This is a genomic window from Burkholderia sp. CpTa8-5 (genome assembly GCF_017815045.1).
GTDB lineage: Bacteria > Pseudomonadota > Gammaproteobacteria > Burkholderiales > Burkholderiaceae > Burkholderia > Burkholderia sola.
The window spans coordinates 1-57,671 of sequence record NZ_JAGIQD010000003.1; the positions used below are offsets into that span (position 1 = coordinate 1).

A 57,671-nucleotide genomic window follows, 5' to 3' on the forward strand; every position below is an offset into this window, starting at 1 on the left:
ATGAAGGATTCGAAGGTGATCGTCGCGATCAACAAGGATCCCGAAGCACCGATCTTCAGCGTGGCCGACTACGGCCTCGTCGGCGATCTGCACGAGCTTGTTCCGGCGCTTGCCGCGTCGGTTTGAATCCTGCCATCCGTCAGGATGCATCGAGCCTGCACGCGCGCCGCGTCATCGCGACCGGCGCGCGATTTACGCGAAGAACCGTGACCTGATGTCGGCGGTTCGAGCGAACTCCCAAGCGCAGTTTTCCACCGGTCAGGAGCCGAGCATGGAACGTACCGCTTTACCTGTCGCCAATACGTCGCTGATCGAGCGCCGCTCGATCGACCATATCCCCGATGCCGAGCGCCACGGCAGCCTGTTCAGTCAATTTACCCTGTGGTTCGGCGCGAACCTGCAGGTAACGGCGGTCGTCGTGGGCGCGCTGGCGGTGGTGCTCGGCGGCGATGTGTTCTGGTCGTTGATCGGCTTGCTGGCCGGTCAGGTGCTCGGCGGTGCGGTGATGGCGCTGCACGGCGCGCAAGGGCCGCAGCTCGGACTGCCGCAGATGGTCTCGAGTCGCGTGCAGTTCGGCGTGTATGGCGCGATCGTGCCGCTCGTGCTCGTGTGCGTGATGTACGTTGGATTCTCGGCTGGCGGCACCGTACTCGCCGGACAGGCCATCGCGGAGCTGCTGAACGTCGGCCATACCGCGGCAATCCTCATCTTCTCCGCGCTCGTCGTCTTGCTCACGGGCCTCGGCTACCGAACGATTCATGCGATGGGGCGCGTATCGAGCATCGTTGGCACGCTGGCATTCCTGTATCTGTTTGCGAGCCTGCTTCACGGGCACGCTTTCGACACATTGCTCGCGAATCGCCACTTCACGCCCGCATCGTTCCTGCTCGCGGTTTCGTTGTCCGCATCCTGGCAGATCGCCTACGGCCCCTATGTCGCCGACTACTCCCGCTACTTGCCCCGCACGACGTCACCCGCGAAAACCTTTGCAGCGGTGTTCTGCGGAACCGTGATCGGGGCGCAGGTATCGATGACGTTCGGTGTGCTGGCCGCCGCGCTCGCCGGCGAGCGCTTCTCCGGACACGAGGTCGCCTTCATCGTCGGCCTCGGTGCGACGGGGGCTATTGCCGCCGTGCTCTATTTCACGATCGCGCTTGGCAAGCTGACGATCACGACGCTCAACGCATACGGTAGCGTGATGTCGGTCGCAGCGATCCTGACCGGCTTCGGTGGGCGGCGCCAGATCCCGTCGCGCACCCGAATCGCGTTCGTACTGCTGAGCGTTGCGGCGTCGAGCGGCATCGCGCTGGCCGGGCAGCACGATTTCCTGAAAGCGTTCTCGTCGTTTCTGCTGTTTCTGCTCGTGTTCTTCACGCCGTGGAGCGCGATCAATCTCGTCGATTACTACTGCGTGACCCGTGAGCATTACGACGTGCCGGCGCTGTTCGATCCGGACGGGCGGTATGGCCGCTGGAACGTCGTCGGCATCGCCGTCTACGTGCTCGGCGTGCTCGTGCAGATGCCGTTCGTCGCGACGGGGTTCTACACCGGGCCGTGGGTCGAGGCACTGGGCGGCGTCGACGTGTCATGGATCGTCGGCATCGTCGTACCGGGGCTGCTGTACTACGTCGCGTCGCGCGGCGCACGCTCGAACGTGCCGGAGCGTCTGATTCTGTCCGATGCCGACAGCGAGTGACACGCGGTGCGCGCGTGTGCATCCGACGGTGCTTCGGTATCGTGCGATGCACGGCGCACCGCCTCCATCGCCCGCGCCAGCGCATCGAACACCGCCGGCCCCTTGCAGCGCGACACGTTGAAGCGCATGTACGACGACGCGCTGCGCGACACGCTGAATACGTCGCCCGGCGCGAGCACCACGTCGTGGTCCAGCGCATGACGTGCGACGCGCGCCGCGTCGAGCCCGTCCGGCAATTGCGCCCACACGAACAACCCGCCGCGCGGCTCCGTCCAGATCCCGAGCCCGGCTCGCGCGAGGCGCCGGATCGTCTCGCCCATCGCATCCGCGAGCCGCGCGCGCAGGCTGTCGAGATGGCGCCGGTACGTGCCGTCGATCAGCAGCCGATGCACGACGTTGGCGCCGATCTGCGCGTTGCCGAACGACGTCGCGAGCTTCAGGTCGACGAGCGCGTCGATCCATTCCGGCCGCGCGGCGACATAGCCACAGCGGATCGCGGCCGACAGCGTCTTCGAGAAGCTGCCGATCGACACGACGCGCGACAGCCCGTCGAACGCCGCGAGGCGCGGCGCGGGCGTGCTCTCGAAATCCGCGAAGATGTCGTCCTCGACGATCAGCAGGCCGTGCTCGGCCGCGAGCGTCAGCAGCCGGTGCGCGACGGGCGGCGCGAGCGTCGCGCCCGTCGGGTTGTGCAGCGCGGCGTTGGTGATGTACAGCCGTGGCCGATGCTCGGCGAGTGCTTGCTCGAAGCGCACGAGATCGGGGCCGTTCGGCGTGAACGGCACGCTGACGATCCGCGCACGGTGCGCGCGCAGCAGCGCCTGGAAGTTGAAGTAGCACGGATCGTCGAGCACGACGGTGTCGCCCGGCTCCAGCAGCAGGCGGCACACGAGGTCGAGCGCGTGCGTGCCGCCGTCGGTCAGCATGATCTGCGCGGGTTCCGCGTGGACGCCGTGCTGCGCGAGCCGCCATGCAAGCTGCTGGCGCAGCGCGGGCAGGCCGAGCGGCGTCGCATAGTCGGTCAGCGCATCGGCTTCGTCGCGCGACACGGCGCGCAGCGCGCGACGCAGGCTTTCGTCGGGCAGCCACGACGACGGCAACCACCCGCAACCGGGTTTCACCGACGTCGGCGCCGCTTCGAGCGACTGGCGCGACAGCCACAGCGGATCGAGCTCGCGATCGAGGCGCGGGCCCAGCTCGGCGAGCGCGAGCGGCGGTGCGTGGCCTGACACATAGAAGCCCGAACCGCGCCGCGCGACGAGCACGCCTTCGCTCGCGAGCCGCTCGTACGCATCGACGACCGTCGATTTCGATACGTCGAGCGCGTCGGCCATCATCCGGATCGACGGCACGCGCGCACCGGGCATCAGGGCGCGGCTCGCGATCCGCGCGCGCAGGGTGTCCATGACGGTTTCCACGCGCGTGCGCGACGGTGCGGGCGGAGCGGGAATCGGGGCGGAAGGGCGCATGGCGGACGATGAACTGTACGGCCGGTTGTCCAGTACAGTTTGTCTGAATTGTATTGGGCTGTAGCTTACGCCGTTTTCGCCGGCGGCGGATCATCGGTCATCCACTTTCCATTCAGGGTTGACCGTGCAAAAGACGACCGACGGATGGCTCAGCGGCATGCTGGGCGTCATCATCTTCAGTGGCTCGCTGCCCGCGACACGGGTCGCGGTGCAAGGGCTCGACCCGCTGTTTCTCACGTTCGCCCGCGCGACGATCGCCGGCGCGCTCGGCCTGCTGCTGCTCGTCGTGCTGAAGCAGAAGCGGCCGTCGCGCACCGAGGCCGTGTCGCTGGCCGTCGTCGCGCTCGGCGTCGTGGTCGGTTTTCCGTTGCTGACGGCGCTTGCGCTGAAGCACGTGACGTCCGCGCATGCGATCGTGTTCGTCGGGCTGCTGCCGCTCGCGACCGCGCTGTTCGGCGTGTGGCGCGGCGGCGAGCGGCCGCGGCTGCCGTTCTGGATCTTTTCGATCGTCGGCAGCGGCGCGGTGGCCGCGTTCGCGCTGCGCAACGGCGGGCACGCGTCGGTGGTCGGCGATGTGCTGATGCTGGCCGCGATCGTCGCGTGCGGGCTCGGTTATGCGGAAGGCGCGCGCCTGTCGCGCCAGCTCGGCGGCTGGCAGGTGATCTCGTGGGCGCTCGTGCTGTCGCTGCCGCTGATGCTGCCGCTCACGTGGCTGACGTGGCCCGCGTCGTTCGACGGCGTCGATGCCGCCGCGCTGTGGGGGCTCGCGTACGTGTCGCTGTTCAGCATGTTGATCGGCTTCGTGTTCTGGTATCGCGGGCTGGCGCTCGGCGGGATTGCGGGCGTCGGCCAGTTGCAGCTGCTGCAGCCGTTCTTCGGCTTCCTGCTCGCGGCCGGGCTGCTGCACGAGACGGTGCCGCCGTCGATGGTCGTCGTGACGGTAATCGTGGTCGGCTGCGTGGCGGGCGCGAAGTACTTTTCGAAGATGGCGCCCGTGCAGCGCGTGGGGTGATGCAGGCGCCGCGGCTGGCGGCAAGCCCGTTGCTGCCGAACGCACGATAGCGATCCTGCGCCCGGCAGCAAGACCCCAGGCAAAACGGCCAGGCTACCGGTAGCGGCAAGCCTGGCCGTTGGCGTTCGTCACGCCGCGCGCGGGTTACTCGAACGTTTCGAGCGCGAGCAATTCGCCGATCGTCTGCCGGCGGCGGATGAGCCGCGGCGTGCCGCGATCGACGAGCACTTCCGGCGCGAGCGGCCGGCTGTTGTAGTTCGAGGACATCGACGCGCCGTACGCGCCGGCGTCGTGCAGGAACAGCAGGTCGCCGATCTGCGGCTGCGCGAGCTTGCGGTGCGTGACCACGCCGCCTGCGTCCTGCGTGAACACGTCCCCCGATTCGCACAGCGGCCCGGCGATCGCGAGGTCGACGAGCGGCCGGCCGGCGGGCAACGCGCCATCGTGCGCGTGCACCGACACCGCGTGATAGCTGCCGTACATCGACGGGCGCATCAGGTCGTTGAAGCCCGCGTCGATCAGCACGAAATCGTGTTTCGGCCGACGGTTGACGGCCTGCACCTCGGTAACGAGCGTGCCGGCTTCGGCGACCAGAAAGCGGCCCGGTTCGATCTCGATGCGCACCGGGTGGCCGAGATGCCGTTCGATGCGCTTGCGCGCGGCGTCCCACTGGCTGAAGTAGTGTCCGACGTCGACGCGCGGCTCGCCGTCGCGATACGGAATCGACAGGCCGCCGCCGGCCGAGATCGCGTCGATGTCGTGGCCGAGCGACGTGACGAGGTCGACCATCGCATCGCACACCTGCGACAGGTGGCCGTAGTCGACGCCCGACCCGATGTGCATGTGGATGCCGACCAGCTTCAGCCCGTACTGGCGCACGATCTCGATCGCGCGCGGCACGTCGTCGATCCAGATGCCGTGCTTGCTCTGCGGGCCGCCGGTGTTGGTCTTGTTGCTGTGGCCGTGGCCGAACCCGGGGTTGACGCGCAGCCACACGCGGTGGCCGGGCGCGTGCTCGCCGATGCGCGCGAGCATGTCGAGCGAGCCGGCGTTCACGGTCACGCCGTGCTTCAGCACCGCCGCGAGCGTCGGGCGGTCGATCAGGTCGGCCGTGAATACGACGCCTTCCGGCTCGCCGCCCGGGCTGAACCCGGCCGCGAGGCTGCGCTCGATCTCGCCGAGCGACACGGCGTCGACGCATGCGCCTTCGTCGCGCATCAGCTTCAGGATATGGACGTTCGAATTTGCCTTCTGCGCATAGCGGATCACGTCGAACTGGCGCAGTTGGGCGATGCGGTCGCGAATGACGTCGGCGTCGTACACCCACAGCGGGGTGCCGTATTGCTGCGCGAGCGTCGCGAGCTGGCGGGAATCGAGGGACATGGCGGATGAATCGGATCGAATGAACGGATAGCCGGATGATGCGCCTGAAAAGCTATACAGTAAAATGCCTGTTTATCTTCATTCGATTCATTTTTGATATACAGATCATGCTGACGCACCGTCATATCGAGGTCTTTCGCGCGCTGATGGTCACCGGCAGCACGACGCGCGCGGCCGAGATGCTGTACACGTCGCAGCCGACGATCAGCCGCGAGCTGGCGCGGATGGAGCAGGTCGTCGGCTTTGCGCTGTTCGAACGCGCGCACGGCCGGCTGCGCCCGACGATGGCCGCGCTCACGCTGTTCGACGATGTGCGGCTCGCGTATGCGGGGCTCGAACGCATCGCGGCGACGGCCGCGCGCCTGCGCGAGTTTCGCGACGGGCAACTGTCGGTAATCGCGTTGCCGGCGTTCTCGCACGCGATCCTGCCCGGTGCATGCCGGCGCTTTCACGACGCGCATGCGGGCGTCAGCGTATCGGTCGCGACGCAGGAGTCGCCGGTGCTCGAGGAGTGGCTCACCGCGCAGCGTTACGATTTGGGACTGACCGAGCGCGATGTCGCGCCGGCCGGCACGGTGCTCACGCCGCTGCTCGAAGTGGATGAAGTGTGCGTGCTGCCCGGCGGCCATCCGCTGCTCGCGCAGGACGCGATCGACCTGCTGGATCTCGCCGATCGCCCGTTCGTGAGCCTGTCGCTGAACGATCCGTATCGCATCCTGATCGACGAGGCGTTCGCGCAACTCGGCATCGCGCCGCGCTCGGTGGTCGACACGCCGTCGGCCGTGTCGGTGTGTGCGTTCGTGCGGCAGGGGCTCGGCGCCGCGATCGTCAACCCGCTCACCGCGCTCGATTTCGTCGGCCGCGACCTGCACGTGCGGCCGCTGACGCGGTCGTTTCCGTACCGGGTCAGCGTGATCGTGCCCGAGCACCGGCCGAAGAACCTGCTCGTCGACGCGTTCGCCGATGCGCTGCGCGCCGAAGCGAAGGCGATCCGCCGCCGGCTGGCCGCCCACCTCGGCTAGCGGCACCGCCGTATGATGGGCGTTTCGCCGCCATCGCCGTCATTTTCCGGAATCCCGTCATGACCGACGCATCGTCTTTCCTCGAACAACCGACCCTCACCGGCGCACGTGTCGTCCTGCGTCCGCTCGACACATCCGACCGGCAGGCGCTGCTGGATGCCGCGGCTGACGGCGCGTTGTGGAACCTGAAGGTCACGGTCGTGCCCGGCGCGCAGACGGTCGACGCCTACATCGACACGGCGTTGCAGGGGCGGGCAGCCGGCACCGTGATGCCGTTCGTGATCGTCGATCGCGCGTCGGGCCGCGCCATCGGCAGCACGCGCTTCTGGAAGATCGACCGCAAGAATCGCAAGCTCGAGATCGGTCATACGTGGCTGAGCGAATCGGCGCAGCGTACGCGCGCGAATACCGAAGCGAAGCGGTTGCTGCTGGGCTATGCGTTCGACACGCTGCGATGCGTGCGCGTGCAGTTCACGACGGACGAGCTGAACGAGAAATCGCGCGCGGCGATCCTGCGGCTCGGTGCGAAACAGGAGGGCATCGTGCGTCACGAACGGATCATGCCGGATGGCCGCAAGCGCAACTCGGTGCGCTTCAGCATCATCGACGACGAATGGCCGGAAGTGCGGGCGCGACTCGACGCGAAGCTGGCGACGTAACGCGTGACGTGCGAGGCGGAGCGCTCGATGCTCGAGACGTGCGTCGCGCCGCCGGCAGGGGAGGCGGCGGCGCGACGGCGGGGGAAACGGTGCGCCGCGCGCGATGCGCGGCGCTGCATCGGATGAATTACTGCGCCGATGCGAGATGATGACGCTGCGCGAGCTTCTGCGCGTCCGCGTAGTGCGCCTGCAGGATCGGCAGAGCCTGGCGGGCGACTTCCTTCAGCTTGGTGTCGCGGCCCGATGCGATTTCGGCCTGGAACGCCGAGATCGCCTTCTGCTGGCCGGCGAGCGCGACCTGTTCGATATACGCCTTGTCGAACTCGGCGCCGCGCAGGCTCTTGATGCCGTTCAGCACGGTCGTGTCGGGGTCGTTGGCCGGCACGTCGACGCCGCGCGGGCTGGCCGCGCGCATCGCCTGGATGATCTTCGCATCGTCGGTCGACACGCGTTGCGCGAACGCCTTGACCTGGCTGTCCGACGTGCGCGCATCGGCGATGCGCGCGGCGTCGTGCTGGGTCGACACGGTCTTCGTGCCGTCGTTGATGAAGGTCTGGTCGGCTTCGTGGATGCGCGTCGCGGTCGCGGCCGGCGCAGCCGATGCGCCGGGTGCCGGTTGCGCGGTTTGCGCGGTCGCCGTTACGGCGACGAGAAGCAGGCCAGCGGCAGACAAGGCAAGGCGCGAAAGGTGGGGAAAGCGGTTCATGGGACCTCCTCGATCGGGGCTCTGGTTGAAAAACGGATCGTACGATCCGTCGCTGTGCGAGAGACCGGGCGCGCCCGGGCCGGGTTCGACTGCCGCTCTGCCGCGGCGGCGTTCGAAGTGTTTTCCGGCCCGACTGATTCTAGGAGAGCGGTCGGGTAGCAGGTGCAACCGTGCTGTGGCTTGTGTAACGGTTGGTAAGACGAAACGATGAGCACGCGCGCAGCCCGGTAGGGCGTACCTGATACGCATGTGGTGGCGGCAATTTTTGCGTGCGCGTGGCGCATGCAATGGATGAGATGCGTGCGCGTGTCATCGGCATTTCAGCGGTGCGTTGTCGTCGCGGCGCGTCGTGCGAGGGGCGGGGTGCGGGCGTGGCGTGCGTGAAAGCGTCACACGCGATCGAGCAGCGCATCGAGGCGCGGCAGCAACGGCGTCGCGCAATGCGCCTGCAACGCGTCGGGCGCGGTGTAGCCCCACGCGACGCCCTGAAATGCAATATGTGCACGCCGAGCCGCGTCGGCATCGCGGATTTCGTCGCCGACGTACAGCACTTCGTCTGCGCGCACTCCGGCCTCGCGAACGAGCGCGCGCAGACGGCGCGCCTTGCCGAACAGCGGAATGCCGCACGCGAAATGGTCGACGCGTGCGCCGGCGCGCGGACCAAGCCGGTCACGCACGATCTCCTCGGTATTCGACGTGGCGATCGCGATGCGGATGCCGCGCGCGGCGAGCGCGTCGAATGTTTCGGCGACGCCGGGGAACAGTTGCACGTGCGCGACGCGCGGCCGCATCAGGCGGCGCATGTCGATCGTCACGCGCGGCACTTTCCACATCGGCACGTCGAGCGCGCGAACGATGTCGCGCGCCGACATCCCGCGCAGCGCCGGGCGCAGTTCGGGCGTGGCGTCGCGAAAGCCGTGCAGGCGCGAGGCTTCCGTCAGCGCGGCGAGAAAACTGTCGAGCGAATCGGCGAGCGTGCCGTCGAAGTCGAAGGCGATGAGGCGGAAGGTCATGAAGCGGCGTCTCGGGTTTATCGGCGGGTGCCATTGTCGCCGAATCGAGGGTGGCAGTGCGGCTGTTCGTCCACGGCGGACTCCAGTGCCCCTTGTCCCGCCCCCCACGGCGCGGTATCGTCGATGCTCCGCCTTCCGCCCCTCGAACCGGAGAACAGACGTGCCCGCAGCCACCCCCGCCACGCTGAGAATTTCCACCGACAAGCGCGAACTCGACATCGACGCGATCTTCGATTTCCTGCATCGCGACGCGTATTGGTCGCAGGGCATTCCGCGCGACGTGGTCGAGCGGGCGATCGAGGGCTCGCTGTGCTTCGGCGCGTATGTCGGCGACCGGCTCGTCGGGTTTGCGCGGCTCGTCACCGATCACGCGACGTTCGCGTATCTGTGCGACGTGTTCGTGCTGCCGGCCGAACGCGGCAACGGCTACGGCCGCGCACTGATCGACCATATCTTCGCGCAGCAGATGGTGCAGCGGCTGCGCCGCATCATGCTCGCGACGACCGACGCGCACGCGCTGTACCGGCCGGTCGGTTTCGGTCCGCCCGCGAATCCCGAGCGGCTGATGGAGATCCGCCGGCCCGACATCTACACGAAACGCTGACGCGCGCCGCAGCGCATACAATACGCGCTTTCCGTTTTTGCCGAAGAGAAGCACACCATGACCGAACAGGAAGCCGAACAGCTCGCGACGCACCGCCACTACAAGGGCGGCCTGTACCGCTACATCGGCGTTGCGCGCCATTCCGAAACCGAGGAATCGGTGGTCGTCTACGAGCATCTGTGGCCGCATGCGCGCGGGCTGTGGGTGCGGCCGGAAGCGATGTTCAACGGCAACCTCGAAGACGGCACGCCGCGGTTTCGCAAGCTGCGCGACTGAGCGGGCGGCACCGGGGCCGGCGCCGGTGTCTAGCCCGCGCTGCCCGGCTTGTCGTGCGGCGCCTGTTGCCGCAGCGCCATCGCAAAGAAGCGTCGAATTTCATCCATCAATTCCGTGCGGGCCGACGCGAAATCGAACGCGCGCCGGTTTTCGTGCGCGTAGCGCTGGCGCCAGTCGTCGGCCGCATGCCGCGCTTCGCGTGCGCGCAGATCGTCGAGTTCGGGCGTGCGCAACGCGTGATCGGCGATCAGCGTCACGCCGTCGCGGCTGACCTCCAGCACGCCGCCCGCGACGAGCAGGCGGCGATGCTCGCCGGTCGGCGCATCGACGAGCATCACGACGCCCGGCCGGATCCGCGTGAGCAGCGGCGCGTGGTGCGGGTAGATCCCCAGTTCTCCGCTTTCCCCCGGAACGACGACGAAATGCGCGTCGCCGGCATACAGCACCGCTTCCACGCTTACGATGTCGAGCCTCATCGACGTCTTCATGCATGCTCCTTCAGACCGCCGCCGCGCCGGCGACGATTTCGCACAGCTCGGTGGTGATCTGCGCCTGTCGCGTCTTCTGGTACAGGTGCCGCAGTTCGCGCAACACGCGGTCGGCGTTGTCTGTCGCGGTCTGCATGCTGAACATCCGCGCGCATTGCTCGCACGCATAGTTCTCGACGACGGCCTGATAGAGCGTTGCCTCGACGTAGCGCAGCAGCAACGTGTCGACGACCGGTTTGGGCGCGGGCTCGTACAGATAGTCGGACGCGGGTGCGGACGCGGGCGCGCCGTCGGTCGGCGCGCCGGTGTCGAGCCCCACGATCGGCAGCATCGCATCGATGCGCGGCTCGTACGCGAGCGGGCTCGTCAGCCGGTTGTATGCGACGTGTACTTCGTCGAGCTCGCCGTTGACGAACGCGGTCAGCGGCACGAGCAGCGCACCGAGCAACTGCTCGAAGTGCGGCTCGGCGGCCAGGCCGCTCGCACGCGCGGCGATGGTCGCGCCGTGGCGCAGCAGCGGCGCGAGGCCGCGCGCACCGATCACGCTCAACTCGCATGCGACACCGGCACGGTCCCAGCGTTCGAGCGCATCCACGCATTCGACGAGCAGCCGCGCATTGAGCGGGCCGCACAGCCCGCGATCGGTGCTGACGACGATCAGGCCGACGCGGCGCACGGTATCGCGTCGCGCCATCAGCGCCGATACGTGGTCGGGACGGTCTCGCAGCACGCGTTCCGCCATCGCGCCGATGCGCGCCGCATACGGGCGGAACTCGCGCGCGCGTCGCTGCGCGCTCGCCATCTTGGTGCGCGCCATCATTTCCATCGCCTTCGTGATCTTGCGCGTGGACGAGGTACTGGCGATCTTCGAGCGGATTTCGCGTATGTGCATGTCAGGGGGGCGTTGCGGCCGTCCGGATGTCATCGTGCGGATTCATGCTATCGGGACTTCACCTGAAACGATTGACGGAAATCAAACGACTTCGCCCGGTCCCGCACCAGAATCCGTTCACGTGATCCTTGCGAAGGGGCAGTCGATGACCGAATTGCACACGCATCAGAAATACGACGCGCTGATTGCGCGTTGCCACGCGTTGCGGCCTGTGACGGTCGCGGTCGCGCATCCCTGCGACGAGGTATCGCTGGACGCGGCGGCCGCCGCCGCCCGGGCCGGGATCATCGTGCCCATCCTGGTCGGCCCGGTGGCGCGGATCACGATGCTCGCCGCGACGCTCGGTGTGGACCTGTCCGGCTATCGGCTCGTGGATGCGCCGCACAGTCATGCGTCGGCGGCACGCGCCGTCGAGCTGGTGCGCGCGGGCGACGCGCAGGCGCTGATGAAAGGCAGCCTGCACACCGACGAGTTGCTGGCGGAGGTGGTGCGCGCCGACACGGGGCTGCGCACCGGGCGGCGCCTGAGCCACGTGTTCATCATGGACGTGCCGACTTACCCCAAGCCGCTGTTCATCACCGACGCCGCCGTCAATATCCGTCCGACGCTCGAACAGAAGGCCGACATCGCGCAGAACGCGATCGATCTCGCGCATGCGCTCGGCATCGCCCGGCCGAAGGTGGCGATCCTGTCGGCGGTCGAGACGGTCAGCTCGAAGCTGCCGTCGACGCTCGACGCGGCCGCGCTGTGCAAGATGGCCGAGCGCGGCCAGATCACCGGCGCGCTGCTCGACGGGCCGCTCGCGTTCGACAACGCGATCAGCCCGGAGGCCGCGCGGCTCAAGCATCTCGGTTCCGCGGTCGCGGGCGATGCGGACATCCTGCTCGTGCCCGATCTCGAGGCCGGCAACATGCTCGCGAAGGAGCTGACGTTCCTCGCGAATGCCGATGCGGCCGGCATCGTGCTCGGTGCGCGCGTGCCGGTGATCCTGACGAGTCGCGCCGACAGCGAACGCACGCGCCTGGCGAGCTGCGCGGTCGCGGCGCTCGTCGCGGCGGCGGCGCGCGCCACGGCGGCGCCCGTGGACGCGCCGGCAGTTGCGGCCGACGCACACTGACGAGGCCGCGATGCGACATCCCGTCCTGGTGCTCAATGCCGGCTCGTCGAGCCTCAAGTTCTCGGTCTACGACACGCGCGACGATCGTTCGCTCGATGCGGGCCTGCACGGGCAGGTCGAGAACCTGCATGGCGCACCGCATCTGTTCGTGGCCGATGCGCACGGCGCGACGCTCGCCGACAGCCCGGTCGCGCGACCGGGGCATCAAGGCGCGATCGAGGCGCTGCACGCGTGGTTCGCCGCGCACGTCGGGCGGGAGGCCGGGTTCGACGGCGTCGGGCACCGGGTCGTGCATGGCGGCCCGTATTTCACCGCGCCGGTGCGGATCGACGCGCACGTGCTCGATGCGATCGCGTCGCTTTCGCCGCTCGCGCCGCTGCACCAGCCGCATCATGTCGACGCGATTCGCGCGGTGGCCGCGGTTGCGCCGAACCTGCCGCAGGTCGCGTGTTTCGACACCGCGTTTCATTCGACGGTGCCGGCGCTCGAACGGGAGTTCGCGTTGCCGCGCGCGCTGACCGAGCAGGGCATCGTGCGCTACGGGTTTCACGGGCTGTCGTACGAGTACATCGCGACGGCGCTCGCGGCCCTCGATCCGTCGTGGGTGCAGCACCGGACGGTGGTCGCGCACCTCGGCAACGGCGCGAGCCTGTGTGCGCTCGAGAACGGCCGCAGCGTCGCGACGACGATGGGGTTCACGGCCGTCGACGGGCTGCCGATGGGCACGCGCACGGGCGCGCTGGACCCGGGCGTGATCCTGTATCTGCAGCGTCACGCGGGCCGGTCGCTCGACGAGGTCGAGCATCTGATCTATGCCGAATCCGGCTTGCTCGGCGTATCCGGCGTGTCGAGCGACATGCGCACGCTGCTCGCGAGCGACGCACCGTCGGCCGCGCATGCGGTCGAGCTGTTCGCCTATCGCGCGGCCCGCGAGCTCGCCGCGCTGGCCGGCGTGCTCGGCGGTCTCGACACGCTCGTGTTCACGGCGGGCATCGGCGAGCACGCGCCGCACGTGCGTGAACGGATCTGCAATCGCGCCGCGTGGCTCGGCATCGTGCTCGACGACGCGGCGAACGCGGCCGGCTTGCCGGTGATTTCTAGCGACGCGTCGCGCGTGACGGTGCGCGTGATTCCGACCGACGAGAACCTGATGATCGCGCGCCACACGCGCCGCGTGCTGGACGACGCGATCCCTTCCACGCCGTATCCGACCCGGTGAGACCTCCGATGACAGCACGCGACACGCCTTCCCCTGCCGTCAGCGCCCCCGCGCTGCCGATTTTCTGGCCGATGGCCGCCGCCACGGCGATGTTTGCCGCCGGCTCCGAGATCACGGCGCGCAATCTCCGCTTCCTCGCGGAAGAGGAGAAGCTCCATTTCGAAGCGCATCCGGTGCTCGCATCGGCGAACCGGCCGTTGCTGGAACTGCGGACGATGACGTTCCGCGATTATTCGGTCGCGCCGGCGCACGGGCTGCCGACGATCGTCGATGCGCCGTACGCGGGGCACAGCGCGATGATCGCCGACTACCAGCCGGGGCAGAGCCTGATGCAGACGCTGCGCGAGCACGGCGTGACGCGTCTGTACCTGACCGACTGGCGCTCGGCCACCGAGGACATGAAGGACCTCGAGATCGACCAGTATCTGGCCGAGCTGAACGTGTGCGTCGACGAACTCGGTGGCCGCGTGAATCTCGTCGGCCTGTGTCAGGGCGGCTGGATGTCCGCGATGTATGCGGCGCGTTTCCCGCACAAGGTCGCGAGCCTCGTGCTGGCCGGCTCGCCGATCGACACCGACGCGGGCGACGGCCCGATCAAGCGGATGGTGCACACGTATCCGACGTCGTTCTACGAGGAACTCGTCACGATGGGCGGCGGGCTGATGCGCGGGCGCTTCATGCTGCGCGGCTGGAAGAACATGCATCCGGACCAGCACTATCTCGCCGAGCACGTCGACCTGTACGAGCATCTCGACGATCCCGAATACCTGCGCAAGCGCGAGGTGTTCGCGAACTGGTACGAAAGCCCGATCGACCTGCCGGGGCGCTGGTACCTGCAGGCGATCGTGCAGATCTTCAAGGAGAACCGGCTCGCGAAGGGCACGTTCGTTGCGCTCGGGCGCACGCTCGACCTGAAGGACGTCGCGTGCCCGACCTATCTGCTCGCCGGCGAGGCCGACGACATCACGACGCCGGAGCAGGTGTTCGGTGCGCACGATCTTCTCGGGACGCCCGCGTCGCGGATCGAGAGCCGGCTCGTGCCGGGCGGCCATATCGGTCTGTTCATGGGGACGCGCACGCTGACGACGGTGTGGCCCGACATCGCGCGATGGATCGCCGCGCAGCGCTAGGCCGGCGCGGATCGGCAAGGGAGGCGGCATGACGTTGCGACACAAGCGGGGGCTCGTCGTCGGCATTGCGAACGAACAGAGCATCGCGTGGGGATGCGCGCGTGCGTTTTGCCGGGCCGGCGCGACGCTCGCGGTGACCTGGCAGTCGGACAAGACCTTGCCGCACGTCGAGCCGCTGTTCGCGCAACTCGACGCGCCGATCCGGATGCCGCTCGACGTCGGGCGGCCCGACCAGATGGCGGCGGTGTTCGATGCAATCGCGGCCCAATGGGGCGAAATCGACTTCGTGCTGCATTCGGTTGCGTATGCACCGAAGGCCGATCTGCACGGCCGCGTGGTCGACAGTTCGCCGGAAGGCTTCGCGTTGGCGATGGATACCTCGTGCCATTCGTTCATCCGGATGGCGCGGCTCGCCGAGCCTCTGATGACGCGCGGCGGGAGCCTGATGGCGATGAGCTATCTCGGCGCGGAGCAGGTCGTCGCGAACTACGGGGTGATGGGGCCGGTCAAGGCCGCGCTCGAAGCGAGCGTGCGGTACCTGGCGGCCGAACTCGGCGGCGCGGGCATTCGCGTCAACGCGATTTCGCCGGGCGTGCTGCCGACGCGCGCGGCGTCGGGCCTGCCGGACTTCGGCCGGCTGCTCGACGACACCGCGCGCCGGGCGCCGCTGCATCACGCGCTGGACATCGACGACGTCGGCGCGTTCTGCGCGTTTCTCGCCAGCGACGGCGCACGGGCGATCACGGGCGGCACGCACTATGTCGACGCCGGCATGCACATGCTCTAGCGCGCCGGCGGCGCGCGGCGTTCAGGTCCGCGCGAATGCCTGCACGAGGGCCGGCGGCGCGTGGGCGACCGTGACCTCCGGCGTGCCGTGCCACGCCGCGAGTTTCTCCACGGCCTTCGCGACGTCGGCTGCGAGCCCGGCGCCGAACCGCACGCCCGGCTCGACATGCACGGCTTTCAGCTCGAACGTGCCGAGCGTGCGATGCGCTTTCGCATCGACGCGGCCCACCAGCCGGCCGCGATGCAGCACGGGCAGGCAGAAATAGCCGTAGCGCCGCTTGTGCTCGGGCGTATAGCACTCGATCGTGTAATCGAAACCGAACAGCGTCGACGCGCGCCGCCGGTCCCACACGACCGGGTCGAACGGCGACAGCAGCGTCGTGACCGTCGAGCGCAGCGTGTCGGCAGCGGCCGCCGGCAGCAGCGCATCGAGCGAGCGATGCACGTAGGCCGGTTCCTTCCAGTCGTCGATCTGCACCGGAATCAGGTCGCCGGCCTCGGCGAGCCGCTCCAGTTCCGCGCGGTACGAACGGCGCGGCAGCCGATAGTAGTCGGCCACCCAGTCCGCGCGCACGACGCCGAGCGCGCGGCACGTGTAGTCGAGCAGCGCAGGCAGCACCGCATCGCGCGGCGGCAGGTCGCGCGTATCGTCCCAGTCGGGCAGCACGCGTTCGCGCACGTCGTACACGCGCTGGAAATTGCGGCGTTCCGACACCATCAGGTCGCCCGTCGTGAACAGCACTTCCAGGTGACGTTTCTCGGGCTTGCGGTCCCACCAGCCGTTGCCCTTCACGCCGTCCTCGCGCGCGAAATCGGCCGACCGCACCGGGCCTTCGTCGCGAATCCGCGCGAGCAGCCGTTCGATCTCCGGACGATTCTGCTCGTGCCATTCGGCCGCATATTTCCAGCCCATCCCCGACGGATCGAGCATCTTGTAACGCATCAGCCCGAACTGCTCGATCGGCAGGAAACACGCTTCGTGCGACCAGTATTCGAACAGGCGCGCCTCGGCGAGATGTTCGTCGAGCCAGCGCGGCGGGAAATCGCCGAGACGGCTGAACAGCACGAGATACGGGCTGCGTGCGACGACGTGGATGGTGTCGATCTGCAACTGCGCCATCCGGCGGATCGTGTCGAGCACGTCGGACTTGGTCGCCTTGCGGCGCGGCGGGGTGAGCAGGCCCTGTGCGGCGAGATGGAGCGCGCGGGCGGCGGCGGGCGAAAGCGTGAGCATCGGCGGGACGGTCGAGGGTGGCGATCGGGAACCACTTTAGCGCGAAAGCGGCGCGCGCGTGCGACGTGCGGCTGCAACACGTCTGACAATGGTTGACAGATGCGTTTCGCAAGTTTCCCTATAGTGCAGTTCATGGCGCGACGATCAATGCGCGCAACGATTCCGCTTCCGACGCACATATGTCCATGGCACGCAGGAAGCGAATCCGGGATTCCCGACCCCCATCGGGAGACCCGGAGCCCTGAGCGGACATCCATGCGGCTGTGCACCGGCCCCGTGTGGATGTCCGCTGATTTTTTTGTTTTTCCGGTTTTCACCCATTGCCGCGCGACGGGTCATGCCGCGGCGCTCGTCTGTCCGGGCCGCAGCGCGCGGGACAGGTCGTAGTGTTTCGCCGCGCCGTAACGCGGCGAACCGAAGTGCCAGTCGTAATTGCCGCGAATGTACGTCCGGGCCTCGTCGAGCAGGCGCAGCGACGCGCGGTCGTCGGTGCGCGCGCGTACCTGTTTTTCCAGATCGAGATAACGCGCGAGATAGCGGTTGTGGATGTCCGCCGCCGCGTCGAGCGCGGCTTGCGGCGCGAGCCCGCGTTCGTGCATCAGGACGCAGACGAGATTGCTGCTCGATTCGCCAGCTTCTTTCGGATACGAAAAGATGTCGTTGCACAGGCAGAGGATCAGGCCGGACAGCTTGCGCAGGCGCTCGACTCCTTCGTCGGCGTAGAACGCGGCGGGCGCTTCGTAGCCGGCGGCGATATCGATCAGCGCGAACGCGCCTTCGCCGCAGCCGTTATAGGTGCGACCGGCAAGGTACTCGGCCGTGTCGGGCACGACGTCGATCGCGAACCGGCCGGCTTCCCACAGCGTCGAGAACAGGAACGTCATCATCCCCGCGACCCAGCGTGCGTACTGCACGCGCGTGGACGTCGCGGCGATACGCGCGCACACATCCTGAGTCGCCCGTTGCAGGGCGGGCAGGAACGCGGCCAGGTGCGGCAGGCGCGCCGCCAGCGCGGCGCGCAGCGGTGCCGGATCGTGGCCGGTCGGATCGGCAATCGTTTCGTACAGCCACAGGTAGAGCGCGCCGAGCTCGCCGGGCGTGCGCGCGACGCCGTGCAGGCTGCACAGGCCGTCGTCGATCGCGAAGATCCAGCCGTACGCGCGGGTCGTCGTGCACAGGCCGTCGAAGGTGGCGTGCGCATAGACGCGCGAGCAGTATTCGCCGACCTTGCCGTGACGGATGCCGTTGGCCCAGCGCGGATCGTCGAGCAGGCCATGGCCGTTCATCCACGCGAGCAGGTCGGCTTCGGCGCGGTCGGCGTCGGGATGCACCGGCGTTTCGAACGGATGGAACAGGTGCGGCAGCACGAGCGTGGGCGCGGCGGCTTCGGCGGCAACGGTTTCGGCGGTGGACATGGCGTACCTCGCGGATGGCGGGTGACAACAGGTGTCGAGAAGGGTGGGACGGCCTACATGCCGAACCGGCGCGCGCGCTTGCCGTATGCATCGATCGCCTGTTCGAAATCGTCGCGTCCGAAATCGGGCCAGCACGTCGGCGTGAAATAGAACTCCGAGAAAGCGGTTTGCCACAGCATGAAATTCGACAGGCGTTGCTCGCCGGACGTGCGGATCACGAGGTCCGGCTCCGGCTGGCCGGCCGTATAGAGCCGGCTCGCGATCAGCTCCGGGCTGAGCTGCGCGAGCAACTGATCGACGGTGCCGGCCGCGACGTGCTCCGCGATCAGCGAGCGGACTGCGCGCAGCAGGTCGAGGCGGCCGCTGTACGCGACCGCGATGTTCACGTCGAGCCCGCGCGCGTGGGCCGTGCGTTGCTGCGCGGCATCGATGCGCTCGGCTGTCGCGGGCGGCAACTTCGTCAGGTCGCCGATCACGTGCAGGCGCCAGCGGCCGCCGGCGGCGAGCTCGTCGAAGGCGTCGGCGATGACCGCGAGCAGGCCGCGCAATTGAGCGGCGTCGCGATTGAGATTTTCGGTGGACAGCGGCCACAGCGTCACGAACGGGATCCCGGCTTCCTCGCACCACGACAGCAGCGCATGCACGTTGCGCCCGCCAGCCCGATAGCCGTCGACGGCCGGCAGGCCGAGACGGTCCGCCCAACGCCGGTTGCCATCGAGAATGACGGCAAGATGCGTCGGCAACGGCGGCCGGGCCGTTTCTGATGCGGCAGGCGAGTCGATGGCGAACGTTGCCGGCGCGCGCAGAATCAGCTCTTGAGTCATGGCGACTCCTTCGAGGCGAGGAAGCGATCGAAACGTGAAACAGCAGATGGGATCGTTATGGCGACTGCCGCATGCCGGCGTGGGAATTCTGTTCGCACCGATGCGAGCGATTATTATTGATCAGTGAATTTCGGATTTTCAAGTCATTCGCATGCACCATTTCTCGGCGCGCCAGCGCAAGCGACCGAGCAGGCGTGGCGGGGTGCCGGCCGATATCGAAAGCGGTGATGCGCAGTCGATTTTCGAGCCGATGTTATTTCGACATGCGGATACGGCGAATGCTTTTTGCGTTTCGCGAGATTGAATAAATCGCGGAATTGGAAAATAAAGCGATGCAATACGCGGGCGACCGATTGCGGCGAAAACGTTTCCGCCGCGTCGGCCGTCGGGCGCTTATGCCCGCTTGCCGCGCGCGACTTCGTCGCCGGCGCCGGGCGGCAGCCGCCGCGTGATCGGAATCGACGCGAACGAGCACAGCCCGACCACGAGGAACGCGGGCCAGAAATCCGACCACATCATCGTCTGATGGCCCTGGAGCCAGTGCGACACGTGCAGCACGAGGCCGGCCACCGTCACGCCGAGGCCGAGCGACATCTGCTGGACGACGCTGCCGAGGCTCGTCGCGCGACCTGCGTCGCGCGGCGAGATGTCCGCGTAGATCATCGAATTCAGGCTCGTGAACTGCAGCGCGGGGAAGATGCCGCCGACCAGCACGATCAGCCAGATCGTCCAGGTCGCCATGCCGGGATGGAACACGCCGTACGCGGCGATCGCGAGGCCTGCGAATGCCGCGTTGTAGATCAGCACCGTGCGAAAACCGAAGCGGCGCAGCGTATGCGTGGCGGTCGAACGGCTGACCGCGCCGCCGAGCGCGGACGCGCACGTGATGAGCCCCGAGTGGAACGCGCTCATGCCGAGCCCTTCCTGCAGCGCGAGCGGCAGCAGGAACGGCACTGCGCCGAGCCCGATGCGGAACAGCGACCCGCCGACGACGCTCGCGTGGTACGTCGGGATCTTCAGAAAACTGAGGTCGAGCACTGGGCGTTCCTTGCGGCGCGCGTACGGCACGTACAGCGCGAGCATCGCGGCGCCGGCCGCGCACATGATGATGGCGTTCGAGCGCGACGTGAGCGAACCGTCGATCAGCGTGAGGCCCATCAGCAGTAACGCGGCGCCGCTGGCCGACAGCAGGAAGCCGAACCAGTCGAGCGGGCCCGGATCGGGCTCGTGCGTGTTCGCGATGTGCTTGCTGGCGAGGTAGATCCCGTAGATGCCGATCGGCACGTTGATGAAGAAGATCATCCGCCAGTGCAGGTAGGTCGTGATGAAGCCGCCGACGAGCGGCCCGACCGTGGGCCCGAACAGCGCGGGAATCGCGAGGTAGTTCATCGCGCGCACGAGATCGGCGCGCGGCACCGCGCGGAAGATGATGATGCGGCCGACCGGGACCATCATCGCGCCGCCGACGCCCTGGATGAAGCGCGCGAACGTGAGCACGCCGAGCGAGTTGGATGCCGCGCACATCAGCGAGCCGACGACGAAGATGCCGATCGCGGTGCGGAACACGGCGCGCGCGCTGAAGCGGTCGGCGAGCCAGCCGCAGATCGGAATGAACACGCCGAGACCGACCACGTAGGCCGTGATCGCAATGTTCAACGTGACGGGGTTGTGCCCGAAGTCCCTCGCCATCGCGGGCAGGGCGGTGACGATGATGTTCGCGTCGACGCTTTCCATGAACAACGCACAGGCAACGATGAGCGGTGCTAGAAAGACGGGCGACATGGGCAGGGCGCGCGGTAAAGACGCCATTATGCCCACAATGTGACCGCTGCGTCACGTACGACAACAGTTGTTCCGCATGTTGCAACAGTCGTCTTTTCCGGCGGATGGCGCGGAAAGGACGACCGCGCACGTACGAGCGATGTGCTGCCTGGGCGATGAACGACGCGGCATCGTCGTCGCGATGCGCACGCGTTTTCGATGCGAGGCCGGAGGTTGACGCGGTGATCTGCGAACCGCTTGCCGCACGGCAAGTCGACCGCGCGTTCGCGTTGGAATGCGCGACGAGCGGGGACGACGTGGGGCCCGGTCATGTCGATTCCTTTTGACGGCGTGTCCGTGCGTTTCTAGAATATGAGCACTTGCTCACATTCGAAAGCCGCCTTCCCGCCATGTCCGAATCGTCGTCGCGCATTCCGCTTTCGCCGCGCAAGGCGCCGCGCCAGCGCCGCTCGGTGGCCACCGTCGATGCGATCGTCGAGGCTGCCGCCCGCATTCTGGAGCGCGACGGCTTCGACGGTTACACGACGAACGCGGTGGCCGCGCTGGCCGGCGTGAGTATCGGCTCGCTCTACCAATACTTCCCGAACCGCGATGCATTGACGGCCGCGCTCGTCGAACGCGAGAGCGCGCATCTGCTCGACGACGTCGACCGGGCCGCCGCGCTGTCGTGCTGTGACGACGTGCTGCGCACGCTGGTGCGCGGGGCCGTCGCGCATCAGATGCGCCGGCCGGTGCTCGCGCGGCTGATCGATTTCGAGGAGGCGCGCTTGCCGCTCGGCGCGCGCACCGCGCGCGTCGCGGACCGCATCCACGCGACCTTGCTGCATGCGCTCGGGCTGCGCGATGCGCCGCGCGTCGCCGCGCCCGGCGTCGTGGCACACGATCTGCTCGCGATCGTGAAAGGCATCGTCGATGCGGCGGGCGCGCGCGGCGAGACCGATGCGGATGCGCTCGAAGCGCGTGCGTGGCGGGCGGTACGCGGCTATCTCCGCGAGTCGCGCGAATCGAAACTTGCTTGACATGCATGTTTCGTGCGACAGTCAGGCCCATTCGCACCACAACATGACGCGTATCGATCGAAGGCCATCGAGACGAACGCGCGCGCGAACGAGACCTCGTGCCGATCCACTCACCATTCGAAAGGAGGGGACACGCCATGACGTCACGTCGTGCCGCACCGCTTGCATCTCGCTTCCCGTCGCGTCAGTCACCGCCCGCGCCGCGTCCGCGCTGGGCGGCCGCACTGGCCATTGCCTATCTCGCCGTCGCCGGTTGCGCCGCGCAGGCCGACAATGCGCACCAGGCCGCCGCGCAAGCGGCGAGCCCGTCCGCGTTGCCGGCCACCCCCGCAGCCGCATCCGCTCCCGCGTCCGGCACGCTGCTGCCGCCGCCGAGCCAGCTCTACGGCGACCTGTTCGTCGCGGTGCAGACGGCGCAGCTCTATCCCGACCAGAAGACCTTCGTCGACGCCACGCCCGATACCGATCCCGCGACGATCGTGCAGTTGTATCAGCAACAGAAATCGCAGCCGGGCTTCTCGCTGAAGGCGTTCGTCGACCAGCATTTCACGCCGCCCGCGACAGGCGGCGTGACGCCGCCGCCGAACCAGACGCTGCGCCAGCACATCGACTGGCTGTGGCCGCAGCTCACGCGCACGAGCACCACGGCGCCCCCGTACAGTTCGCTGATTCCGCTGCCGAAGCCGTACGTCGTGCCGGGCGGCCGCTTCCGCGAAGGCTACTACTGGGACACCTATTTCACGATGCTCGGGCTGCAGGTGTCGGGGCGCGAGGATCTCGTCGACGACATGCTCGACAACTTCGCATACCTGATCGATACGATCGGGCACATCCCGAACGGCAATCGCACGTACTACGCGAGCCGCTCGCAGCCGCCGTTCTTCGCGTACATGGTCACGCTCGCCGCGCAGGTCGAAGGCGACAAGGTCTACCAGAAATACCTGCCGGCGCTGCGCAAGGAGCACGCGTACTGGATGCAGGGCGAAACCACGACACCGCGCGGGCAGGCGACGCGCAACGTGGTCGCGATGCCCGACGGCGCCGTGCTGAACCGCTACTGGGATGCGAGCGACACGCCGCGCGACGAGTCGTATCTCGAGGACGTGACGACCGCGAAATCGGTGCCGTCCCGGCCGGCGAACGAGGTGTACCGCGACCTGCGCGCGGGCGCCGAAAGCGGCTGGGACTACAGCTCGCGCTGGTTCGGCGACGGCAAGACGCTCGCGACGATCCGCACGACGTCGATCGTGCCGGTCGACCTGAACAGCCTGATGTTCCATCTCGAGACGACGATCGTGAAGGGCTGCGTGGTCACGCGCGACATCGCGTGCGTGGCCGATTTCTCGGCGCGCGCGGGGCGGCGTGCGGCCGCGATCAATCACTACCTGTGGAATCGTCGCGGCTATTACGGCGACTATGACTGGCAGTTGCGCAAGCCGCGCGACGGCGTGACGGCGGCCGCGCTGTATCCGCTGTTCGCTGGCGTCGCGTGGCCGGAGCGCGCGAAGGCGACCGCGCGCGAAGTGCGCAAGACGCTGCTGCAGCCGGGCGGGCTCGCGACGACGACCGAGAACACGGGCCAGCAGTGGGATGCGCCGAACGGCTGGGCGCCGCTGCAGTGGATCGCGATCGACGGGCTGCGCCGTTACGGCGAACCGGCGCTCGCGAAGGACATCGGCACGCGTTTCCTGTCCGACGTGAAGCAGGTGTACGCGGCCGAAGGCAAGCTCGTCGAGAAGTACGTGGTCGAGGGCACCGGAACGGGTGGCGGCGGGGGCGGCGAATATCCGTTGCAGGACGGCTTCGGCTGGACCAACGGCGTCACGCTGAAACTGCTGGGGCTGTACGGCGAGTAACGCACGGCGGCGCGGGCCGCATGCCCGCACGGCAAGCCACCACATGAGCCGGGCCGTCGCGCAAGCGGCCGTCCGGCCCGTGCCTCGATGCGGCGGGCATCAGAACGTGATCGTCGTGCGCACGCCGACCACCGTCTCGTCGCCGATGCGCGCGCCGGCCGCATTCGGGTTCGGGATGCCGCCGCCCGGACGGAAGAAGTGCTGCAGGTCGGCCTGCACTTGCCACCACGGCGCGACCTGATACTGGTACGTCGCCTCGATGACCGTCTCCGCGCGGCGCACCGGATAGCCGGGCGTCGTGTACGCGCCGGTGTCGCCGTCGAGGCCGCGCGCATGCGAGCCGATCTTCGCGTAGCCGATCGCGATGCCGGCGACGTCGTTGTCGCGTCCGACGAACGGCGCCTTCAGCGTCACGCCCGCATTGGCCGCGAAATCGACGATATTGCGATCGCCCGGCGAGCCCATCACGCGCGCGAACACGCCGACCGAGCGCGGGCTGTCGGCCGACGGCCGCCACACCATCTGGTCCGCGACCGCATAGAAGCCGTAGTTGCCGCGATGCGTGGCGGGCGTACCGTTGCTCGCCGGATCGGCGAGCGACAACCCGTCGGTGCCGTAGCGTGGATCGTTCGCGTGCTGCGACTGATACCAGGCGCCGAGTTTGTACGTGCCGGGCAGGCCGGCCGGCGGCGGCGCCTTCGGATCGGCGGCCGGCGCGTTCAGCGCGTACTGCACTTCGCCGATCACGAATGCGCCGCTGCGCAGGTTGAAGTGGGTGCCGTGCGCGTTCAGCACCTGCGCGTCGCCGTCGCTGCGGCCGGCCGGGTTGCCGTCGAACACGCCGACCATCGCGGTCCACGCGTCGGCCGGCTTCACGCGCAGCCGCACGCCGAGCGACGACAGCGGATACGCGGGGCCGCCGGACGGCAGGTCGGTGGACGGCAGCACGGGCCAGCCGAACGTCGCGTTCATGAACGTCGCCGCGTTCTCGCTCACCATGAATTCCTGGTCGACGCTCTGCTGGCCGACTTTCACGTCGACCTTGCCGTCGAGCAGCGACTGCTGATACCAGAGCTCCCACAGGCGCGTGGTCGAATTGGCTTCGATGCCGGTCGCGGTCTGCAACGTCTGCAGGTAGCGCTGCGAGAGGTTGGTGCCGTGGATCTGCAGCCCCGACACGTTGAACGTGCCGCCCGGCAGGCCGATCGCCTTGCCGGTGTCGACGTTGAAGCCGAATTGCGTGAGCCCCTGGTACGCGCCGCCGCGCCCCGTGCCGCCGGACGTGTTGTACAGGTACTCGCTGGTTTCCTGCAGGCTCAGCGTGACGCCGTGCTGGTCGAGCACGTCGCGCAGGCCGCCGATGTTGCCGAGCAGGTTCGAGCGCTCCCACAAGCCGGTGGGAGCGGGCGCGGCAGCATCGGCGGCCTGTTGTTGCGCGGGGGCGGCCGCATCGCGCGCGCCGGCCGCCGGTTCGGTTGCGGCGGGAGACGTCGTTTGCGCGAATGCGGGTGCGGCGGCGAACGACAGCAGCAGCGCGGCGAGCGCATCGACGCGACGCTTGCGCGGGACGGGTGCGAGAGTGTTCTTCATTTGGTTCCGTTGGCAGTTTGATTCGTTAGGCTGAAGAAACGGGAACGGGATGCGGGACGCATGGCGAGACGGCCCGCACGGACGCAGAGGGATTACGGCAGCCAGCCGCCGACGCGCCATACCTGCGCGAAGCCGACGCGTGGCGCGACCGAGCAAAGCAGCGCGGCGAGCGCGACCGCGGCCGCCGTCGCGGCGATCAGCACGCAATCGAGCAGGCGGGGCGCCGCCGGCACATGGGCGAGCGCGAAGCCGCGCCAGTTGCTCAACACATGGGTGAGCGGCGAAAGGCCGGAAACGAACGAGCGGTCGCACGCGACGTGCACGACGCGCTTGAGCCTGACCGCGAACGATTGAAAGAACATGACGCTGCCTCCGTTTCCGTCCGGCGAACGCCGAACGACGTGATCGAGCGCGGGTGCGTGACGCGACCCTGCGATCGGAGGATGGAACATAACGGAGCGTGCGACTGACGAACCGGCGATGGCCGGCCCGGAAGGAGGCGCGCTAACCCGACGAATGCGAGCTAGCGGCGAAAGACATGTGTCTGGCTGCTATCTCGCGATGGCTTGGCCGGCCTGGACCGGCATCGAACTGCAACTAGAGCATGTGTCCACGGAGGGACTCCCTTGATGAATTGGGGCGGATTGTAGTCGCGACTTTTGCTGCGGCGCAAGCAGAAAACGCACGAAAGATGCGCTGTGTCGCGTGCGCGTCGCCGCGGGGCGGGGCTGGCACTTGGCCGCCGGGCGATCGTCAAAAGGATGCGCAGTAGGGTGCCGCGGCCGTTGCTCGCACGCATCGGCGCCCGGCCGCGTGATGACGGCGCTGAAAGGTTTCGGAACGTTATTTCAAGGGCAAATCTTTCAGTCGCGTCAGGCGGGGAATTTATTTCGAAAAATGGGGTTTCAAGGGGTTGACTTCACTTTCGGGCGGTCCATAGAATCCGCCATCTTCACTCTTGGGGCCGCCGCCTTGGACGCCTGCAGTAGTCGATCTTCGAACGACATTTCCGCCTGAGCGACCGACGTCCGCGCCTCATCGACGCCGCCGTTTGTCTCCCGGGCAAACGGTGCGCGCAGCAGTATTCCGCAGCCACTCCCTACGTGCACCCTGATTCGCGCCGGTTAGCGTGATGCGTTCTCGCATGCGTTGCCCGGTTTCACCGCCGCCAGGCAGGCGGCCGCGTTCGCGCATCCGTTCTCCGGGCGCGCGAACGCCGGCCCGCCCGCCGGACGGCGGTCAACCGTGTTCTCCGGAACACCGCACAGGAGCCGCCGTGAACGACAGTGACAGTTGTCCCTTATGCCCGTTGCATACGCAGACCCTTTTGAACCCGGGTCGCGGGGACTCGCCGGCCGCCTAGCCTGACACGTCGTTCAGGCACCGGACTGGCCCCGCGCCCACGACGCGGCCGGCACGATGCCGTCGCCGCACGGAGCCAGACCATGAACTTCGGCCTTCTGCTGTCGAACCTTCCGCACGTCACGGAATCGCGCCACCACTACGACGCGATGCTGACGCTCGACGCCCGTCCGCGGGTGTTCTCCCGCCTGCTGAACCAGCTGAAAGCGTTGATCCACTGAAAAGAAGCGCCGAGCGCGCCTCGGCATGCGCACGCGCGCGCGCCTTCGAGCGGCCGTCCCGCGCGCATGCCAAGGTCACACGCTCATCGAATCGCATAACCCTTAGCCGTACGGAATACATCATGTCCACGCCCTCCAACGTCTCCCCACCGATCGCGGTCGAGCGCAGCGCCGTGCTCGACGAAGCCCATCTGGGCGACATCCGCGGTGCGCTCGGCACGATCTCGCACCACGACACCGGTGCGCGCGGCACGTGGTGGGCGCGCCTGCGCACGCTGCTCGCGATCATCGGCCCGGGCCTGATCGTGATGGTCGGCGACAACGACGCCGGCGCATTCGGCACCTATACGCAGGCCGGCCAGAACTACGGCACGACGCTGCTGTGGACACTGCTGCTGCTCGTGCCCGTGCTGTACGTGAACCAGGAAATGGTGCTGCGCCTCGGCGCCGTTACGGGCGTCGGCCATGCACGGCTGATCTTCGAACGCTTCGGCAAGTTCTGGGGTGCGTTCAGCGTGATCGACCTGTTTCTGCTCAACGCGCTGACCATCGTCACCGAGTTCATCGGCATCACGTTCGTGCTGGATTTCTTCGGATTGCCGAAGGTGGCCGGCGTGTGCGTGGCCGCGGCCTTGACGATGGCGGCCGTCAGTACCGGCGACTTCCGGCGCTTCGAGCGGTTCGCGATCGGGCTGTGCGTGCTGAGCCTGCTGCTCGTGCCGGTGCTTGTGTCGATCCACCCGCCGGTCGCGCAGATGACGCGCGATTTCTTCGTGCCGAACTGGCCCGCGCACGCGAAGCTGTCGGACGTGATGCTGCTCGTGATCGGTATCGTCGGCACGACGGTCGCGCCGTGGCAATTGTTTTTCCAGCAGAGCTACGTGATCGACAAGCGCATCACGCCGCGCTTCATGAAATATGAAAAGGCCGACTTGTGGATCGGCATCGCGTTCGTGCTGGTCGGCGCGGTCGCGATGATCGGCTTCAGCTCGGCGTTGTTCGGCGGCCATCCGGAAGCCGGCAACTTCACCGACGCGGGCGGCGTCATCGCCGGCCTGGAGCGGTATGCGGGCCGCACGAGCGCGACGCTGTTCGCGGTCGCATTGCTCGACGCGTGCATCATCGGCGCGGCGGCCGTGTCGCTGTCGACCGCCTACGCGATCGGCGACGTGTTCAAGATCCGCCACTCGCTGCACCGCGGCGTGACCGACGCGAAGGGCTTTTATCTCGTGTATTTCGGCATCGTCGCGGCCGCGGCCACGCTCGTGCTGATCCCGGGCAGCCCGCTCGGCCTGCTGACCGAAGCCGTGCAGACGCTCGCCGGCGTGCTGCTGCCGAGCGCGACGGTGTTTCTGCTGGTGCTGTGCAACGACCGCCAGGTGCTCGGCCCCTGGGTCAATTCGACGAAGCTCAACGTGTTCACGGGCGCGGTGATCTGGGTGCTGGTGCTGCTGTCGATCATCCTGACCGCGTCGGTGATGTATCCGGACATCAGCGGCGAAGCGATCGTCGACGTGCTGGTGGGCGGCACCGTGCTCGCGATCGCCGGCTATCTCGCGACGGTACTGATTCGCCGCAACAAGCGCGTCGTCGAGCCGGCCGTCGATCGCTCGCTGCGCGACACGTGGCGCATGCCGCCGCTCGACACGCTGGCGCCGCAGAACATGACGCTCGCGACGCGGATCTGGATGGCCGTGCTGCGCGGCTATCTGGTGATCGCGGTCGGCCTCGTGATCGTGAAGGTCGTGCAGATGACGCTGCTGAAGTAACGGCGATCGTCTGCCAGGAAGCGGCGCCAGACCCGGCGCCGCCCGTCCATGCCGGCCCGCGAGGCCGGCATGTGCGTTTACGCGGGCGATGACGCGCAACGGCGTTGCGCCGTCGCCGCGTGTCAGATCAGCTCGAGCTTCGACGTCAGATACGTGAGCTGGATCCGGTTCGCGACGCCGAAGCGCTTGCGCAGCTTGCGCAGGTGATAGTCGACGTTGTGCGCGCTGGTGTCGAGGCGCCGGCCGATCTCTTTGTCGGACGCGCCTTCGGCGATGCCGAGCAGCAACTCCTGCTCGAACGGCGTGAGCCCGTTGACCGCACGCTCGCGCGACGTCGAGATCAGTTGCGGCGACGCGAACTTGTGGACCGACAGCCCGATCGACAGCGCCTGCTCGATCGTCGCCGGCGTGATCCATTCGCGCGTGCGGCGCGGCGCGGTGAAGCTCATGAACGCGTGCAGCCGCGTGCCGGGCACGGCCATCGAATACATGATGCCGCTGCACATCCCGTCGTCCTGCATCGTCTGCAGGAAGCCGTCGAGCGCGGCCGGGCTCACGGACGGCGCGTCGTCGCGCTCGCGGTGCGCGCGGCGCAATTGCTGCAGATCCCACACGATCGGCATGTTGCACACGCGCGCGCCGAGCGTGCGCGGATCGACGTCGTGATGGCTGTGCCGCACGTAGTCGCCGCGATAGGTGGCCGGCGTGAACGCTTCGTGCAGGTAGAGACTTTCGACGCGCTCGCGCGCGAATTCGAGGGCGAAATACGCGAACGTCGAGAATCCGGTCAGGTGCAGCAGGCTCGTGACGATCCGGTTGCGCTCGGCCGTGCTCTGCGCGAGCGCGAGCGTATCGGCGACGCCGAGCTTCGGCGCGTGCGGCTGCGCGTCGTCGCCGCGCTTCACGTCGTCGCACCAGACGACCTGCACGGCGCGCTCGCGCAGCGCGTCCGCGCCGGCGTTCGACACGCGCGACGAGCGCGGCAAGCTGGTTGGGGCGACCGCTTCTTCATGCAATGCAATTTCGGACATGAGCCATCCCTCGGAATCGACGCGCATCGCCTGGCGGCGGCCGTATCGTGTACGGCATTCGCGGCGGTGCGACCGAGCATCGTTGTGATTGCGCCGTCGTCATCCCTGACGAAACGCGGGGGCATTGTACAAAAATGCCGGTGTGTGGGTAATATGCCGTAATACTAATCGCGGCGAAAGTTTCATGTTCGCGTGCATATAACGACGACCAGAAAATCATAAAGAAAAGACCAGATCGTGACGGGGCGCAGTTTCACATATTGGGAAAGGGCGGGCTCCTCATGACATATGCTGACGGCGCACCACGCGTCGAGTGGTTCTCACAAGCCGATATCGCGGCCGCTGCCGCTTATTCGAACGAATATCACACCATCGAGCGTGACGTTTTTACCGGTATTCAAATCGCGCCCGGTAAAACCGACCTTGCGTCATTCGATTTCGCGCAATGCCATGCGCGATTGCGGCAAATCGGATTCAGTACGCTCGGTTACGGCGCGTACGAAATGATCGGGCGCCGCATCCTGCGCGCGCATCTGCTGCGCGATCTCGCGCCGGCGACGTTCATGCAGCCGTTCATCGAAGGGATGCTGTACGAAAGCGACCCGCGCTTCGCGCAGGTGCGGCAGAGCGGCTTCCCGGTCGCGTGGCGGCTCGACGAGATCGAGGCGGCCGCGCAGGGCAGCGGCGATCGCAAGGTGCTGGCGCTCGCCGGCCACTTGCGTGCGCATGCAATGAATAGCGGCGTGATCTTCAGTCTGTCGGCGCCGCGCCTCGACCTGCGCGTCGCGGTGAACCTGACGTCGGAAACGCACGGCACCGAATGGATCGACGATCGCGTGATCGGCGGCGCGCTGTCGGTCAGTCTTGCCGTGCACCGCGTCGCGCTGCCGTTCCTCGAGGCGCGTGTCGCGCGCATGCGCGGCTTCGCGCTCGGCGACGAGCAGCAGCAGGTGCTCGACCGGCTCGTGCACGGGCTGTCCGACCAGGAGATCGCGAGCGCGCTGCGTACGTCGCTGCACAAGGTCGGGCACCATATCCGCTCGCTGGAAAAGCAGTTCAACGTACAGAATCGCGCGCAGCTCGCGTACCTCGCCGCGCGGCGGCTGCCGTCCTGATCTGACGTCTTCCGGCACGCGCGCCGGCGGCCCCGGCGCGCGATGGAAGCGGTTCCGGCGACGCGTGCCCGAACCGGCCGCCGGGTTTCGTAGTCCGATTCGATCGTCTGACGAAAACGCGCTTTCACGCTACGAGGCGCGCTTCTTTTTCTTTCGGTTCCCGTCGCTACACTCGTCCCATTCAACGGTCCGCGCAGCACGGGGAAGGGTTGCCCGTGCCAGCCGGCGATAACGACAGGACAACGGCACGATGGCTGAACCGAAGGCGCTCCCCCGCGACTGGCAGCGGTTGTTTTCCGCCGGCCGCGGCGTGTCCGGACGGCGCCTCGGGGGCGCATCGCCGCGCGCCGACCTGTTTCTCGCGACCTTCATCGTCGCGGTCGTCGCGCTGTTCATCCTGCCGCTGCCGCAGACCGCGCTCGACGGGATGATCTCGCTGAATCTCGCGGCGAGCGTCGTGCTGCTGACGGTGTCGACCTACGTGCCGTCGGCGGTCAGCTTCTCGTCGTTCCCCGCGTTGCTGCTGTTTACGACGCTGTTCCGGCTCGCGCTGAACATCGCGTCGTGCAAGCTGATCCTGCTGCATGCGAACGCCGGCCACGTGATCGACGCGTTCGGGCGGCTGGTGGTCGGCAACAACGTGGTGGTGGGCGGTGTGGTGTTCCTCGTGATCGCGGTCGTGCAGTTCATCGTGATCGCGAAAGGGTCGGAGCGGGTGGCCGAAGTCGGCGCGCGTTTCTCGCTCGACGCGATGCCGGGCAAGCAGATGAGCATCGACGCGGACCTGCGCGCGGGCATCATCAGCGCCGACGAAGCGCGCGAGCGCCGCGAGAAGCTCGAGCAGGAATCGCAGATGCACGGCGCGATGGACGGCGCGATGAAGTTCGTGAAGGGCGACGCGATCGCGGGCCTCGTGATCGCGTTCATCAACATCGTGGCCGGCATCGCGGTCGGCACGCTGATGCACGGGATGGACATCGGCGAGGCGCTGCAACGTTACGCGATCCTGACGGTCGGCGACGGGATGGCGTCGCAGATCCCGTCGCTGCTGGTGTCGATCGCGGCCGGCATCGTGACGACGCGCGTGGCGACGCGCGATGCGCGGCAGCGCCAGCTCGGCGAACAGCTCGGCGAGCAGCTGGGTGCGCACCCGCGCGCGCTGCTGATCGCGGCGTTCGTGCTGACCGGTTTTCTCGTCGTGCCCGGTTTTCCGAAATGGTCGTTCGCGCTGATCGCGCTCGGCCTCGGTGCGTTCGCGTTCTCGCAACTCAAGCGCAAGACGTCGGCGCCGAGCTTCAACCTGATTCATGTCGCGGGGCGCGTCGGCGCGGCCGACGACGGCCAGCCCGCAAAGGTGTCGCACGCGGCGGGCGTCACGTCGCTGATCGCGGTGTCGCTGTCCGACGAGCTACGCACGGGCCTGAACCTCGCGCAATTGCAGGCGGCGCTGTCGAGCGCGAAGGCGCGCGTCGACGCGGACATCGGCACGGTGTTTCCGCGCATCACGCTGAACGACGACGAGGGCGCGCCGGCCGGCATGTACCGGATCTACCTGCAGGACGTGCTCGCCGCGCACGGCGCGCTGAAGCCGGGCTGGCTGCTGTGGGACGGCGTCGCGCCGCTGCCCGAGCGCGCGGAGCGCCAGCCGGCCGAGGCGTTCGGTCCGTTCGCGACCGCGCTGTGGATCAAGCCGGACGGCACGGCGCCGGACGGCAAGTGGCTGTCGAGCGAAAGCGCGCTGGCCGCGCACGTCGAGCAGATCGTGCGCCAGCATGCGGACGAGCTGCTCGGCATCCAGGAGACGCAGGCGCTCGTGCATCTGGTGCGCCGCGATCACCCCGAGCTCGTCGGCGAACTGACGCGGCTCGTGCCGCTGCAGCGCGTGACCGAAGTGCTGCGTCGGCTGCTCGCCGAACAGGTGCCGATCCGCAACTTGCGCGTGATCTTCGAGAGCCTGATCACGTGGGCGCCGAACGAGCCCGACGACGTGATCGCGCTGGTCGAACTCGTGCGCGTCGATCTGCGCCGGATGATCACCGACCGTCACGCGGGCACGGCGCGCCAGCTGCGGGTCGTGCTGTTCGAGCAGAACCTGCAGGAGCGGATCGAAAGCGCGGTGATGCGCACGAAGCAGGGCAATTTCCTCGCGCTGTCGAGCGCGGTCAAGCAGGACATCGGCGAGCAGGTGCGCGCGATCGTGCAGGCCGCGCAGGCGGCCGGCCCCGGTGGCCACGGCAATGCGCCGGGCGCCGCTCGGCTCGCGGTGATGGTCGCGCTCGGCGCGCGCCGCTACGTGAAGACGATCCTGCAGCCGGTGCTGCCCGAGCTCGCGGTGCTGTCGTACCAGGAAGTCGAGGAGGACGTGCAGTTGCATACGGTCGGCTGGGTGAAGAACCCGCCGGACGACGGCACGGTCGGCGCGGGCGCCGACGTGCGCGCGCCGGGAGCCATGCAATGACGAGTTCGACAATCCTCGACCTGACGCGCCAGGCGCTGATGCTCGTGCTGCTGTTGTCGCTGCCGATCGTGCTGATCGCGACCGTCACCGGCCTTGTCGTCGCGATCCTGCAGGCCGTCACGCAGGTGCAGGACGCCAACATCGGCATCGCGGTGCGGCTGATCGCCGTGATGGTCGCGCTCGTGCTGCTGTCGGGCTGGCTCGGCGGCGAAGTGCTGCGCTTCGCGCAGCAGGCGCTGGAACGCATGTTCGTTTCTTCCACAGGAGTCCTTTGATGCGTCGACGCGTCGCCTCGATCCGGTTTCAACCGCGCAGCCTGCAACGGGCCGCGCTTGCCGTGTGTGCGACCGCGCTGCTCACGGCGTCGCTGTGCATGGCGCCCGCGCAGCATGCGCGCGCCGCGGACCTGCGCTGGCGCAACAAGCCGTTCACGATCGTCGCGAACGGCAAGAAGATCGGCGACTTCATCCGCGAGCTCGCGTCGTCCCAGGGCGTGACGGCGGTGGTCGACCCGAAGGTCGACGGCGTGATCAGCGGCCGCTTTTCCGGCACGCCGCAGCAGACGCTCGACACGATCTGCTCGACCTACGGGCTCACGTGGTACTACGACGGCTCGTTCCTGTACGTCGATCCGGCCGACCAGTCGCAAACGCAGATGATCCCGATCCCGCCGAACGCGTCCGGCGAAATCGGCCGCGCGCTGCAGGCGATGCAGATTCCGGACAAGCGCTACACGCTGGTGATCAACGATCGCGCGAACAGCGTGTACGTGGCCGGCCCGCGCCGCTACGTCGAGCTCGTGCGGCAGGCGATCGGCTCGGTCGGCGATCCGTCGGCGAACGGCGCGCATGCGGACATCCGCGCGTTCCGTCTGAAATACGGCTGGGCGTCGGATTTCACGATCAATCGCTCGGGCAAGGAAGTGACGGTGCCGGGCGTCGCGACGATCCTGCGCCGGCTGTTCGGCAAGACCGGCGACACGGTCGCGGCGCCGTCGAGCACGCCGCTCGGGCAGGCCGCGCGCCAGGTGAAGCTCGGCTCGGGGCTGACGATTGCGGTGCCGCGCCTCGACTTCCCCGACATCTCCGGCGGCCCGCGGCAGGGCGGCTATGGCGGTGCGGACGGCAGCATGGGCGGCGGGTTCTCGCCGTTCTCGAACAACGGCGGCGGCGACACGCTGCCGCAGATCGTCGCCGATCCCGCGATCAACGCGGTGATCGTGCGCGACCTGCCGGAGAACATGTACCGCTACCAGTCGCTGATCGGCCAGCTCGACGAGCGGCCGCGCATCGTCGAGATCAACGTGACGATCATCGACATCAACGAGGATTCGCTCGACAGCCTCGGGATCGACTGGCGCCTGCACACGACGCACGGCGACGTGCAGATCGGCAACGGCCAGAACGCGCTGAACGGCAACACGCAGTACAACGGCGCCGGCAACCCGCCGCTGACGTTCGGCATCGGCACGTCGGAAACCGGGCAGACGGGCGCGTTCATGCCGACCGGCATCGCGCTGACCGCATCGATCGGCGGGTCGCTGCGCAACTACCTGCTCACGCGCGTGAACGCGCTCGCGCAGAAAGGCCAGGCGCAACTGCGATCGAAGCCGAAGGTGCTCGCGCTCGACAACACCGAGGCGATCCTCGAGAACCTCACGCAGTTCTACGTGCAGGTGCCGGGCTATCAGGATTCGTCGCTGTACAGCGTGACGACCGGCACCAGCATCAAGGTGACGCCGATGATCGTCGACGAGGCGATCCGCAACGCGGCCGCCGTGTCCGGCAACTCGCAGAGCGTGATGATGTCGATCGACATCCAGGACGGCAACATCGTGCCGGGGCAGGCCGTGTCGAACGTGCCGGTGATCCAGCAGCGCAACATCGTCACCAAGACGATGATCGACGAAGGCAAGAGCCTGCTGATTGCCGGTTTCAACGACGACGAGGTGCGGCTGAACAAGAGCGGCGTGCCCTGGCTGTCCGACATTCCGCTGATCGGCAACCTGTTCAAGTACACCGACAAGTCGGGCAACCACATGGAGCGGTTCTACCTGCTGACGCCGCGCGTCGTGACGAATGCGTCGATGTATGCGCCGGACGGCTCGCCCGTGAACCCGGGCGTCGACGGTCCGGCGAACCCTGAAGGGCTGTCGATGTATCGGCCGCCGGACAACGACGTCGCGGTGCCGCTGACGCCGAAGCCGCTGCCCGGCACGAAGTTCGGTCCGCCCGCGTTGCCGCCGCCGCCTGCGGGCGCGGCGTCGCAGCCGGCGGCGACGACCGCAGGAGTGGTCACGCATGTCGACGAGCATCATTGATCCGCACGGCGACGGCGCGTTGCCCGGCGGCGCGGGAAGCGCGGGGGCCGGTTCGGCCGCGCTCGCGTCGCCGTGGAACCTGTGCTTCCTGAGCGGGCCGATGTACGGCCGCACGATGTCGCTCGCACGCGGCGCGAACTGGGTCGGCACGGCGGCCGATTGCGAAGTGATCTTGCCCGATCGCGAGATCGGCGCGAAACAGGTATGCCTGCAGGTCGGCGCGCTCGCGGTGACCGTGCAGAACCACGGCGGCGACACCGGTGCGCCGGTGCTGTTCAACGACGAGCCGCTCGGCAGCGGCCGCCGCTCGCTGACGCCGAACGACGTCGTGACGGTCGGCTCGATCCGGCTCGGCATCGCACGGCATGCGCAGGCGAGCGTCGCGTTGCCCGACGAAACCGATACGCCGGACACCGCGCGCGAGGCTGCATGGCTCGGCTGGCTCACCGGCGGGCTGCGGCGGCTGGGCAGCCGGCGGCTCGTGATCGCGCTGGTCGCGCTGTGGGTCGGCGTGCTGCTCGGCGCACTCGGCTACGGCTTCGTCGCATGGTCGGGGCGCCTGCCGTGGCAGCACGAATCGGTGCTCGCGCGTACGCACCGGCTGCAGCAACTGCTGCACGCGTATCCGGAGCTGGCGGTCGCGCCGCGCGACGACGGCGTGATCGTGTCGGGTTACGTGAGCGACCCGGCCGCGCGCGAGCGCGTCGCGCAGATCGTCGCGGGCGTCGATAACGCGGCGCTCGGCAACATCTACGTGGTCAGCGATCTGGTCGCGACCGCGCAGACCTATTTCAGCGATACGGCGCTGACGGTCACGTATCTCGGGCGCGGCCGGATCGAGCTGACGGGCACGGCCGCGCGCGCGCAGATCGAGCCGCGCATCCGCAACTACATGAAGGATGCCCGGCCGGCGCTCGAGGTGGTCGATCACGTGCGCGACGCCGATGCGGCCGCGCCGCGCACGGCGACGACGCTCGGCGGCACGGCGGGCATTCCGGAGATCACGACCGTGTTCGCGGGCGACGGCGACCAGCGCTACATCGAGACGGTCGACGGCAGCCGCTATTTCGAAGGCGCGCGGCTGAAGGAGGGTGCGACCGTCGTGTCGATCGGCCCGGACGAAGTGGTGTTCGAGCGCAACGGCCAGCGCATCACGATGCCGCTCGGCGGCCCGTCGGCGCATGCGCCCGAGCAGGCGCCGGCGCCGCCCGTGGCGCCGCTCGCGAGCGGGGCGGCGGCCGGCGTCGCGCAGCCGGTGCCGGGACCGACGCTGTTGCCCGATGCGCCGGCGACGCCAGCCGTCGCGGCGGCCGGCGCATCGAAAGGCGCGACGCACTAGCGTCGCGACAGGATCAGCGCAGCGCGTTTCGCGATGCGCGCATTACGCGACACGCCGCGCATGCGGCGCGTCACGTCGCCGGCGGGGCATGGGGCCGCCGCCGGAAGGTGGTGTGTGGTTCACGTAAAGGAGCGAAGCATGGGTACCTCGGCAACAGGTGGTGTGACGAACACGGGCGACGTGCAGAAGCAGGCCGACGACCTGACCAAGACGCAGCTCGAACTGACCAAGATCAACTTCCAGGTTCAGCAATCGACTGCGACGTTCGAAACCAGCAACGCAGTGACCGCGCAGGAAGGGACGGCGAACGCCCAGGTTGCGCAACACCTGAGTTCCGCCGGCCGCGCGTGACGCCGGTCGCCGGCCGCGCCGCGCGACGTCGCACGCCGGGGCCGCCCGTGACGGGCGCCCGGTGTGGCGTCGATGCGTGCCGGCCGGCCCGTTCCCGGCTCTGCCGGTCAAGGAGGACACGATCATGTCGGTAACAGGCGTAGGCGCGGCGCCGCCGGGCGCGGCGGCGCTCGCGAGTGCCGCGCAGCAAACGGGCACGGCGTCCGATCCGGCGCAGGTGCGCCAGTTCGATGCGCTGATGCAGCCGGGCGCGTCGGCGGTCGTCCCGCCGTCTTCGTCGGGCGTCGCGATGGCGCGCGCGCCGGCGGATGCGGCGCCGGCCGTGCAGATGACGCCCGCGCAGGCGAACCAGTCGTCGCTCGTCGAGCGGTTGCGCACGTACGGCAACGATCTCGATTCGCGGTACGCGAACATCGACAAGCATCGCAACGAGATGCTGACGTCGATGGCGGACAGCCGCAGCGACCCGCTGATGACGATGGTGAAGGCGATGGATTTCCAGTGGACCGCAACCACCACGATTTCGGAATACCAGTTGAGCCTGTCGGTTGCGCAGGCGGCGAACGGCTTCACGCATACGGTGCTGAAGACGCAGGAGTGAAAGCGCGTGCGGGCCGGAGGATACGGCCTCATGCGCCCTGACGCGGAAAAACGATGACGACGATCGATTCGACGCCGCGCATGCATGCGTGGCGCAGCCGGGCGGCGCGCGCGCTGCTCGCGGGGCTGCTCGTGCTGTTGGCCGGGTGCCAGAAGGAGCTGTACTCGGGCCTGTCGGAGCGCGACGCGAACCAGATGATCGCGGTGCTCGGCGACGCGGGCATCAGCGCGTCGAAGGACAACGACGCGCGCGACACGTCGGACCGCAACGCGTGGCTCGTGAGCGTCGCGGACGGCGACATGCAGTCTGCGCTCACGGTGCTGCACGCGAACGGGCTGCCGAAGCCGAGCTATGCGAGCCTGGGCGAACTGTTCCAGAAGCAGGGCCTCGTGTCGACGCCGGCCGAGGAGCGCGTGCGCTACCTGTACGGCGTGTCGCAGGACCTGTCGCGCACGCTGCAGGACATCGAGGGCGTGGTCGTCGCGCGCGTGCAGGTCGTGATTCCGGAGAACGATCCGCTCGCGGACAAGATCAAGCCGTCGTCGGCCGCGGTGTACATCCGCTATCGGCCGGGCGTCGACTTGCGCGCGATGGCGCCGATGGTCAAGGATCTCGTCGCGCACAGCATCGAAGGGCTGCAGTACGACAACGTGTCGCTGTTCCTGCAGCCGGCCGCCGCGCGCGCGACGCGCGTGGACGGAATCGGCAGCGCGGTGTCGGACATCCTGCGGCTGCGCTCGCCGCTCGGCTGGCTCGTGTTCGCGCTGATCCTGCTGACCTGCGCGGTGATCGCGCTGTCGGCCGCGCGGCGCGGGATGTTCGGCGCGCGGCTCGCGGGGCTGCTCGGCGCACCGCGCGGCGCGAACGGCGGCGGCGCGGCCCCGCAGCAGGCAGGCGGCGGGCTGCGCACGCCGGACGGCGCGCGCGACGGCGCATGAGCGATTCGCACGCGCGGCCGCCGGGCGACGCGTCCGATGCGACGCTGCTGCCGTGGCTGCACCCGCTTGCGCCGCCGCCGGCCGCGCGCGCTGCCGCGTTCCATGCGCTCGTCTGCGATTTCAACCTGCGGCCCGACCGCTATCTGCACGTGACCCGCGTGCCGGCCGACTGGCCCGCGCGCTACCGTTCGCCGGACGCGTTCGGCGCGGCCGGCCGCAAGCTGCTCGCGCGGCATTTGCTCGACGCGAACGGCGTGGCCGACCGGCACGACTTCGACGTCGCGAACCCGTGCGCGCGGCTCGCGCTGCTGCCGGGCGCGGCGCTCGAGCAACTGGCCGCGTATGCGGGGCTGCTGCTGCATCGCGCGTGGCTGCGCGACGCGCTGGCCGGGCGCCGCATCCGCGCGGAAGTCGCGGCGCGGCTCGGCGGCGATGCGCTCGAGCTGGCGCTCGAACGCGCGCCGGAATTCGGCGCGCTCGCGGAAACGCTCGAACCGTGGCGCGCCGATCCCGCCGCGCTGCCGGTCGTGATCCGCGCGCGCGGCGGCCGGCTGCTCGCGGATTTCATCGGCGTGGCCGGCGATGCGGTCGCGCGGCGCGTGCGCCTGAAATTCAACCGCGCGATCGACGACGAGGCGCCGTACTGGCTGAACCGCGCGCAGCGCGATCAGTTCGGCGAACTGATGTTCCTGTTTCTGATTCCCGAGAGGCTTGCGTCATGGGACTGGCTTTTCTGATCACGAGCGACAACCTGCAGCTGCTGTCCGAGCGCAAGGTGCTCAAGGAGCGCGAATACGCGGCGCTGCTCGACGCGTCCGCGGTGATCGCGACCGCGCATGAAGAGGCGGCACGCATCGTCGCCGACGCGCAGCGCGAATTCGACAAGCGCCAGGCGGCCGGCTACGACGAAGGCATGCGCCGCGCGCAGCGCGAGCAGGCCGCGCAGGCGTACACGCAGGCGCTCGCCGCCACGCGCACGATGGAGACGATGAAGGACGCGATGGCCGATATCGTCGTGAAGGCCGTGCGCGCCATCGTCGGCGAGATGAGCACGCAGAAGCTGTACGAGGCCGCGCTCACGCGGATCGCGCCGCTCGTGCGCGACGAGGCGTTCCTGATCGTGCGTATCGCGCCCGGCCGCACCGACGAGATGCGCGATGCGCTCGACGGCGCATTCGCCGGGCAGTCGAACCGGCAGAAGATCCGCATCGTCGAGGACGCTCGACTCGAACGCCACGCGTGCACGGTCGAGACGCCGTCCGGGCGCATCGACGCGAGCCTCGACCTGCAGATCGACGCGCTGCGCCAGGCGATTCGCCGCGACGCGCTGAAGGGGGCCGCGCGATGAACGCGCCGCTCGACGATCCGCCGTCGTTCGGCGACGACGACGGCGCGCCGTTCGATCGCGGCCGCCTCGTCGGCGAACTCGACGCGGGGCTCGCGTTTTTTTCGCCGGTGTCGGTGCAGGGCCGCGTCAACCATGCGGTCGGGCAGATATTGAACGCGACGGGCATCCGCGCGCGGCTCGGCGAGATCTGCGAGCTGCGCACGCCGAACCAGCCGACGCTGCTTGCGGAGGTGGTCGGCTTCTCGCGGCAGACGACGCTGCTCACGCCGCTCGGCGACGTGGCCGGGCTGTCGCCGGAGACGACCGTCGTGCCGTCCGGGCGCGAGCATGTGTTCCCGGTGGGCGAAGGGCTGTTCGGCCGCGTGCTCGACGGGCTCGGCCGGCCGCTCGACGATCGCGGGCCGGTGACGGGCGCCGCGTGGGTATCGACGCAGCAGGACCCGCCGAATCCGCTTGCGCGCAAGCTGATCGACACGCCGTTTCCGACCGGCGTGCGCGTGATCGACGGCCTGATGACGCTCGGCGTCGGGCAGCGCGTCGGCATCTTCGCGCCGTCGGGCGTCGGCAAGAGCACGCTGCTCGGGATGATCGCGCGCGGCGCGCAGGCCGACGTGAACGTGATCGCGCTGGTCGGCGAACGCGGTCGCGAGGTGCGCGAATTCATCGAGCACAGCCTGTCGCCGGAGGTGCGCGCGCGTTCGATCGTCGTCGTGTCGACGTCGGACCGCCCCGCGATGGAGCGCGTGAAATCCGCGCTGGTCGCGACCGCGATCGCCGAGCACTTTCGCGATGCGGGCAAGCGCGTGCTGCTGCTGGTCGATTCGCTGACGCGCTTCGCCCGCGCGCAGCGCGAGGTCGGCCTCGCGAGCGGCGAGCCGCCGACGCGGCGCAGCTTTCCGCCGTCGACGTTCGCGGTGCTGCCGCGCCTGCTCGAACGCGCGGGGCAGGGCGCGCGCGGATCGATCACCGCGCTGTACACGGTGCTCGTCGAAGGCGATGAGGAATCCGACCCGATCGCCGAGGAAGTGCGCTCGATTCTCGACGGCCATATCGTGCTGTCGCGCAAGATCGCGCTCGCGAACCGCTATCCGGCGATCGACGTGCTCGCGAGCCTGTCGCGCGTGATGCCGCTCGTCGCGAGCCGCGCGCACCAGCATGCGGCCGCGCGCGTGCGCGAGCTGATCGCGAAGTACCAGGAAATCGAGCTGCTCGTGCAGATCGGCGAGTATCGCGAAGGCAGCGACCGGCTCGGCGATCTCGCGCTGCGTGCGCGCGACGCGATCGGCGCGTTCTGCGCGCAGGCGTCGGACGAGGACGTGCGCTTCGACGCGCTGCTCGCGAAACTGACGAAGCTGGCGAACGATCATGTCTGAAGCCGACGACCGTCTCGTGCTCGCGACGCTCGCCCGCCTGAAGCGCGTGCGCGAGATGCGCAGCCAGATCGCGCGCGTCGCGGCCGCGCGCCAGCAGGGCATCGCCGCGCAGAGCCGGCGCGCGCTGGCGGCCGCGCAGGCGCAGCTCGCGCAGCAGGTCGCCGCGAAGGCCGCGATCCAGACACGGCTCGCCGACGACGTGCGCGAGGCGCGCGCATTGCAGGACGCGGCGGCCGATACGCGCACGTTCGACCGGCATATCGGCACCGCGAACGCGTCGGTGAGCGAGGCCGCGCACGTGCATCGCGGCCACGAGGCGACGCTCGCCGACCTGCAGCGCGCCGCGCGCAAGGCGAAGGCCGCCGAGGACAAGCTGGACAAGGCCGGCGAGAAGGCGCTGCACGCGCGCGCCGCGCGGGTCGAGCGCGACGCCGACGAGGTCGCGGACGGCTACGCGGTGCGGCGCTTCGCGACGGGCGGCACCTGGGTGGCCGGCGCGGGCGACGCGGCCGGTCATGCGTCCACGCCGCCGGAGGCCGCCGCCGCGTTCGATGCGGCAATGACCGAAGCGGAAATCGGTGCCGACATCACGGCTGAAACCGGCCCGTCCGCCTCGCCCGACGACTCCGCCCCGCCCGCCGTCGCGGAGCGCCGATGCTAGACCAGGCCGCGGGTTTCAACGACGTCGCCGGCATGCTGCGGCCGCTGCTCTACGTGATGCCGCGCCTGCTGCCGATCATGTTCGTCGTGCCGGTGTTCAACGAGCAGATCATCACCGGCCTCGTGCGCAACGGGATCGCGGTCGTGATCGCCGCGTTCGTCGCGCCGACGATCGACGCCGCGCAGGTCGCCGCGCTGCCGTTCCTGATGTGGTGCCTGCTCGTCGCGAAGGAGGCGGTGGTCGGCATGCTGCTCGCGGGCGCGTTCAGCGCGGTGCTGTTCGCGATCCAGGGCGTCGGCTACCTGATCGACTTCCAGACCGGCAGCGGCAGCGCCGCGTTCTTCGATCCGATGGGTGGGCACGAGGGCGGCCCGACGTCCGGATTCCTGAATTTCGTCGCGATCGCGCTGTTCGTCACGGCGGGCGGCTTGCAGGTGCTCGTGCAACTGTTCGCGCAGTCGTACGCATGGTGGCCGATCGGCTCGCTCGGCCCCGATTTCTCGTCGATGCTGCAAACCTTCATCGTGCGGCAGACCGATACGATCTTCGAATGGATGGTGAAGCTCGCCGCGCCGGTCACGATCGTGCTGGTGCTCGTCGAACTCGGCATCGGCCTGGTCGGGCGCGCGGTGCCGCAGCTCAACATCTTCGTGTTCTCGCAGCCGCTGAAGAGCGCGCTCGCGCTGCTGATGATGGTCCTGTTCCTGCCGGTGGTGTACGCGTCGCTGCATTCGCTGCTGAGCCCCGACAGCGGGCTGATGGCGCTGCTGCGCGCGCTGTTCGCCGCGCACGGCGGCGGCTGAGCGCGCGGGAGCCGACATGGCCGAAAAGGACCAGAAACCGACCGCGAAGCGCCTGCGCGAGGCGCGCGAGAAGGGCGACGTACCGAAGAGCGCGGAAACGGTGTCGTCGGCGTTCTTCGTCGGCGTGTGCGTGGCGCTCGCGGTGGGCATCGGTTCGATGTTCGCGCGATTGCAGGCGCTGTTCCGGCTCGTGTTCGACGCGGTCGGCGCCGCCGATCCGTCCGCGCGGCTCGCGGTGCTGATCGACGGCGCCGCGCGCGACTGGGCCACGCAGTCCGCGCAGATCGTCGCGGCCGGGCTGCTGGCGGGGCTGCTTGCGGGCTTCGTGCAGGTGGGCGGCGTGATGGCGTGGAGCCGCCTCGTGCCGCAGTTGTCGCGGCTCAACCCGGCCGAGGGGATGAAGAACCTGTGGTCGCTGCGCAACCTCGTCAACCTCGCGAAGATGCTGCTGAAGACGGCGCTGCTCGTCGCGACGCTCGGCTGGCTGATCGTCGAGTCGCTCGATCCGTCCGTGCAGTCGGGCTTCACGCGGCCGGTCTCGATCCTCGCGCTGATCGTGAAGCTGCTGATGCTGCTGTTCGGCTGGGCCGCGCTGATCTACATCGTGATGGCGCTGATCGACATCGTGCACCAGCGGCACGAATTCAACCAGAAAATGAAAATGTCGATCGACGAAGTGCGGCGCGAGCACAAGGAGGACGAAGGCGATCCGCACATCGAGGCGAAGCGCCGCCAGCTCGCGCGCGAAGTGCAGTTCGCATCGCTGCCGGACCGGGTCGGCTATGCGTCGGTGGTCGTCTATTCGCCGCGCGTCGCGGTCGCGCTCTACTACGGCGGGATGGGCTCGCTGCCGTGGGTGCTCGCGCGCGGCGAGGGCGACGCGGCCGAGCGGATTGTGCGGCTGGCCCGCGACGCGTTGCGCCCGACGCTCGCGAACGTCGGGCTCGCGCAGGCGCTGTACGAGACGACGCCCGAGAACGGCACGATCCAGCCGCAGCACTTCCGCGAGGTCGCGCAGTTGCTGAAATGGGCGACCGGCGCCGCGTGACGCGGCGTTCCGGAGGGCGTCATGCCGGTATGCCCCCCTTTTTTTGCCTGCCTTGCCTGCCGGCCATCCGGCGGGATTCGATATGGCCCCGTGATCTGGCCATCCGCACGCGGCGCTTGACGTCCATTTTTTTCCGGACGGTGCCCGCATTCACTGGTGAATTATTGCTGATTTATTTCTTCGTAATATGGCTCGACCGTCATGCCCGACGGCGGGCCGCGAGGTGCGCGGTGCGTGACGGAACAGGTCAACAGGGGCAGACAAATCAATGTGCGGAATCGACGGCTTTCTGAATAGCGTCGCCTTCGATGAGGAGACAGCGCGCGGCACGCTCGCGCGAATGACGGCGAGCCTCGCGCATCGCGGGCCGGACGGGCAGGGCATCTGGGTCGACCCGGAAGCCGGCATCGCGCTCGGTCACCGGCGGCTCGCGATCGTCGACCTGTCGGTGCACGGCCGGCAGCCGATGGCTTCCGCGTGCGGCCGCTACGTCCTCGTCTTCAATGGCGAAATCTACAACCATCGCGAACTGCGCGCGGAGCTCGAGCGCACGGGGCGCGCACCGGCGTGGCGCGGCCACTCCGACAGCGAGGTGCTGATCGCGGCGATCGTCGCGTGGGGCGTCGAGGCCACGTTGCGGCGCGCGACCGGCATGTTCGCGTTCGCGCTGTGGAATCGCGCGTCGCGGGTGCTGACGCTCGCGCGCGACCGGATCGGCGAGAAGCCGCTCTACTACGGGCGGATCGGCGACGCGCTCGTGTTCGCGTCCGAGCTGAAGGCGTTGCGCGGCTATCCGGGCTTCGACGGCACGATCGACCGCGACGCGCTGTGCCTGTATCTGCGCCAGTCGAGCGTGCCCGCGCCGTACACGATCTATCGCGGCATCCGCAAGCTGCCGCCCGGCACGTACATCCAGTTCGAACATGCGCGCGACACGCCGCGCGTGCGTGCGTACTGGACGCTCGAACAGGCGATCGAGGCGGGCCGCGCGCAGCCGTTCGAGGGCAGCGCAGGCGAAGCCGTCGATCAGCTCGACACGATCCTGCGCCAGGCCGTCGCGCGGCAGATGGAAGCCGACGTGCCGCTCGGCGCGTTCCTGTCGGGCGGCATCGATTCGTCGGCGATCGTCGCGCTGATGCAGGCGCAATCGGCGTCGCCGGTCGACACGTTTACGATCGGCTTTCACGAGGCCGGCTACGACGAGGCCGGTTACGCGAAGGCCGTCGCGCGCCATCTGGGTACGCGCCATACCGAGCTTTACGTGACGGCCGACCACGCGCTCGGCGTCGTGCCGAAGCTGCCGTCGATCTACGACGAGCCGTTTTCCGATGCGTCGCAAATCCCGACCTTTCTGGTGTCCGAACTGACGCGCCGGCACGTGAAGGTGAGCCTGTCCGGCGACGGCGGCGACGAGCTGTTCGGCGGCTATACGCGCTACTTCCTGACGCCGCGCCTGTGGCGCAAGCTGCATCGCGTGCCGGCGGCGGTGCGCGCGCGGATCGCCGCCGCGCTGCATGCGTTGCGGCCCGATCACGCGGACCAGCTCGCGGCCGTCGCGCAGGGCGCATGGGGCGGCGGCGTGGAAGCGCGCGAATCGTCGTCGCGCATCGGCGATCGCCTGCACAAGCTCGGCCATGTGATGACCGCCGAGAGCCGCATCGGGCTGTACCGGCTGCTGATGTCGTCCGTGCATCATCCGGAGCGCATCGCGCTGGCGGGGCAGGAGCCGCCGACGCCGCTCGACACGGTATCCGCGTGGCCCGCGCACCTGAGCTTCGCCGAGCAGGCGATGGCGATCGACACGCTCACGTATCTGCCGACCGACATCCTCGCGAAGGTCGATCGCGCGGCGATGGCCGTGAGCCTCGAGACGCGCATGCCGTTCCTCGATCATCACGTCGTCGAATTCGCGTGGCGCGTGCCGGCGTCGGTGCGCTTGCCGGAAGGGCAGTCGAAGGCGCTGCTGCGCCGGCTGCTCGACCGGTACGTGCCGTCCGCGCTGATCGACCGGCCGAAGCAGGGCTTCTGCGCGCCCGTCGACCACTGGCTGCGCGGCGCGCTGCGCGACTGGGCCGACGCGCTGCTGCGGCCGTCGCGCCTGCGCGACGAAGGCTTCTTCGATGCGGCGGCGGTCGAGCGGCTGTGGCGCCAGCACCAGACGGGCCGGATGAACTGGCAGCACCAGCTGTGGACGGTGCTGATGTTCCAGGCGTGGCTGGAACATCAGCGAGCGACGTGATGCGGCGTGCCGCGCGCAACGGGCGCGCGCGGCGCCACGCGCACCGCGCGCGGGGATCAGCCGACGATCAGCGGCGTGCCGACCGACAGGCGGTTCGGATCGCGTGACACCGACGGATTGAGCTGCAGGATCTCGTTGAACGCGCGCGTATCCTGCTCGCCGCGCGTCATCGCCTGCTGATCGGCGCGCGACACGTGCGCGGCGTCGAGCAGCGACTGGCGATGCTGGTCGGCGATGACCCACAGCGAATCGCCCGCGACGACGATGTAGGGCTGCGGCGACGCGGACGGTTGCGCGGTCGGCGGCGTGGCGCTGGCCGACGGCGACGCCGGCGCGGCAGGCGACGCACTGGGCGATGCGCTCGCCGAAGCGCTTGGCGCGGCGCTTGCCGAAGGACTGGCCGAACGGCTGGCCGACGCGCTCGGCGACGCACCGGGCGCGAGATTCGATTGCGGCGAATTCGACGAATTCGACTGATTCGACGAACCGGACCCCGAGCCGAAGAACGTCGTCAACAGACCTTCGATCAGCTTGTACGCGAACGCGCCGACCGGAATCAGCACGACGGCCGTCGGGATCTTCTTGATCAGCGGCGTCGCGTTCGGGAAATGCGTGTTCAGACGCCCGCCGAGCAGCAGCGCGGTGGACACGCCGGTCGCGATCGCGAGATCGTAATGGCCGCCGCTCCACTGCACGCCGGTGCCGAGACCGCCGTACGCGACGGCCATGAAGTCGCTCGCCGAATCGGTGAAGCGCACGATGCGGCTGCGCTTGTCCGCATTCACGCGGTGCGCGCCGATCGTGTAGACGAGGCCCGCATACGTGGCGCCGAACGCACCGCTCGCGATGGCGGCCGAGCCGTAGGCGAGATCGAACGCCCCGTGCGCGTGCACCACGCCGCTGATGCCGACCGCGAGCGTCGCGGTCGACGTGATCGCGGCGCCCGCGCGGCCCGCGATCCCGAACAGGTGACGCGGGTTACCGGTATGGAGCTGCTGCAGCGACGTGCCGCCGACGGTGCCCTGCATCTGCGCGAGCACGTCCGCGGCGAGCGCCTTGATGTGGGTGGTCGCGTCGTCGAAACTCATCAGCCCGACGCGGTTCAGTTCGACATACTGCGCGGCCAGCGTCCGCGCTTCGTTCGAGATCTGCTCGAGCTGCGCGCGCCGGTTCTGGCCGTAATCGTGCGCGCCCGAGCGCAACTGCCGCGACAGCGTCACTTCGAGCCGCGTGAGCACCGCCTGCGCGGCTTTCGGATCGCCGGCCTGCAGGCTGCGCACCGCGCCCTGGTGCATGACCTGGAACACGCGACCGAGACGCGAGCCCAGCAGGAACGACGACGTCGCGCTGCTCAGCATGTCCTGCCGCAGCACGTGCGTCGCGCCGAGCGTATCGGCGATCACGAGCGCGCCCGCACCGGTGACGAGCGAGCTGAAGCCGATCGACTTCCACAGCTCCGCCTTGCGGAACGACGGCCGATGCACGCGCAGCGCGTTGATCTGCGCGAGCGCCTGCAGTTCCTCGATCATCTTCGCCTGTTTCGGGTTCGCCGCGATCTGCCGGCCGACGCTGATCGGCTTCGACGGATCGTTCTTCAGCGCTTCGCGCTCGACCACCGATTGCCAGTACGCGCGACTGTCGGGCAGCGGCCCGGCGGGATCGGCGGTCGACACGACGGTGCCGCGCGCCGGCGCGCGGCCGCCCGCTTCCGCGAGCCAGCGTTCGCCGAAGCGGCGGGCGAGTTTTTCGGTGCGCGTGGCGGGCGGATGATCGGCCGACGCCCACTGCGTCATCGCATGCTCGATCGTCGCCTTGCGCGCCTGGTTGACGAGCGCGGTCGTGTTGCGTTCGTACAGTTCGCCGCGCAGCGTCGCGAGCGCGTCGTCGGACAGCCCTTTCGACTTGCCGATGCGCGCGATCTCCGCGAACAGCACCTGCTGCTGGTTCGCGAACGCCTCGGGGCTCACCGGTTCGAACACGCGCGTGAGCGCATCGGCGCCGTGCAACCGTGCGAACTTGCCGTGACGGTCGGTCTGGTAATAGTCGACGATCCGTTCCGCCAGCGCCCGCGTCAGGTCCTGGTTCGCGATGAAGTCGGCGCCGTGCGTGCCGTACGACAGCCCGACGTGCAGCCAGTCGATCGCCTTGCGGTCGAGTAGCGCATCGAGCAGCTCGACGTGGCCGGCGCCAGGCACCGGTTCGAGCACGGCGTCCCATCCGTGAAAGCTCAGCATCACGTTCGGCGCGGGCTCGCCGGCGTGATCGTGCGACCACGTCTCGAACGACGTCATCAGCCGTGTGTACTCGGCATAGCTGTCGTTGGTGCCGGCGATCGTGCGGCGGTCGTCCGCGGAGACGAGCGGGCGGCCCGACGCCGCTTCGAGACGAAGCTGGAAGCCGTGGCGCGATGCCGCGGTGAGCCATTTGTGCAGATGCGCGATGTCGTCGAGCTCGAGCGTGCGCGTGGTGCCGTCCGGCGCCTCGCGCGTGATCGTCGCGTCGGCCTCGTTGTAGCGCGCGCCGATCGGGGAGCCGAACTGGCGCGCGCGCCGGATGAACGCCGGATCGTGCTTGCCGCCGCGCGCGGCCGCGAGCGTATGCGGATCGACCGGAATCGACACCACCGGCATCGCGCCGCCATATTGCTCGACGTAGCGCACCGCGAGCGCGGGATCGTCGCGCAGGTTGAACGCACGCGCCATCGGCGCGACGCGGTCCTGGATCTCGGCCGGCGCGCGCACGAACGCCTGGATCGCGCGCTTGTCGATCATGCGTGCCGCGCTGTGGCGCGTGGCGTACGCCTGCATCCACTTCACGAAGCGGTTGTGATCGCCGCCGGGATCGGCGACCGGCCCGCGCGACGGCATGCTCGACACCTCGCGCGCGAGACCGATGGGGATGCCGAGCGCCTTCAGCATCGGTGCGTCGGCCAGGATCGTCTGCGGTTCGTCGGTCAGCGCGAGGCCGCCGGCATCGGGCTGGTTCTTGCGTGCGGTGACCGCCTTCACGCGGTCGATCGTCGGGAACCAGTCGGCCACCTTCGCGGCGCCGTAACGCATCACCCATTCCGCGACCGTGCTCGAACCCAGGCTCGGCTGGTAGGGCCGCAGCGTCAGCGGCTTGGCCGCCGGCGTTTTCGGCGGCTTCGGCGCATTCGACGCGTTTGCCGCGTTCGCGGCGCGGCGGTTGCGCCGGCCGCCCTTGCCGCGCAGCGCATTGCGGACCCGGCTGGCGGGGCCGGTTGCGCCGCTGGCGCCGCCGCCCGCCGGCTGCGCGGCTTGCTGGGCCGCGGCGAGGTCGGCCTGAGCGGCTTTCACGCGATCGATCTGGCCGGCGATCTGCGTGCGGATCCACCGCGTGGCGAGGTCGAACTTCTGCGGCAGCGCATCGAAATACGACTTCTCGTCGAGCAGCTGCGTGAGTCGTTGCGCGAGCGCGGCTTTCTGCGTGGCGGTCGCGCGCGGATCGAACGCCTCGGGCGCGAGCGTCGACAGCAGGAAGTGCTGGTTCGCGCCGAACGGGCCGCGCCCGAGCGGCATCTCGTCGAGCGGGCGGCCCGCGTCCGGGTGGTCGCGCAATTGCTCGGCGTTGTCGTACCAGAGCGCGTTGCCGTCGTGGATCGCGATGATGCCGCGGCGCGTATGCAGCGATTCGGCAACCGGATGATCGGTCTCGTACACGTACACGTAGTGATCGCCGCCCAGCGCCTTCAGTTCCAGCGCACGCATCAGGTGCAGCGTGTTCGCGCCGCTGAAGTCGATCGCGAGCTGCTTGCTGTCCGGGACGAGCTTCGGCGGCAGGAACGGACTGTCGGCGCCTTCGATCTCGGCGATCTTGCGGCGCACGCCGGGGTCGGCTTTCGCGAGGCCGCGCTGCACGCGCGTGCCGAGTTTCTGCATCGGCGGCTTCTCGTCGCCGAGCGCCTTGCGCATTTCCGCCGGCGCAAAGCCGCCGTAGCGTTCGACCGTGTCGTGCGCGACGTCCGTCACGACGAATCGCACGCCGCGCCGGCCGCCGGACAGGTTGCGCGCGCGCCGGCGGAATGCGGCGCCGAGATCGCGCGGCGCGATCGTCGCGTCGCCGAGCGAGGTCGACTCGTGATAGGTCCAGTCGTGCGCGGCGTTGCGCGTCGCGTAGCCGAGCACCTTGCCGGTTTCCTTGTCGATCGCGTAAAGCGTCGCGCCGTCGCCGGCCGCTTTGGCCGCCTGCTTCGGCCGGCGAAAGCGCGGCGCGTCGGCAAGCGACTTCAGCGTCGTGACGACGTCCGCGTCGGGCGTCGCCGCCGCCTGTTCGGCTTCCCACGTGCGGCCGTCGCTGCGCGCGGTGATCCGCGCGGCGCCGCCGTACTCGCGCAATTCCGCGAGCGGCACGGGCGACACGTAGAAATCGACGTCCGCCCGTTCCGCGCTGCCGTTGTCCTTCAGCGCGCGATAGACCGCGTCGGGGATCGACACGGTCGGATCGGCGGACGCCTTGTCGACGAACGTACCGTGCTCGTCGGTGCGCATGCTCGCGACGAATTTCGGCTGCGCATGGCGCGCGTCGATCGACGCGTCCGGCCGCGCTTCATGCTCGGCGATCAGCACGTGCGCATTCGTGCCGAACGCATCCTTCATCTGCTGGAGCGACGCGAGTTGCGAACCGTCGATGCGGATCAGGTCGCGCTTGCCGTGCGAGGCGAGGTGATCGAGCGCATGCTGGCGGCGCGCGGCGTCCGCCGCCGCTGCGGGCACCGGCGCGTTCGACCCCGGCTGCGGCGCGGGCGCCGGCATCTCGCGCAGCACGCCGAGCGCGTGCATCGCGTCGGCCTGGCTCGCATAGTACGCGCGATAGGTCGCGTGGCCCGGCACGGACGGCGCGACGTCGCCGAAGGCGGTCGCGAGCCGGCGCAGCCCGGCTTCGTCGCCGGGCATCACGTGGTCGGCTTCGCGTGCGATCGTATCCGGCAGGCGGGCGTCCCGGGCGATGTCGATGCCGCCATCGTCGAGGATGTCGCGGCGCACCGCGAACGCATTCGCCTGCGCGCGCGCTTCGGCCATCAGCGCGCTGTCGGTCAGCGCGTCCGGCGACGAGCGGTCGAGCGCGAGGCGGCGCGTGATCGTCTCGACCGCATGCTGCGCTTCGTGTGAGAGCGTGTAGACGAGCGTGCCGGCGCCGTAGAACTGCCCGTCGAGCACGATCCGCTGCTTCGCGGTATCGATCCGGCTGCCGCGCCCGGGCCGGCCCACCACGATTTTCCAGCCGGCCTCGCCGGCCAGCGCGACCTGCTGGCGCAACAGGCTCGAGCGGTCGACCAGCGCATGGGCGGCCTTGGGCAGCGGCGCGCCGCCGAACCGCATCCGGATGCGCGTGATGACGGACGGCTTCTGCACGAACGCGTCGGGCGGCAAGTGCTCGGTGATGCCGGGATGCGCGAGCTCGATCGCGCCGCGCGCGATGCCGTCCTCGAGCATCACGCGCAGCGTGCCGATCTCGCGGACGATGCCTTCCACGTTCAGCTTCGGCGCATCGGTCATGACCGTCGACGGATCGCTCAGGTAGAAGTCGCCGTGCGCATCGAACACGCCTTCGAAGTCGTAGTACAGACGGTGCTGCGCGGTGATGTCGCGCGCGCGGTCGAGCTGCGCGAAGGCGTCGCGGGTGACGCGCGACGGCAGCATGCCGGCCATCACGTCGTGGCTGCTCAGCGACGCGAACGGCGCGTACATCACGGCCACGCGATCGAATGCCGCGAACGGGCCGCCGACCGTCAGCGTGCGCAGCCCGTGTGCGCGCAGCGCCGCGAGCCCTTCCTGTTCGAGGCGGATCGATTCGATGTGGCCGAGAATCGCGCGATTGTCCGTGCCCTCGTAGAGACCGATCGCATTGCGCCGGCCCAGTTCGAACACGGTCTTCTCGATGCCGGCGCCGGTGGCCGCGCCGGTGAAGCGCTCGACCGGCACGCGTGCGGCCGGATCGCCGCTCGCGTGGACGCCGTTGCCGTCGACGTCGAGCGCGCCGAGGTCCGGGCGCTGGTGCGGCGCCGGATCGTAGCGCAGCCATGCGTTGGTATGGCTGAGCCGCGCCTCGGCGCCGAGCCCGACCGCGATCGTCGGCGGCGCGTAGACGGGGCGCTGCCAGACGTTCGCGAGCCAGGCGGCGGCGTCGCGGCCGTTGCGCGCCGACAGAATCACCGACGAGCCGGGCAGGCCGAGCACCGAGCGGTGCGCGAGCGTGACCTCGACCGGCGTGTACGGCCGGCCGTCCGGATCGACGAGGCGGCCTTGCGCGTCGGTGACGCCATGCACGATCACGATGCGGCCGTCGCGGTCGTAGGACAGCGGACCCGAGCGATCGAGCGTCAGCGCGTCGACGCCGGCGACCGGCTTGCCGTCGAACGGCGAGGCCTTCACCGCACGTGCGCGCGACCATGCGGTTTCTTCGGCGAGTGTCGCGGCCGTCTCGCGTGGCGCCGGCATCGTCACGCCGGCGCGCTGCGCGGCCTGCGCGTGGCGCCGATACAGGTCGCCGTAGGTGACGCCGCCGTCGAGCGACGTCGGGCTGTGCTCGAACGCGTCGGCGAGGCGCGCGAGCGAGGCGGCGTCGCCGGCCCGCGCGCGGCCGTATTCGTTGGCGATCGCGTCGGGCAGCGCGACATGGCGGCCGATGTCGATGCCGAGGTTCGCGCGGATCTCGTCGCGCACCGCGAATGCGTTGACCTGCGCGCGCGCCTCGGCGAGCAGCGCGCTGCGCACGTAGCGCTGCGTCGAGCCATAGTCGAGCCCGAGCGTGCCGGTCGCGGCCTCGAGCGCATGGCGGGCTTCGTGCGCGAGCACGTAGACCATCGATCCGGTCGACTGCAGGCCCCCGTCGATCGTGACGCGCCGCCGGCGCGTGTCGATCTTGCTGCCGCCGCCCGGCTTGCCGCGCACGACTTTCCAGCCTGCGTCGGCGCCGAGCCGAAGCTGCTGCGACAGCAGGCTCGATGCGTCGATCAGCCGGTACGCTTCCTTCGGCAGCGGCGCGCCGCCGAAGCGCATCCGCACGCGCGTGATGACCGACGGCTTTTGCACGAACGCATCGGGCGGCGGCGTTTCGGCGAGTCGCGGATGCGCGAGTTCGACGTGGCCGCGCTCGAGGCCTTGCGTCAGCGCGCGTTCGATCACCGCGAGCCGCTGCAGCGTGGTGAAATGCTCGCCCGCGCCCATGCCGATCGCACCGGGGTCGCTCAGCAGGAAATCGCCGCCGCGTGTGAAGAGGCCTTGCAGGTCGAAGCCGATGCCGGTGCGTTCGACGACTTCGCGAATCTGCCGGATGTGCTCGAGCGCCGCGCGCGACACCACGCGCGGCAGCGCGCCCGTCTCGAAGCCGAAGCTGTGGAACACGCCGAGCGGCCGGTACAGCACGGCGACGCGATTCAGCGCGGAGAACGGACCGTCCATCGTCACGGTCTTCAGCCCGTACGACGCGAGATCGTCGAGTGCGATGCTCTCGTCGATCGCCGCCTCGATCTGGCGCGCTTCGGACGTATGCGGGCCGTTGTCGTAAACCGCGAGCGCGGCATCGTGACCGAGCGCGAACACGGTTTTTTCGGCACCGGCGCCGAGCAGCTCGCCGACGTGACGCTCGACGTCGATCCGCGCCGCCGGATTGCTTTCGAGGTGCACGCCTTCGGCGTCGGCCGCCAGTTGCCCGAGATCGTGCGGCGCCGCGGGCGCGGGATCGTAGCGGCGGAATGCGCCGGTGTCGAGCAGCGCCGCGTGTTCGCCGACCGCGTGCGGGGGCGGCGCATACACCGGCCGCTGCCACAGATTCGCGAGCCCGGCGGCGGCCGCCTCGCCGCCGTGCTTCGCGGACAGCACGATCGAATAGCCATCCTTGACCAGGAACGACGGCGCCTGGTCGAGCGCGTATTCGTGCACGCCGGCCGGCCGCCCGCCGGCGAGCAGCGTGCCGTCCGGCAACGTGTCGGCGTGCAGCATCAACACGCCTTCGTCCTCCAGCATCGTGAAGTGGCGGCTGCGCGCCGCCTGCAGGTCGGCCGCCGCGGGCACGGGCCCGTCGCCGAACGGCGACGCATATTCGGCATGCGCGCGGCTCCATGCCACGCGTTCGTCGAAGCTGCGCACCCCGTGCGGCACGTCGCCCGTCTCGTGCGTCTGCGGCGCGGGCATCCGGCGCGGGATGCCGCCGCGGCGCTTCTGGCGCGACCATACGTCGTCGTAGAAATCGCGGTAGGTCTCGCCGTCGCGGCCCGACACGGGCGCATCGGCGAATGCGTCGACGAGGCGTCCGACCGTGCCCGCATAGTCGCGCGACGGCGCGCGCCATGCGGCGCCTTCGCGCTCGATCGCATCCGGCAGGCGCACGTGCGCGGCGATGTCGCCGCCGCCCGCGAGCTCGATTTCGTAGCGTGCCTCGAACGCGTTGATCTGCGCGCGCGCCTCGGCTTCGAGCGCCTTGCGCGTGAAGCGGCTGCGGTTGCCGTAGTCGAGGTTCAGCACGCCGGCCATCGCCTCGACCGCATGGCGCGCTTCGTGCGCGAGCGTATAGGTGATGCTGCCCGGATGCTGGAGCGCGCCGTCGATCGTCACGCGGCGCTTGCGCGGATCGATGCGGCTGCCGCCGCCGCGCTTGCCGAGCGTCACGCGCCAGCCGGCGTCCTGCAGCATGCGCAGTTGCGTGGCGAGCGTGCCCGACTGCATCGCGAGCGCCTGCGCGGCTTCGGGCAGTGCCGCGCCGCCGAAGCGCATCTGCATCCGCGTGACCCAGCCCGGCTTCGCGGCGCCGGCGTCGGGCGGGGCGGTCTCGGTCGTTTCAGGGTGCGCGGCGGCGAGGCCGATGTCGTCGTTCGCCGCGGTGCGACGTTCGCCGCCCGTCGGCGCGCGGTCGGCCTGGCCGTCGGCGTCGTCGAGCGCGCGTGCGCCGCGGTTGGCCGCGGCGGTTTCGCGTTCCGCCATCCGCTCGGGCGTGCCGGCGTGTTCCGGCTTGACGAGCACGAGCACGCGGTTCGGCGCGCTGAACACGCCATCGAGCGCGTTGACCGGCTCGGGCGGCGCAGCCGTCCGCGGCATCGCCGGTTCGTTCGGGCCGCGCTTGCCGGCCAGCACGATCACCGTGTCGTCGGCAGCCGCGCGGGGCGCAGCCGGCGGCGCTTCGTCGGGCGCGATGCCGGCCGGCAGGCCGGCTTCGTGGGCCGCGACCGTCTCCGGCGCGGGATCGAAGCGCAGCACGCGCGCGCCCGCGCGCAACTGGCCGTCCGCCCCGAATGCATCGGGCGCGGCTGCATAGACGGGCTTCTGCCAGCGGTTCGCGAGCTCGGGTGCGAGCGCCGCGTCGTGTTCGCCGGCGACGACGATCACCGGTTCCGCGAGATCCTGCGGGCGCGGCGACGATGGCCGCGCACCCGGCGCGTCGGGCGTCGCGCCGCTGCGCACCACGTAGACCGTGCGATCGCCGATTTCCATCGGCTCGGCGTTCGGCCCGCGCGGCACGGCGATGCCGGCCGGATCGGACGTCGCCGCGCGCGCGACGGGTGCGTCGTCCGTCAGATCGACGACCTTCGCGTTGACGCGCGGCGGCGTGCCGTCCGGCTTCGCGCGCGTGCCCGGGCCGGCCGGCTCGTCGGCCGCGACGGGCCGCCAGCGCATCGATTGCGTGTCGGCGCTGCGCCGGTTGGTGCTCGCGGTCGTGCTGCTTTCGGCATCGGTTTCGTCGCGCTGCTGCTGTACGCGGGCGTGTTCCTCGCTGGTGCGGCGCGTGCTGCGCGCGTCGGCGGATACGCTCGCGGCTTCGCCTTCGGCCGCCGTTTGCGCGAGGCGGCGCGGCGCCTGCGCGCCGGCGACCGTCTGCCGGTATGCGTCGCTCGCCTGGTCGAGCACGTGTTGCAGCACGTCGAGCGGCGTCTTCGCGACGATCTTCGGCGTCACGCTCATCTCGCCGTCGGGGCCGAACGACATGCGTTCGCCGGTGCCGGCCACGTCGTCGACGCGCGTGCCATTGGTCCAGGCCTTCGGCGACACCGAGACGACGGACAGCGTGCCGTCCTCGCCGAGCACCACCGATTTGCCCGGCGGCAGGCGCTTCGCGGATGCGCGGTCGAGCACGCGAATCGGCGTGTTGTCGTAGGTGAGCACCTTGTCGCCCACGCGCAGCGTGCCGTCCGGCGACACCTTGACGGCTTCGCCGTCGAGCGTCACGCGCGTGCGGCCGGCCGCGAGCGACGACGCGTCGCCGCTGTTGAGAATCCGGCCGATCGTCCGGCTGTCGACGCTGACGGTCTTGCCGTCGGCCCCGCGGATCGGCACCGGCTGGCCGATGCGTGTGCTCACCGACGTCACCGCGCGTTCCTTGAGGCCGCCGGCGGCCATCAACGCGACGTTGGTGATCCCGGACTTGAGCTGCTCGCCGGCCGCTTTCTTGTCGCCGGTGACGAAATACTCGTAGCCCGCTTCGCCGAACGCCTCGACCGCGCCGCCCACGCCCGTCACGACCGCGGTGGTCCGCGCGCCGGTGGCGAGCACCGACGCGACCTTCGGCGTGCGCGTGAGCGCCGTGACCGCGCGCGTGAACAGCTTGCTGCCGGCCAGCTTCGCGGCGCCCGCCGCGCCCATCGGCACGAGGTTGATGAAGTCGGCCCGCGCGCCCGGGTCGGTAAACGGATTGAGACTGCGCCCGTGGTCGGCGCGATTGGCGAGATCGAGTCCGGCGCTCGTCATCGTCGCGCCGATCGCCGTATACATCATCCCCGCACCGAGGATGTTCAGCGGCACGCCGACGATCGCGCCGATGCCGGTGCCGTCGAGCAGCGTGCCGAGACCTTCGAGCGCCATCCCGCCGACCATCATGCCGATGTTCAGGCCCGTGCTCGTCAGCGTGTTCAGAAAACTGTCGAAGCCGCTTTCGTGATGCGCGGCCTTCGACACGAGCTGCAGCGTGCCGTCCGCGTTGTGGCCGGTCGCGATGTCGACGGTGCCGTCCGTCGACAGCTCGTTGTTGTCGATGTAATCGTTGATGTCGTCGTAGTTGCTCGCCGTCTCGTCGACGTACTGCGTGCCGTCCTTGCCGCTGACCTTGAACAGCGCGCTGGTGGTCATGCCGGCATCCTTGGCCGCGTAGACCATCGGCAACACGCTGACCTGCGTCGTCGCGCCGCCGCCGATCGACAGCAGCTTGTCGCGCACGCTGTTGATCGTCTTCAGCTTGTCCTTGTCGGTGTAGCGCGCGACGTCGTCCTTCGTCGGCGATACGGGATCCGAACCGTCGCTCGACGCCGCGTCGTTCTGGACGTCCGGCTGCATGCCGAGCGCGACGCCGATCAGATTGCGCTGCTCGTTGTCGGTCAACTTGCCGAACGCGATCGTGCCGCCGTTGTTCGTGCTCGCGCTGGCTGCGTCGAGCAGCGAATTCGACAACTCGCCGCGATGCGCTTCGTAGAAATCGTGCAGCGCCTTCTTGTAGTCGTTCTCGGCGTCCGAACCGGGCGCCGCATAGCGCAGCCGTTCGTCGAGGCCGGCGTCGAAC

43 protein-coding genes and 1 pseudogene (1 of these 44 running past the window's edge) are annotated in these 57,671 nt (G+C 69.1%); 30 read left to right on the forward strand and 14 right to left on the reverse strand.

Annotated features, from left to right (window positions below):
* Nucleotides 1-126: pseudogene (locus tag J8I35_RS06245) on the forward strand (electron transfer flavoprotein subunit alpha/FixB family protein); the annotation flags it as partial.
* A 145-nt stretch (nt 127-271) separates the two neighbouring features.
* Nucleotides 272-1,696, forward strand: coding sequence for a cytosine permease (locus J8I35_RS06250; RefSeq protein ID WP_124556028.1), 1,425 nt, complete (start codon nt 272-274; stop codon nt 1,694-1,696).
* Here the strand turns inward: J8I35_RS06250 and J8I35_RS06255 are convergent.
* Nucleotides 1,624-3,165 carry a PLP-dependent aminotransferase family protein gene (locus J8I35_RS06255; protein ID WP_245170134.1) on the reverse strand — a complete coding sequence of 514 codons (1,542 nt, stop codon included), beginning with the start codon at nt 3,163-3,165 and terminating at the stop codon, nt 1,624-1,626. The two genes, J8I35_RS06250 and J8I35_RS06255, sit on opposite strands and share 73 nt — an antisense overlap.
* Before the next feature lie 124 nt (nt 3,166-3,289).
* On the opposite strand from J8I35_RS06255, the gene J8I35_RS06260 reads away from it, so the two are divergent.
* Entirely contained in the window at nt 3,290-4,177 is an 888-nt protein-coding gene (locus J8I35_RS06260) for a DMT family transporter (protein ID WP_209924791.1), read from the forward strand.
* 144 nt (nt 4,178-4,321) lie between these two features.
* On the opposite strand, the gene lysA is transcribed toward J8I35_RS06260, so the two are convergent.
* Entirely contained in the window at nt 4,322-5,560 is a 1,239-nt protein-coding gene (gene lysA / locus J8I35_RS06265; RefSeq protein WP_124556027.1) for a diaminopimelate decarboxylase, read from the reverse strand.
* A gap of 107 nt (nt 5,561-5,667) precedes the next feature.
* Here lysA and J8I35_RS06270 point away from each other — a divergent pair, with 107 nt between their 5' ends.
* Together J8I35_RS06270 and J8I35_RS06275 are read left to right on the forward strand one after the other, a co-directional pair.
* Nucleotides 5,668-6,582: a LysR family transcriptional regulator gene (locus J8I35_RS06270; protein ID WP_050014980.1), complete on the forward strand. Its 915-nt coding sequence runs from the start codon at nt 5,668-5,670 to the stop codon at nt 6,580-6,582.
* Nucleotides 6,583-6,641: 59 nt separating this feature from the next.
* Complete coding sequence (locus J8I35_RS06275; RefSeq protein ID WP_050014981.1) at nt 6,642-7,241, forward strand: GNAT family protein; 600 nt, start codon at nt 6,642-6,644, stop codon at nt 7,239-7,241.
* 127 nt (nt 7,242-7,368) lie between these two features.
* On the opposite strand, the gene J8I35_RS06280 is transcribed toward J8I35_RS06275, so the two are convergent.
* A complete protein-coding gene (locus tag J8I35_RS06280; RefSeq protein ID WP_089489553.1) occupies nt 7,369-7,947 on the reverse strand; it encodes a DUF4142 domain-containing protein in 579 nt (192 codons plus the stop codon).
* Between the two features lie 389 nt (nt 7,948-8,336).
* Nucleotides 8,337-8,960, reverse strand: a complete 624-nt coding sequence (locus tag J8I35_RS06285) for an HAD hydrolase-like protein (protein ID WP_209924792.1) — start codon at nt 8,958-8,960, stop codon at nt 8,337-8,339.
* Nucleotides 8,961-9,120: 160 nt separating this feature from the next.
* Here J8I35_RS06285 and J8I35_RS06290 point away from each other — a divergent pair, with 160 nt between their 5' ends.
* Nucleotides 9,121-9,564: a GNAT family N-acetyltransferase gene (locus J8I35_RS06290; RefSeq protein WP_050014986.1), complete on the forward strand. Its 444-nt coding sequence runs from the start codon at nt 9,121-9,123 to the stop codon at nt 9,562-9,564.
* 57 nt (nt 9,565-9,621) lie between these two features.
* The gene (locus tag J8I35_RS06295) at nt 9,622-9,840 is read left to right on the forward strand and encodes a DUF1653 domain-containing protein (RefSeq protein ID WP_006480837.1); all 219 of its coding nucleotides are present in this window, start codon (nt 9,622-9,624) and stop codon (nt 9,838-9,840) included.
* A gap of 29 nt (nt 9,841-9,869) precedes the next feature.
* Here the strand turns inward: J8I35_RS06295 and atpC are convergent, their stop codons facing one another.
* Nucleotides 9,870-10,328, reverse strand: coding sequence for an ATP synthase F1 subunit epsilon (gene atpC / locus J8I35_RS06300; RefSeq protein ID WP_050014989.1), 459 nt, complete (start codon nt 10,326-10,328; stop codon nt 9,870-9,872).
* Between the two features lie 10 nt (nt 10,329-10,338).
* Nucleotides 10,339-11,220, reverse strand: coding sequence for an ATP synthase F1 subunit gamma (atpG, locus tag J8I35_RS06305; RefSeq protein WP_209924793.1), 882 nt, complete (start codon nt 11,218-11,220; stop codon nt 10,339-10,341).
* Between atpG and J8I35_RS06310 the strand changes: the two genes are divergently transcribed.
* From J8I35_RS06310 to fabI, 4 genes are read left to right on the forward strand one after another with little or no spacing between them, the layout of a single operon-like run.
* Nucleotides 11,219-12,337: a phosphate acetyltransferase gene (locus J8I35_RS06310; RefSeq protein ID WP_280883887.1), complete on the forward strand. Its 1,119-nt coding sequence runs from the start codon at nt 11,219-11,221 to the stop codon at nt 12,335-12,337. The two genes, atpG and J8I35_RS06310, sit on opposite strands and share 2 nt — an antisense overlap.
* Before the next feature lie 10 nt (nt 12,338-12,347).
* A complete protein-coding gene (locus J8I35_RS06315) occupies nt 12,348-13,556 on the forward strand; it encodes an acetate/propionate family kinase (RefSeq protein WP_209924795.1) in 1,209 nt (402 codons plus the stop codon).
* 8 nt (nt 13,557-13,564) lie between these two features.
* Nucleotides 13,565-14,686: an alpha/beta fold hydrolase gene (locus tag J8I35_RS06320; RefSeq protein WP_124556023.1), complete on the forward strand. Its 1,122-nt coding sequence runs from the start codon at nt 13,565-13,567 to the stop codon at nt 14,684-14,686.
* A 28-nt stretch (nt 14,687-14,714) separates the two neighbouring features.
* Nucleotides 14,715-15,473, forward strand: coding sequence for an enoyl-ACP reductase FabI (gene fabI, locus J8I35_RS06325; protein WP_050014998.1), 759 nt, complete (start codon nt 14,715-14,717; stop codon nt 15,471-15,473).
* A gap of 21 nt (nt 15,474-15,494) precedes the next feature.
* On the opposite strand, the gene J8I35_RS06330 is transcribed toward fabI, so the two are convergent.
* The 4 genes from J8I35_RS06330 to J8I35_RS06345 form a co-directional block, all read right to left on the reverse strand.
* Nucleotides 15,495-16,706: a crosslink repair DNA glycosylase YcaQ family protein gene (locus J8I35_RS06330; RefSeq protein WP_209924796.1), complete on the reverse strand. Its 1,212-nt coding sequence runs from the start codon at nt 16,704-16,706 to the stop codon at nt 15,495-15,497.
* A gap of 335 nt (nt 16,707-17,041) precedes the next feature.
* Nucleotides 17,042-18,121 carry a terpene synthase gene (locus tag J8I35_RS06335; RefSeq protein WP_209924797.1) on the reverse strand — a complete coding sequence of 360 codons (1,080 nt, stop codon included), beginning with the start codon at nt 18,119-18,121 and terminating at the stop codon, nt 17,042-17,044.
* A gap of 53 nt (nt 18,122-18,174) precedes the next feature.
* A complete protein-coding gene (gene uppS, locus J8I35_RS06340; RefSeq protein WP_209924798.1) occupies nt 18,175-18,945 on the reverse strand; it encodes a polyprenyl diphosphate synthase in 771 nt (256 codons plus the stop codon).
* Between the two features lie 393 nt (nt 18,946-19,338).
* A complete protein-coding gene (locus J8I35_RS06345) occupies nt 19,339-20,727 on the reverse strand; it encodes an MFS transporter (RefSeq protein ID WP_050015005.1) in 1,389 nt (462 codons plus the stop codon).
* A 389-nt stretch (nt 20,728-21,116) separates the two neighbouring features.
* Between J8I35_RS06345 and J8I35_RS06350 the strand changes: the two genes are divergently transcribed.
* Nucleotides 21,117-21,746 carry a TetR/AcrR family transcriptional regulator gene (locus J8I35_RS06350; RefSeq protein WP_124638780.1) on the forward strand — a complete coding sequence of 210 codons (630 nt, stop codon included), beginning with the start codon at nt 21,117-21,119 and terminating at the stop codon, nt 21,744-21,746.
* A 137-nt stretch (nt 21,747-21,883) separates the two neighbouring features.
* Nucleotides 21,884-23,602 (forward strand): alpha,alpha-trehalase TreA, encoded by a 1,719-nt coding sequence (treA, locus tag J8I35_RS06355; protein ID WP_124630688.1) that lies wholly within the window; start codon nt 21,884-21,886, stop codon nt 23,600-23,602.
* A gap of 99 nt (nt 23,603-23,701) precedes the next feature.
* Here treA and J8I35_RS06360 read toward each other — a convergent pair whose 3' ends face one another.
* On the reverse strand, nt 23,702-25,192 hold the full coding sequence (locus tag J8I35_RS06360; protein ID WP_209924799.1) for a carbohydrate porin: 1,491 nt from the start codon (nt 25,190-25,192) through the stop codon (nt 23,702-23,704).
* 92 nt (nt 25,193-25,284) lie between these two features.
* Nucleotides 25,285-25,554 (reverse strand): hypothetical protein, encoded by a 270-nt coding sequence (locus tag J8I35_RS06365; RefSeq protein WP_050015011.1) that lies wholly within the window; start codon nt 25,552-25,554, stop codon nt 25,285-25,287.
* Between the two features lie 1,083 nt (nt 25,555-26,637).
* Here J8I35_RS06365 and J8I35_RS06370 point away from each other — a divergent pair.
* Nucleotides 26,638-26,775 carry a hypothetical protein gene (locus tag J8I35_RS06370; RefSeq protein ID WP_162838124.1) on the forward strand — a complete coding sequence of 46 codons (138 nt, stop codon included), beginning with the start codon at nt 26,638-26,640 and terminating at the stop codon, nt 26,773-26,775.
* Between the two features lie 122 nt (nt 26,776-26,897).
* Nucleotides 26,898-28,544 (forward strand): NRAMP family divalent metal transporter, encoded by a 1,647-nt coding sequence (locus tag J8I35_RS06375; RefSeq protein WP_050015013.1) that lies wholly within the window; start codon nt 26,898-26,900, stop codon nt 28,542-28,544.
* A gap of 122 nt (nt 28,545-28,666) precedes the next feature.
* On the opposite strand, the gene J8I35_RS06380 is transcribed toward J8I35_RS06375, so the two are convergent.
* A complete protein-coding gene (locus tag J8I35_RS06380) occupies nt 28,667-29,575 on the reverse strand; it encodes a LuxR family transcriptional regulator (RefSeq protein ID WP_209924800.1) in 909 nt (302 codons plus the stop codon).
* A 281-nt stretch (nt 29,576-29,856) separates the two neighbouring features.
* Between J8I35_RS06380 and J8I35_RS06385 the strand changes: the two genes are divergently transcribed.
* The 15 genes from J8I35_RS06385 to asnB all read left to right on the forward strand — a co-directional run bounded on the left by J8I35_RS06385 (nt 29,857) and on the right by asnB (nt 46,169).
* Nucleotides 29,857-30,690: an autoinducer binding domain-containing protein gene (locus J8I35_RS06385; RefSeq protein ID WP_050015015.1), complete on the forward strand. Its 834-nt coding sequence runs from the start codon at nt 29,857-29,859 to the stop codon at nt 30,688-30,690.
* A 250-nt stretch (nt 30,691-30,940) separates the two neighbouring features.
* Complete coding sequence (gene sctV, locus J8I35_RS06390; protein WP_209924801.1) at nt 30,941-33,148, forward strand: type III secretion system export apparatus subunit SctV; 2,208 nt, start codon at nt 30,941-30,943, stop codon at nt 33,146-33,148.
* Nucleotides 33,145-33,423, forward strand: coding sequence for a type III secretion system export apparatus subunit SctS (sctS, locus tag J8I35_RS06395; RefSeq protein WP_006480854.1), 279 nt, complete (start codon nt 33,145-33,147; stop codon nt 33,421-33,423). The genes sctV and sctS overlap by 4 nt, the downstream gene beginning before the upstream one ends.
* A complete protein-coding gene (gene sctC, locus J8I35_RS06400) occupies nt 33,423-35,468 on the forward strand; it encodes a type III secretion system outer membrane ring subunit SctC (protein WP_050015018.1) in 2,046 nt (681 codons plus the stop codon). Before sctS ends, sctC begins: the two co-directional genes overlap by 1 nt.
* Nucleotides 35,449-36,807, forward strand: coding sequence for a type III secretion system inner membrane ring subunit SctD (sctD, locus tag J8I35_RS06405; RefSeq protein ID WP_124595238.1), 1,359 nt, complete (start codon nt 35,449-35,451; stop codon nt 36,805-36,807). Before sctC ends, sctD begins: the two co-directional genes overlap by 20 nt.
* Nucleotides 36,808-36,945: 138 nt before the next feature.
* Nucleotides 36,946-37,158, forward strand: coding sequence for a hypothetical protein (locus J8I35_RS06410; RefSeq protein ID WP_050015022.1), 213 nt, complete (start codon nt 36,946-36,948; stop codon nt 37,156-37,158).
* Between the two features lie 124 nt (nt 37,159-37,282).
* Nucleotides 37,283-37,759, forward strand: coding sequence for a hypothetical protein (locus J8I35_RS06415; RefSeq protein ID WP_209924802.1), 477 nt, complete (start codon nt 37,283-37,285; stop codon nt 37,757-37,759).
* 53 nt (nt 37,760-37,812) lie between these two features.
* The gene (gene sctJ, locus J8I35_RS06420) at nt 37,813-38,697 is read left to right on the forward strand and encodes a type III secretion inner membrane ring lipoprotein SctJ (RefSeq protein ID WP_050015026.1); all 885 of its coding nucleotides are present in this window, start codon (nt 37,813-37,815) and stop codon (nt 38,695-38,697) included.
* Complete coding sequence (locus J8I35_RS06425; RefSeq protein WP_124638774.1) at nt 38,694-39,434, forward strand: SctK family type III secretion system sorting platform protein; 741 nt, start codon at nt 38,694-38,696, stop codon at nt 39,432-39,434. The genes sctJ and J8I35_RS06425 overlap by 4 nt, the downstream gene beginning before the upstream one ends.
* Nucleotides 39,416-40,045: a type III secretion system stator protein SctL gene (gene sctL / locus J8I35_RS06430; RefSeq protein ID WP_050015029.1), complete on the forward strand. Its 630-nt coding sequence runs from the start codon at nt 39,416-39,418 to the stop codon at nt 40,043-40,045. The genes J8I35_RS06425 and sctL overlap by 19 nt, the downstream gene beginning before the upstream one ends.
* Nucleotides 40,042-41,418, forward strand: a complete 1,377-nt coding sequence (gene sctN, locus J8I35_RS06435) for a type III secretion system ATPase SctN (protein WP_050015031.1) — start codon at nt 40,042-40,044, stop codon at nt 41,416-41,418. Before sctL ends, sctN begins: the two co-directional genes overlap by 4 nt.
* Nucleotides 41,411-42,079 (forward strand): hypothetical protein, encoded by a 669-nt coding sequence (locus J8I35_RS06440; RefSeq protein ID WP_209924803.1) that lies wholly within the window; start codon nt 41,411-41,413, stop codon nt 42,077-42,079. Before sctN ends, J8I35_RS06440 begins: the two co-directional genes overlap by 8 nt.
* On the forward strand, nt 42,073-42,882 hold the full coding sequence (gene sctT / locus J8I35_RS06445; protein WP_069619387.1) for a type III secretion system export apparatus subunit SctT: 810 nt from the start codon (nt 42,073-42,075) through the stop codon (nt 42,880-42,882). The genes J8I35_RS06440 and sctT overlap by 7 nt, the downstream gene beginning before the upstream one ends.
* Before the next feature lie 16 nt (nt 42,883-42,898).
* Nucleotides 42,899-43,930, forward strand: coding sequence for an EscU/YscU/HrcU family type III secretion system export apparatus switch protein (locus J8I35_RS06450; RefSeq protein ID WP_124595235.1), 1,032 nt, complete (start codon nt 42,899-42,901; stop codon nt 43,928-43,930).
* A gap of 268 nt (nt 43,931-44,198) precedes the next feature.
* Entirely contained in the window at nt 44,199-46,169 is a 1,971-nt protein-coding gene (gene asnB, locus J8I35_RS06455) for an asparagine synthase (glutamine-hydrolyzing) (protein WP_050015037.1), read from the forward strand.
* Nucleotides 46,170-46,225: 56 nt separating this feature from the next.
* Here asnB and J8I35_RS06460 read toward each other — a convergent pair whose 3' ends face one another.
* Nucleotides 46,226-57,671: the 3' portion of an LWXIA domain-containing protein gene (locus J8I35_RS06460; protein WP_209924804.1), read on the reverse strand. It continues 2,075 nt past the right edge of the window; only the last 11,446 of its 13,521 coding nucleotides appear in the window; the start codon falls outside the window, past its right edge; its stop codon occupies nt 46,226-46,228.

Coding starts and splice junctions, on each gene's coding strand:
- J8I35_RS06250 (WP_124556028.1), top strand. CDS start 272: ATGGAACGTACCGCTTTACCTGTCGCCAATACGTCGCTGATCGAGCGC.
- J8I35_RS06255 (WP_245170134.1), bottom strand. CDS start 3,165: ATGCGCCCTTCCGCCCCGATTCCCGCTCCGCCCGCACCGTCGCGCACG.
- lysA (WP_124556027.1), bottom strand. CDS start 5,560: ATGTCCCTCGATTCCCGCCAGCTCGCGACGCTCGCGCAGCAATACGGC.
- J8I35_RS06270 (WP_050014980.1), top strand. CDS start 5,668: ATGCTGACGCACCGTCATATCGAGGTCTTTCGCGCGCTGATGGTCACC.
- J8I35_RS06275 (WP_050014981.1), top strand. CDS start 6,642: ATGACCGACGCATCGTCTTTCCTCGAACAACCGACCCTCACCGGCGCA.
- J8I35_RS06280 (WP_089489553.1), bottom strand. CDS start 7,947: ATGAACCGCTTTCCCCACCTTTCGCGCCTTGCCTTGTCTGCCGCTGGC.
- J8I35_RS06285 (WP_209924792.1), bottom strand. CDS start 8,960: ATGACCTTCCGCCTCATCGCCTTCGACTTCGACGGCACGCTCGCCGAT.
- J8I35_RS06295 (WP_006480837.1), top strand. CDS start 9,622: ATGACCGAACAGGAAGCCGAACAGCTCGCGACGCACCGCCACTACAAG.
- atpC (WP_050014989.1), bottom strand. CDS start 10,328: ATGAAGACGTCGATGAGGCTCGACATCGTAAGCGTGGAAGCGGTGCTG.
- J8I35_RS06310 (WP_280883887.1), top strand. CDS start 11,219: ATGTCAGGGGGGCGTTGCGGCCGTCCGGATGTCATCGTGCGGATTCAT.
- atpG (WP_209924793.1), bottom strand. CDS start 11,220: ATGCACATACGCGAAATCCGCTCGAAGATCGCCAGTACCTCGTCCACG.
- J8I35_RS06315 (WP_209924795.1), top strand. CDS start 12,348: ATGCGACATCCCGTCCTGGTGCTCAATGCCGGCTCGTCGAGCCTCAAG.
- J8I35_RS06320 (WP_124556023.1), top strand. CDS start 13,565: ATGACAGCACGCGACACGCCTTCCCCTGCCGTCAGCGCCCCCGCGCTG.
- fabI (WP_050014998.1), top strand. CDS start 14,715: ATGACGTTGCGACACAAGCGGGGGCTCGTCGTCGGCATTGCGAACGAA.
- J8I35_RS06330 (WP_209924796.1), bottom strand. CDS start 16,706: ATGCTCACGCTTTCGCCCGCCGCCGCCCGCGCGCTCCATCTCGCCGCA.
- J8I35_RS06335 (WP_209924797.1), bottom strand. CDS start 18,121: ATGTCCACCGCCGAAACCGTTGCCGCCGAAGCCGCCGCGCCCACGCTC.
- uppS (WP_209924798.1), bottom strand. CDS start 18,945: ATGACTCAAGAGCTGATTCTGCGCGCGCCGGCAACGTTCGCCATCGAC.
- J8I35_RS06345 (WP_050015005.1), bottom strand. CDS start 20,727: ATGTCGCCCGTCTTTCTAGCACCGCTCATCGTTGCCTGTGCGTTGTTC.
- J8I35_RS06350 (WP_124638780.1), top strand. CDS start 21,117: ATGTCCGAATCGTCGTCGCGCATTCCGCTTTCGCCGCGCAAGGCGCCG.
- treA (WP_124630688.1), top strand. CDS start 21,884: ATGACGTCACGTCGTGCCGCACCGCTTGCATCTCGCTTCCCGTCGCGT.
- J8I35_RS06360 (WP_209924799.1), bottom strand. CDS start 25,192: ATGAAGAACACTCTCGCACCCGTCCCGCGCAAGCGTCGCGTCGATGCG.
- J8I35_RS06365 (WP_050015011.1), bottom strand. CDS start 25,554: ATGTTCTTTCAATCGTTCGCGGTCAGGCTCAAGCGCGTCGTGCACGTC.
- J8I35_RS06370 (WP_162838124.1), top strand. CDS start 26,638: ATGAACTTCGGCCTTCTGCTGTCGAACCTTCCGCACGTCACGGAATCG.
- J8I35_RS06375 (WP_050015013.1), top strand. CDS start 26,898: ATGTCCACGCCCTCCAACGTCTCCCCACCGATCGCGGTCGAGCGCAGC.
- J8I35_RS06380 (WP_209924800.1), bottom strand. CDS start 29,575: ATGTCCGAAATTGCATTGCATGAAGAAGCGGTCGCCCCAACCAGCTTG.
- J8I35_RS06385 (WP_050015015.1), top strand. CDS start 29,857: ATGACATATGCTGACGGCGCACCACGCGTCGAGTGGTTCTCACAAGCC.
- sctV (WP_209924801.1), top strand. CDS start 30,941: ATGGCTGAACCGAAGGCGCTCCCCCGCGACTGGCAGCGGTTGTTTTCC.
- sctS (WP_006480854.1), top strand. CDS start 33,145: ATGACGAGTTCGACAATCCTCGACCTGACGCGCCAGGCGCTGATGCTC.
- sctC (WP_050015018.1), top strand. CDS start 33,423: ATGCGTCGACGCGTCGCCTCGATCCGGTTTCAACCGCGCAGCCTGCAA.
- sctD (WP_124595238.1), top strand. CDS start 35,449: ATGTCGACGAGCATCATTGATCCGCACGGCGACGGCGCGTTGCCCGGC.
- J8I35_RS06410 (WP_050015022.1), top strand. CDS start 36,946: ATGGGTACCTCGGCAACAGGTGGTGTGACGAACACGGGCGACGTGCAG.
- J8I35_RS06415 (WP_209924802.1), top strand. CDS start 37,283: ATGTCGGTAACAGGCGTAGGCGCGGCGCCGCCGGGCGCGGCGGCGCTC.
- sctJ (WP_050015026.1), top strand. CDS start 37,813: ATGACGACGATCGATTCGACGCCGCGCATGCATGCGTGGCGCAGCCGG.
- J8I35_RS06425 (WP_124638774.1), top strand. CDS start 38,694: ATGAGCGATTCGCACGCGCGGCCGCCGGGCGACGCGTCCGATGCGACG.
- sctL (WP_050015029.1), top strand. CDS start 39,416: ATGGGACTGGCTTTTCTGATCACGAGCGACAACCTGCAGCTGCTGTCC.
- sctN (WP_050015031.1), top strand. CDS start 40,042: ATGAACGCGCCGCTCGACGATCCGCCGTCGTTCGGCGACGACGACGGC.
- J8I35_RS06440 (WP_209924803.1), top strand. CDS start 41,411: ATGTCTGAAGCCGACGACCGTCTCGTGCTCGCGACGCTCGCCCGCCTG.
- sctT (WP_069619387.1), top strand. CDS start 42,073: ATGCTAGACCAGGCCGCGGGTTTCAACGACGTCGCCGGCATGCTGCGG.
- J8I35_RS06450 (WP_124595235.1), top strand. CDS start 42,899: ATGGCCGAAAAGGACCAGAAACCGACCGCGAAGCGCCTGCGCGAGGCG.
- asnB (WP_050015037.1), top strand. CDS start 44,199: ATGTGCGGAATCGACGGCTTTCTGAATAGCGTCGCCTTCGATGAGGAG.